Annotated in this window: 40 protein-coding genes and 1 tRNA gene; 12 read left to right on the top strand and 29 right to left on the bottom strand. The window is 40.2% G+C overall.

What is annotated here, in order from left to right; genetic code table 11:
- Positions 1-274 precede the first annotated feature (274 nt).
- Entirely contained in the window at positions 275-505 is a 231-nt protein-coding gene (locus tag BQ7314_RS11285; RefSeq protein WP_174483800.1) for a sulfurtransferase TusA family protein, read from the bottom strand.
- 100 nt (positions 506-605) lie between these two features.
- Between BQ7314_RS11285 and cysG the strand changes: the two genes are divergently transcribed.
- The 3 genes from cysG (at position 606) to BQ7314_RS11270 (ending at position 3432) form a co-directional block, all read left to right on the top strand.
- Entirely contained in the window at positions 606-2012 is a 1407-nt protein-coding gene (gene cysG / locus BQ7314_RS11280) for a siroheme synthase CysG (RefSeq protein ID WP_174483799.1), read from the top strand.
- The gene (locus BQ7314_RS11275) at positions 2005-2955 is read left to right on the top strand and encodes a WD40 repeat domain-containing protein (protein WP_174483798.1); all 951 of its coding nucleotides are present in this window, start codon (positions 2005-2007) and stop codon (positions 2953-2955) included. The genes cysG and BQ7314_RS11275 overlap by 8 nt, the downstream gene beginning before the upstream one ends.
- A 141-nt stretch (positions 2956-3096) precedes the next feature.
- Positions 3097-3432 (top strand): c-type cytochrome, encoded by a 336-nt coding sequence (locus tag BQ7314_RS11270; protein WP_174483797.1) that lies wholly within the window; start codon positions 3097-3099, stop codon positions 3430-3432.
- Between the two features lie 196 nt (positions 3433-3628).
- Here the strand turns inward: BQ7314_RS11270 and BQ7314_RS11265 are convergent, their stop codons facing one another.
- Together BQ7314_RS11265 and BQ7314_RS11260 are read right to left on the bottom strand one after the other, a co-directional pair.
- Complete coding sequence (locus BQ7314_RS11265) at positions 3629-4255, bottom strand: hypothetical protein (protein ID WP_174483796.1); 627 nt, start codon at positions 4253-4255, stop codon at positions 3629-3631.
- 94 nt (positions 4256-4349) lie between these two features.
- Positions 4350-5561, bottom strand: coding sequence for an argininosuccinate synthase (locus BQ7314_RS11260; protein WP_174483795.1), 1212 nt, complete (start codon positions 5559-5561; stop codon positions 4350-4352).
- 259 nt (positions 5562-5820) lie between these two features.
- Between BQ7314_RS11260 and BQ7314_RS11255 the strand changes: the two genes are divergently transcribed.
- Positions 5821-5896: transfer RNA gene (locus BQ7314_RS11255), tRNA-Phe, on the top strand.
- Between the two features lie 151 nt (positions 5897-6047).
- Here the strand turns inward: BQ7314_RS11255 and BQ7314_RS11250 are convergent.
- The 7 genes from BQ7314_RS11250 to BQ7314_RS11220 all read right to left on the bottom strand — a co-directional run bounded on the left by BQ7314_RS11250 (position 6048) and on the right by BQ7314_RS11220 (position 19149).
- A complete protein-coding gene (locus tag BQ7314_RS11250; protein ID WP_174483794.1) occupies positions 6048-9206 on the bottom strand; it encodes a type I restriction endonuclease subunit R in 3159 nt (1052 codons plus the stop codon).
- A gap of 182 nt (positions 9207-9388) precedes the next feature.
- Entirely contained in the window at positions 9389-10051 is a 663-nt protein-coding gene (locus BQ7314_RS11245; RefSeq protein ID WP_174483793.1) for a DUF4276 family protein, read from the bottom strand.
- Between the two features lie 2 nt (positions 10052-10053).
- Positions 10054-11130, bottom strand: a complete 1077-nt coding sequence (locus BQ7314_RS11240; protein ID WP_174483792.1) for an AAA family ATPase — start codon at positions 11128-11130, stop codon at positions 10054-10056.
- Positions 11131-11182: 52 nt separating this feature from the next.
- A complete protein-coding gene (locus BQ7314_RS11235; RefSeq protein WP_174483791.1) occupies positions 11183-12652 on the bottom strand; it encodes a restriction endonuclease subunit S in 1470 nt (489 codons plus the stop codon).
- Positions 12642-14399 carry a class I SAM-dependent DNA methyltransferase gene (locus tag BQ7314_RS11230; RefSeq protein ID WP_174483790.1) on the bottom strand — a complete coding sequence of 586 codons (1758 nt, stop codon included), beginning with the start codon at positions 14397-14399 and terminating at the stop codon, positions 12642-12644. Before BQ7314_RS11230 ends, BQ7314_RS11235 begins: the two co-directional genes overlap by 11 nt.
- A 218-nt stretch (positions 14400-14617) precedes the next feature.
- Positions 14618-16537 (bottom strand): DNA repair helicase YoaA, encoded by a 1920-nt coding sequence (gene yoaA, locus BQ7314_RS11225; protein WP_174483789.1) that lies wholly within the window; start codon positions 16535-16537, stop codon positions 14618-14620.
- Between the two features lie 98 nt (positions 16538-16635).
- Entirely contained in the window at positions 16636-19149 is a 2514-nt protein-coding gene (locus tag BQ7314_RS11220) for a cation:proton antiporter (protein ID WP_174483788.1), read from the bottom strand.
- A 329-nt stretch (positions 19150-19478) separates the two neighbouring features.
- Here BQ7314_RS11220 and BQ7314_RS11215 point away from each other — a divergent pair, with 329 nt between their 5' ends.
- Positions 19479-21335 carry a methanol/ethanol family PQQ-dependent dehydrogenase gene (locus BQ7314_RS11215; protein WP_174483787.1) on the top strand — a complete coding sequence of 619 codons (1857 nt, stop codon included), beginning with the start codon at positions 19479-19481 and terminating at the stop codon, positions 21333-21335.
- A 111-nt stretch (positions 21336-21446) separates the two neighbouring features.
- The gene (locus tag BQ7314_RS11210; RefSeq protein WP_174483786.1) at positions 21447-22400 is read left to right on the top strand and encodes a quinoprotein dehydrogenase-associated putative ABC transporter substrate-binding protein; all 954 of its coding nucleotides are present in this window, start codon (positions 21447-21449) and stop codon (positions 22398-22400) included.
- Positions 22401-22546: 146 nt separating this feature from the next.
- On the opposite strand, the gene BQ7314_RS11205 is transcribed toward BQ7314_RS11210, so the two are convergent.
- From BQ7314_RS11205 to BQ7314_RS11185, 5 genes are all read right to left on the bottom strand, one after another.
- Positions 22547-22984, bottom strand: a complete 438-nt coding sequence (locus BQ7314_RS11205; RefSeq protein ID WP_174483785.1) for a nucleotidyltransferase substrate binding protein — start codon at positions 22982-22984, stop codon at positions 22547-22549.
- Positions 22981-23277, bottom strand: coding sequence for a nucleotidyltransferase domain-containing protein (locus BQ7314_RS11200; protein WP_174483784.1), 297 nt, complete (start codon positions 23275-23277; stop codon positions 22981-22983). The genes BQ7314_RS11205 and BQ7314_RS11200 overlap by 4 nt, the downstream gene beginning before the upstream one ends.
- A gap of 13 nt (positions 23278-23290) precedes the next feature.
- Complete coding sequence (locus BQ7314_RS11195; RefSeq protein ID WP_174483783.1) at positions 23291-24142, bottom strand: hypothetical protein; 852 nt, start codon at positions 24140-24142, stop codon at positions 23291-23293.
- A 257-nt stretch (positions 24143-24399) separates the two neighbouring features.
- Entirely contained in the window at positions 24400-25710 is a 1311-nt protein-coding gene (gene rimO / locus BQ7314_RS11190; protein WP_174483782.1) for a 30S ribosomal protein S12 methylthiotransferase RimO, read from the bottom strand.
- Positions 25711-25824: 114 nt separating this feature from the next.
- The gene (locus BQ7314_RS11185; RefSeq protein WP_174483781.1) at positions 25825-26199 is read right to left on the bottom strand and encodes a cupin domain-containing protein; all 375 of its coding nucleotides are present in this window, start codon (positions 26197-26199) and stop codon (positions 25825-25827) included.
- Positions 26200-26280: 81 nt separating this feature from the next.
- Here BQ7314_RS11185 and BQ7314_RS11180 point away from each other — a divergent pair, with 81 nt between their 5' ends.
- A complete protein-coding gene (locus BQ7314_RS11180) occupies positions 26281-26919 on the top strand; it encodes an SRPBCC family protein (RefSeq protein ID WP_174483780.1) in 639 nt (212 codons plus the stop codon).
- A 146-nt stretch (positions 26920-27065) separates the two neighbouring features.
- On the opposite strand, the gene rnd is transcribed toward BQ7314_RS11180, so the two are convergent.
- From rnd to BQ7314_RS11160, 4 genes are read right to left on the bottom strand one after another with little or no spacing between them, the layout of a single operon-like run.
- Complete coding sequence (gene rnd / locus BQ7314_RS11175) at positions 27066-28226, bottom strand: ribonuclease D (RefSeq protein ID WP_174483779.1); 1161 nt, start codon at positions 28224-28226, stop codon at positions 27066-27068.
- Positions 28227-28257: 31 nt separating this feature from the next.
- The gene (locus BQ7314_RS11170) at positions 28258-28854 is read right to left on the bottom strand and encodes a DbpA RNA binding domain-containing protein (RefSeq protein ID WP_174483778.1); all 597 of its coding nucleotides are present in this window, start codon (positions 28852-28854) and stop codon (positions 28258-28260) included.
- Entirely contained in the window at positions 28841-30184 is a 1344-nt protein-coding gene (locus tag BQ7314_RS11165; RefSeq protein ID WP_174483777.1) for a peptidylprolyl isomerase, read from the bottom strand. Before BQ7314_RS11165 ends, BQ7314_RS11170 begins: the two co-directional genes overlap by 14 nt.
- A gap of 16 nt (positions 30185-30200) precedes the next feature.
- A complete protein-coding gene (locus BQ7314_RS11160) occupies positions 30201-32612 on the bottom strand; it encodes an LPS-assembly protein LptD (protein WP_174483776.1) in 2412 nt (803 codons plus the stop codon).
- A gap of 110 nt (positions 32613-32722) precedes the next feature.
- On the opposite strand from BQ7314_RS11160, the gene BQ7314_RS11155 reads away from it, so the two are divergent.
- The 5 genes from BQ7314_RS11155 to BQ7314_RS11135 are packed head-to-tail and all read left to right on the top strand — an operon-like array spanning position 32723 to position 36178.
- Positions 32723-33730 (top strand): aminoglycoside phosphotransferase family protein, encoded by a 1008-nt coding sequence (locus BQ7314_RS11155; protein ID WP_174483775.1) that lies wholly within the window; start codon positions 32723-32725, stop codon positions 33728-33730.
- Complete coding sequence (gene murU, locus BQ7314_RS11150) at positions 33727-34413, top strand: N-acetylmuramate alpha-1-phosphate uridylyltransferase MurU (RefSeq protein WP_174483774.1); 687 nt, start codon at positions 33727-33729, stop codon at positions 34411-34413. The genes BQ7314_RS11155 and murU overlap by 4 nt, the downstream gene beginning before the upstream one ends.
- Position 34414: 1 nt before the next feature.
- On the top strand, positions 34415-35167 hold the full coding sequence (locus BQ7314_RS11145; protein ID WP_174483773.1) for an ABC transporter permease: 753 nt from the start codon (positions 34415-34417) through the stop codon (positions 35165-35167).
- Positions 35164-35898 carry an ABC transporter ATP-binding protein gene (locus BQ7314_RS11140; RefSeq protein ID WP_174483772.1) on the top strand — a complete coding sequence of 245 codons (735 nt, stop codon included), beginning with the start codon at positions 35164-35166 and terminating at the stop codon, positions 35896-35898. The genes BQ7314_RS11145 and BQ7314_RS11140 overlap by 4 nt, the downstream gene beginning before the upstream one ends.
- A gap of 49 nt (positions 35899-35947) precedes the next feature.
- Complete coding sequence (locus BQ7314_RS11135) at positions 35948-36178, top strand: hypothetical protein (RefSeq protein ID WP_174483771.1); 231 nt, start codon at positions 35948-35950, stop codon at positions 36176-36178.
- A 190-nt stretch (positions 36179-36368) separates the two neighbouring features.
- Here the strand turns inward: BQ7314_RS11135 and flgK are convergent, their stop codons facing one another.
- The 10 genes from flgK to flgB form a co-directional block, all read right to left on the bottom strand.
- Positions 36369-38075 carry a flagellar hook-associated protein FlgK gene (gene flgK / locus BQ7314_RS11130; protein WP_174483770.1) on the bottom strand — a complete coding sequence of 569 codons (1707 nt, stop codon included), beginning with the start codon at positions 38073-38075 and terminating at the stop codon, positions 36369-36371.
- Between the two features lie 3 nt (positions 38076-38078).
- On the bottom strand, positions 38079-39008 hold the full coding sequence (gene flgJ, locus BQ7314_RS11125) for a flagellar assembly peptidoglycan hydrolase FlgJ (protein WP_174483769.1): 930 nt from the start codon (positions 39006-39008) through the stop codon (positions 38079-38081).
- Positions 39009-39020: 12 nt separating this feature from the next.
- Positions 39021-40136, bottom strand: coding sequence for a flagellar basal body P-ring protein FlgI (locus BQ7314_RS11120; protein ID WP_174483768.1), 1116 nt, complete (start codon positions 40134-40136; stop codon positions 39021-39023).
- A 12-nt stretch (positions 40137-40148) separates the two neighbouring features.
- On the bottom strand, positions 40149-40820 hold the full coding sequence (locus tag BQ7314_RS11115) for a flagellar basal body L-ring protein FlgH (protein WP_174483767.1): 672 nt from the start codon (positions 40818-40820) through the stop codon (positions 40149-40151).
- Positions 40821-40834: 14 nt separating this feature from the next.
- The gene (flgG, locus tag BQ7314_RS11110) at positions 40835-41623 is read right to left on the bottom strand and encodes a flagellar basal-body rod protein FlgG (RefSeq protein ID WP_174483766.1); all 789 of its coding nucleotides are present in this window, start codon (positions 41621-41623) and stop codon (positions 40835-40837) included.
- Positions 41624-41945: 322 nt separating this feature from the next.
- Entirely contained in the window at positions 41946-42689 is a 744-nt protein-coding gene (flgF, locus tag BQ7314_RS11105; protein WP_174483765.1) for a flagellar basal-body rod protein FlgF, read from the bottom strand.
- A 31-nt stretch (positions 42690-42720) separates the two neighbouring features.
- Entirely contained in the window at positions 42721-44064 is a 1344-nt protein-coding gene (gene flgE / locus BQ7314_RS11100) for a flagellar hook protein FlgE (protein WP_174483764.1), read from the bottom strand.
- A 12-nt stretch (positions 44065-44076) separates the two neighbouring features.
- A complete protein-coding gene (locus BQ7314_RS11095) occupies positions 44077-44745 on the bottom strand; it encodes a flagellar hook assembly protein FlgD (protein WP_174483763.1) in 669 nt (222 codons plus the stop codon).
- A 10-nt stretch (positions 44746-44755) separates the two neighbouring features.
- Positions 44756-45172 (bottom strand): flagellar basal body rod protein FlgC, encoded by a 417-nt coding sequence (flgC, locus tag BQ7314_RS11090; RefSeq protein ID WP_174483762.1) that lies wholly within the window; start codon positions 45170-45172, stop codon positions 44756-44758.
- Positions 45173-45174: 2 nt separating this feature from the next.
- Complete coding sequence (gene flgB / locus BQ7314_RS11085; RefSeq protein WP_174483761.1) at positions 45175-45570, bottom strand: flagellar basal body rod protein FlgB; 396 nt, start codon at positions 45568-45570, stop codon at positions 45175-45177.
- Positions 45571-45793: the final 223 nt, after the last annotated feature.

Here is a 45793-nt window from a genome sequence, read left to right as displayed (position 1 = left end):
AATCAATTACTTAGAATAATATATTATACCGTATTTTAAGGCCTCATTCACCAGTAAATGGTTGTTTTTAAAGAGATAATTGTGATTTTACGGAGGAGTATATTAGGTAATGCTAATGTTTTCAAAAATTAGCACCTACTAATGTTTCTTCGTGTAAAAAAACTGGGAAACTTCAGCTAAAAACTTAATTGCTCCCTACCTGCCGTTACACATATTTATATGCCAAAAAGCGGACTGAAGTCCGCTCTACCTCATTAATTTTCAGGCAGCCAAGTTATTTTTTACGCACATAAAAAATTTGCTGCTCACCGGCTTTAATATATTCAATAATCTCATTACCCGTTTGCTCAGCATAAACACCAAAATCCAAATGTGCTGCTGGATCAGTCGCTGTCACTTTCACTACCTCACCCGACAACATATCTTTTAACGCTTTTTTTAAACGCAATAAAGGTAAAGGGCAATGCAAACCAACCGCGTCCACTTCTATATTAAATTCAATCATTCTGATGTTAAATTTTCTCAATCATGCTTTTAAAAGAGCGCATATAATAGCACCTAAGACAAAATCCGCGAACGATAACCTAGCGTCATTAATATAAACCATGGACTACTTCCCCCTCTTTATCAACTTAAAAAACAAACCCTGCTTAGTTGTGGGTGCGGGTGAAATTGCTGCCCGAAAAATAGAGCTACTCGCTAAAGCCGGCGCAGATATTACTGTTATTGCCCCAGAAATAAGCCCACAAGTGAGTCAGTTAAAGAATACATACGACTTAAATATTATACAGAGAAGCTTTACAGCTGAAGATATTCATCGTCAACGCTTGATAATATCAGCGACTAATCAAAAAAATATTAATAAACTCGTTACCACCACAGCCGAAGAACACAATATCCCCGTTAATGTCGTCGACAACCCTAGCCTATGCAGCTTTATCGTCCCCGCTATTATTGACCGCTCACCTATTGTTGCAGCTATCTCTTCAGGAGGCGCATCTCCTGTACTCACGCGTTTATTACGCGCTAAAATAGAAAGCTTAATCCCGCCAGCCTTTGGGCGCTTAGCGCAATTAGCAGAAAAATACCGAGGCTTAGTTAAAGAACATATTAACCCACCTTCAGAACGGCGTATTTTTTGGGAAAAAACCTTACAAGGTTCTATTGCTGAGCTTTTCTACTCAGGCAAAGAGACCGAAGCTGAAGCACGCCTAAAATCAGCAATATTGAATACTTCTGACACACATCAAGTCATCGGAGAAGTCTATTTAGTCGGCGCTGGACCAGGTGATCCTGATTTACTCACTTTTCGTGCCTTACGTTTAATGCAACAGGCCGATGTTGTCGTCTATGACCGCCTCGTTTCCCCTGAAATCCTTGACTTAGTGCGCCGTGATGCAGAAAAAATTTATGTCGGCAAACAAAAAAATAACCATAGCTTACCACAAGAATCTATCAATGAATTACTCGCGCGCCTAGCTCTAGCGGGCAAGCGTGTTGTACGCTTAAAGGGTGGCGACCCATTTATTTTTGGTCGCGGCGGTGAGGAAATTGAAACCTTAGTACAGCATAATATTAATTTCCAAGTTGTCCCTGGCATAACGGCAGCATCAGGCTGTGCAACCTACAGCGGCATTCCATTAACACACCGAGACCACGCGCAATCCTGCACTTTTATTACGGGCCATTTAAAAGACAATATTGTTAACCTTAATTACCAACAATTGGTTGCACCCAACCAAACGATTGTTATTTATATGGGGCTTACAGGGCTAGACAATATCTGCGCATCCTTTATTCAGTATGGTGCATCACCAAAACTACCTATTGCCCTTATCCAGCAAGGTACAACCCAATCACAACGTGTTATTATCGGCACTTTACAAACTATGCCGGACTTGATAAAAAATCAGGATATTCAGCCACCGACCTTAATCATTATTGGCTCCGTAGTTGCATTGCACGACAAACTAAAATGGTTTCACCCTGAGGACAAGTGCACATATGAATAAATGCTTTCTAGCGCCTCTACTATGCGCTTTACTATTAGGCGCTTGTGATAATACGCCAAAAGCCAGCAGAACTTATAAGCTTGTCCCTGAAGGCGTATTTTCAGCTAGTTTATCTAAAAACCTCGCTCTTACCAGCTCGACAACAAGAGGAAATGCCAGCCTATGGCAGCTAAAACCAAAACAACTACTACACACTTGGCAGCATACCGATGAAAAGAACGGTATTTTATTCACCGCAATCTCTGATAATGAACAGTATGCCTTAACTGCTGAGAAAGAATCGCTTGCTTGGTGGCGTATTGCTGACGGTGCATTGATGAATGTCTGGTACTTACCCAATATCAATGCGATTACTTTATCAAAAGATGGGCAATTCGCCCTGATCGGCTTAGCAGATAAAGCTATTTACTATTCACTGCAACACGGGCAAACACGCTACGCCTTCAAACATCAAAGTCCTGTTGTTAAAGTCGATATTTCCGCCAGCAACCAACTCGCAATTACCGGCTCTAGTGATAAAACAGCAAAACTTTGGGATTTAAACACCGGCGAAGAAAAGTTCAGCTGGTCGCACCATAGTAAACTATCCACAGTTGCTATCTCCCCTGATGACAAATATGCATTAACTAATGAAGGTTTAGGCACTATTCGTTTATGGAAAACACAAACAGGCAAACTCTATAAACAACTCGGCCCAAAACTCATTACGCTTTCTTCGGCAGCCTTTTCCGATAATAGTAAGTATCTAGTTGCTGGCCGCGTATCACAGCGCATAGATTTGTGGAATATAAGAAGCGGTGAAATTATAAACTATTGGCGGCCTAAAAAAGATAGCTTCTGGAAGCCAACCGCAGCAACCATACTTGCACTTACTTTTTCTGCGAATAATCGTAAAATTTACAGCATTGCTTCAAATGGTTATCTGCAACTTTGGAGAAAATAATAATATTTTGATATAATATACAAAAAGTTTGATAAATCAGTTTAAATTATTTATGATTTAGAACTTATCGATTTCCTTATCGTGCAAGCCTTAACAATTCTAATAGGCAAACATGGTTTTTTATAATAAAAAGAGGTCAAAATGAAAAAATTATTACTCGCTGTTTCAACTGTTGCTTTATTAGGTCTAAGTGCACAAGCTTCTGCCGACAAAGAATTGAAAGTAGGTAAAAAAATCTATGATCGCGCTTTCGGTCGTGGTTGTGGTGCCTGTCATGACATCTCTTCTAACCCGCAGCTAACTGCACTAATCAAAGCAGGCGAACTTTCAGAAGAAAGCTTTGCTAAAACTTTGAAAGAAGGAAAAAATGGTATGCCTAAAGCAATGGCAGCTATTATGGCCGTTGGCCCTGTTAAAAAAGCAGGCTACTCAGAAGACGAAGCAATTGCAGCTGTATACAAATACTTAAGCAAATAAGCTTAAAAAATAGCACATAAAAAAGGCCGGCTCATTTCACATGAGCCGGCCTTTTTTGTAGGGTGTGGCTTTAGCCCGCCTTTTAATACACCTCTACATAGACGGGCTAAAGCACTGCGCCTCATATTCTATTGCTCTTAACTTAATGACAGTGAGCAAAAACCCTACGTTATAATTTCAGGATCATGCACGATCCTTAAGATATTTTCTTCTGCTTATCAACGTCATGTATCAATGCATATTTTCTACGCACCCAAACACTAGCTACAGCAGCAACCATTAAGCCACAAGACGTAATCAAAAAATAAATCATACTTCTAAGCTGAGAAACCTCTTGCGCCAAGTTTTTATTCTCCGCCTTATTCGCTTGCTGTAAATATTTTTGTGCAATTAAACGCCCAGCACCCGTTTCAGAATACGTTTTTAACACGACCAAATCATCTTTTAACGCCTCAATCGTATCTAAACCTATCTCAGTAATAGTCCCCGCCTTTAAACCCTCTTCCAACGTATTTAACTTACTTTCAATAGAACCACTCACTAAGCCAACTAACTGAGATTTCAACGCGTCCACTTCAGCAGAAATCACTGGATTCATCTGTACGTTATATAGCTCAGTAGATTTATGCACTTGCGTAGTTTTCGGCACAATTTCATTTTCAGGCATTAATAACATACCCATAAAAACAACGGTAGCCATCAAGCTAATAATGATAGCCAATACCAAGCGGTTCATTTTCCACACACTCAATTGAGTAACTGGATTCAAAACGGCCATGTTACGCACTTTATTATTTTCTGTTTTCCTGCGTAAGTCGCTCATTAAAGCCTTCTCCTAAAACAAAATATTACTCTATTATACAAAGATCACAAAAAAAATCCCGCTCACTTTACAATGAACAGGATTTCTTGTTAACCTACTTTAATTTCTTCGCTGCAATGCGCAGTCTTAACGCATTCAACTTAATAAAGCCCTCCGCATCTTGTTGGTTATATGCGCCCTCATCATCTTCAAAGGTAGCAATTGCTTCATCAAATAAACTATCGGTATCTGACATACGCCCAACAACCGTTACATTTCCTTTATAAAGTTTAACATTGACTTTACCATTCACATTTAACTGCGATTGATCAATCATAGCCTGCAACATTTTACGCTCCGGGCTCCACCAGTAACCGTTATAAATCAAACTCGCATAACGCGGCATTAACTCATCTTTTAAGTGAGCCACTTCTCTATCTAAAGTAATCGACTCAATTGCACGATGGGCACGCATCATAATCGTACCTCCCGGTGTTTCATAACAACCACGGGCTTTCATACCTACATAGCGATTTTCTACAATATCTAAACGACCAATACCATTTGCACCACCGATTGCATTTAACTTAGCCAAGACTTCAGCGGGTGAATGCGCAACGCCATCAATGGCAACAATATCACCTTGCTGGTAAGTCAACTCAAGATAGGTCGCTTGCTCAGGAGCATTTTCAGGAGACACACTCCAGCGCCACATATCTTCTTCAGGCTCATTCCAAGGATCTTCTAAAATCCCACCTTCATAAGAGATATGCAATAAATTAGCATCCATAGAATAAGGTGAAACCTTACCTTTTTTCATTTCGATAGGAATACCATGCTGCTTAGCATAAGCTAATAATTTCTTTCTGGAATTCAAATCCCACTCACGCCAAGGAGCAATCACTTTAATATCAGGCCGTAAAGCATAAGCACCTAATTCAAAACGCACCTGGTCATTACCTTTGCCAGTTGCGCCATGAGAAATCGTATCCGCCCCCGTTTCATTGGCAATTTCAATTAATCGTTTGGAAATGAGTGGGCGCGCAATGGATGTACCCAATAAGTACTCGCCTTCATAAATAGTATTGGCACGGAACATAGGAAAAACGAAATCACGTACAAACTCTTCACGCAAATCGTCAATATAAATTTCTTTAATACCCAAAGATTGAGCTTTTGCGCGCGCAGGCTCGACTTCTTCACCCTGCCCTAAATCCGCTGTAAAAGTAACGACCTCGCAATCATGCTCATCCTGCAACCACTTTAAAATAACCGACGTATCTAAACCGCCCGAATAAGCTAAAACAACCTTTTTGGTATCCGACATAGTATCCAAACTCTGAAAATGTAAATTTTTCAATTATACTATAAATGTAGGAGCGTACATTTTAATAATTCAGCTTTATGACAAAATTATGTCAACAACACACTCTCATCTTCAACCGCTATACTTACAGCACTCACTGCCCTGCTTGAAATACCATAAAAATAAATATTTTCAATACTTTATAAAATACTTATAAAATATTCTCTAGCGAGTGTTGACGAGAAAAAGAATAGTTGTCATAATAGCCTCTCTTTAGCAAGCCCAGGTAGCTCAGTCGGTAGAGCAGAGGACTGAAAATCCTCGTGTCGACGGTTCGATTCCGCCCCTGGGCACCATGCTAAAGCCAAATAAATAAAAGGTTGTAGAGGTTTTCTTCTACGACCTTTTTTTTGCTTAAAATAAAAGTGTAGTTTAAACGATGTGCTTCCTTCCTCAACATCCTACGCCACGCTTCACCCATCAAAAATAAGCGGTAACACTCAAAACCTATCCCGGCATTGCCGACCAACTCTCAGACAATGCCTCAGCTTGCTGCATACATAAATCAATCGCTTCATTGGCTTTATCCGGCGGATATTTCCATTTTCGTAGTGCGCGCCGCACTAAATTGCGTAGTTTAGCGCGTACACTATCTCTGACCTGCCAATCCACTGTTGTTGATTTTCTAAGCTGTGCGGTGACCTGTTTAGCAAGTTCACGTAAATTATCATCACCCAGTTCTCGTACAGCAGATTCATTTTGAATTAAGGCGCGATAAAAAGCGATTTCATCTACATTTAGCCCCAGTTTTTCCGCTTGTTTTGCATCAGCCTCCATTTCTTTTGCCATCGTGATTAGTTCTTCGATGACTTGGGCGGTTTCTATGGCACGGTTATGGTATTTACGCAGGGTTTCCATGATCCGATCTGAATATTTTTTCTCGGATACCACATCGGTTTTCATTCTGGCCTTCACTTCATCGCGCAGTAGTTTTTCAAGTAACTCGACTGCCAGGTTTTTCTGGGGAAGATTTTTTACATCTTCCAGAAATTCAGCAGATAATAAGCCAATATTGGGTTTATCCAAGCCGACCAACTCAAAGACATCCGCCACACCACCCGCAATAATCGCATTGTCGATAATTTGTTTTAATGCGGTATTTTTATCTTCATCCGTACGTCGTTTTTCAATACTGGTGAACTTACTAATAGCCGCTTTTACGGCTGACAGAAAGGCAATTTCTTTCTTTAATGCTTCGGCATCATCCAGCGTGCCGCATAAGGTATAAGCTTTATTAATCGCCGCCATCACATCCAAAAAGCGTTTTTTACCGTCTTTTAAGCTCAGTATATGATTCATCACCCCCGGTAATAGTTGCAGAGCATGAGTTTGATAATCACTATAATCCAAGCCATGTAACATGCCATGAACAACATCCATTTTTTCCAGCAAAATAGCATACGCTTCTCTGGTATCCAGTGTTGGTGCGCCCTTCCCTTTAGAATCTGTATAGGTTTTTAATGCCTGCTTTAATTCATTGGCAATGCCGATATAATCGACCACCAAACCACCCGGCTTATCTTTAAACACCCGATTAACCCGCGCAATCGCCTGCATCAAGTTATGCCCTTTCATTGGTTTGTCGATATACATGGTATGGCAGTTAGGCGCATCAAAGCCGGTGAGCCACATATCACGCACAATAACCAGTTGTAAGGGATCGTCGGGATCTTTAAAGCGTTTTTCAAACAGTTTTTTGGTTTCTTTATTGTAGATATGTGGCTGTAGCTTTTCTTTATCCGATGCCGAGCCGGTCATCACAATCTTAATCGCGCCTTTTGCTGTATCGGTATCATGCCATTCTGGTTTTAGGGCAATAATAGCGTTATACATATCCACACATATTTCACGGCTCATACAAACAATCATGCCTTTACCGGGCATCGCCTGTGTGCGAGTGATAAAATGCTTCACCAAGTCGTTGGCTACTTGCTCCATTCTGGGTGCGCTGCCGACCAACTTTTCCAAGGTCGCCCATTGTGATTTGGTCTGCTCGCGCGATGCCATATCCTCCTCGTCCTCGCTTAATTCACCTAGGGCATCCTCAACATCATCATTTAACGCTTCAATTTCAGCCTGATTAATATCAAGTTTGGCCAAGCGTGATTCGTAATAGATAGGCACGGTTGCACCATCATCTACCGCATCTTGAATATCATAGATAGAAACATAATCACCAAACACCGCACGCGTATCTTTATCTTCAGCCGAAATCGGCGTGCCGGTAAAACCGATAAACGAGGCATTAGGCAGAGCATCACGCAAATGTTTAGAATAACCAAACGTATATTGCCCAGTTTTGCTATTAAACTTAGCCTTATCACCATAATGGCTACGATGCGCCTCATCACTAATCACCACAATATTCTGCCGTGCGCTTAATACAGGATGACTTAACTCATCAGCAAGTAAGGCAAACTTTTGAACTGTAGTGAAAATAATCCCGCCTGCTTGCCGTGATGCCAATATCTCACGCAGATCATCACGATCTTGTGCTTGTAGCGGTGTTTGTTTTAATGCCTCACTTGCCATGCTAAAGGTATTAAATAACTGACCATCCAAATCATTACGATCTGTGACCACCACAATAGTTGGATTATTCATTGCTGGTTGTGCCAATAGCTTACCGGCATAACACAGCATCGAAATTGACTTGCCCGAACCTTGTGTATGCCACACTACTCCTGCTTTACCAGAACCCGGCACCACATGACTGGCATAATTCGCACGCGACTCTGCCACTCCGCTTTGAGGTTGTGCGGCAATCACCGTTGCCTTGACTGCCTCACGCACGGCATGAAATTGATGATAACCAGCTATCTTTTTAATGGTGTTATCACCCTCTTGCTCAAACAACACAAAATGATGAATATAATCTAATAGCAACTCCGGCTTAAAAAAGCCCTTAACTAAGGTTTCCAAGCGATATTCAAACAAGGGTTTGTCATCTTCACTGCTCAAAGTCCGCCACGGTAAAAAGCGTTCTTTTTTTGCCGTTAATGAACCCACTCGCGCATTTAAACCATCACTAATCACTAAGGCTTCATTAAACACAAACAAATCGGCTATTTCGTCTTTATAGGTTTGTAATTGTTGATAAGCTGACCAAATATCAGCATTGCTATCTGCCGGATTTTTTAGCTCAATCACGGCCAATGGCAAACCATTAATAAATACGATGACATCAGGGCGGCGATTGCCTTTCGTGCCGGTAATAGTAAATTGATTAACCACTAAAAACTGATTATTTTCGACACCGGCAAAATCTATTAATTGCACATAATCCGTTGTGTCTTTGCCTGCTAACTTAAAATCAACTTTCACACCTTGTAATAATAATTGATGCAAGGCTTTATTATTTTTAATTAAACTCAATGTGGCAGGCTTAGCCACTTGCCGCGCCACTTGCTCTAAGACATCGGCTGGGATATGTGGATTAATAACCGTTAAACAACGTAATAAACGATCATGCAAAACAAGCTGCCGATAATCAATGCGTTCAGGCGATACGCCCTCTGGGGCAATATCATAGCCTGACACATAGTCATAACCGATAGATTGAAACCAATCGAGGCAGAGTTGTTCTAATTGGTCTTCAGTGATCATTAACTAATCCTTTAATAAAATAAAATGCTCGACCAAGTGTTGCTTTAATGTCGCCGCTGCCCATTGCCGAGATTGAACGCCACACTGTCCTACTTATTGAACTATCCGTAATTTCCGGATAGTTGACGCTGACTTAATCACACATTGCCAACTTGCACCTAGCGCGCCAGTAAACATCAGGATTAAATGGATCTTAATTTTTTCACCCATTCGGAAAAATGTTTACATTCTCTCTCTATAACAGAAAGCGTTATCTTCTTGGCAATCAATGGCCCATGACGTGTTTTCTTATATTTTGGCGATAAAATACTCAACCTAGCAGAAGGTTTTGTCTCATACCCATCATTAATGTGCTCGGGTGTTGAGGCACTATTGATAATTTCTTGAAGTTCATCTTTTGAAGATACCCATTCAGGTTCCACAGATACCAACGCCTCAATATCAGAAAAAAGTAACCCCTCATATTCATATGGCTGAATATAAGGTATGAAGCGTTTTTTTTCACACCCACAAGTATCAATAACACGGTCATGCAAACTGCTTTCAAGTAAGGCTACTTTTTGATAAACGTCGTTTTTTAACATAGCGTCATCATATGAAGGGAAGCTATTGCTAAGTGCATACAAATCAAACATCGTAGTAACAACAGCATCTCGGTGTTGGTTTAACGTATTTCGAACATTGCGTAAAAAACGATCCAGATTAATAGCACCACCCGCTTGACCTTTCGATGTAGGCATTAAAATTGGCTTAATATAAACAGTATTTGATCGAAGAGATGGCGCTAATACATCCTTTATAAATCGCTCTTCCGTAGCCCCTTCTGCAATAACATAAATTTCCATATTTAAGGTCTACCGCCCAGCACATTTTGTTTCCATAGATCACCTATCGAATAATCTTCCAGCCAATCTTTCAGCTCTTCGGGTACTAACCGTTTAAATGTTGAAGCCTCCTCCTCTTGATCAACAACAATAACATCTTCAGGCATTAATTCATTGATGAGTTCGACTGATTGAGTAGAAATAATTAACTGCTTCTTTTCAGAAACTTGCTTAAAGATATCAGCCAAAATTGTAATCGCATAAGGATGTAATCCCAATTCAGGTTCATCAATTAAGATAGTGTCAGACAACAATTTCGTAGGCTGAAGCAACAAGGTTGCTAAGCATATAAAACGCAAAGAACCATCTGATAGCATATGCGCTTTAAAGGGTGTGTCTGGTTTTCCTTTTTGATGCCACTCCAATTCAATAGTTGATTGATCACGATGAATAAAATCACCGAAAAAAGGAAGTACTAAGCGGATTGTTTCAACAATTCTCAAGTATTCATGAGAATAATCTTCTTTTAATAATTGCAAATAAGCAGCCAAATTAGCTGCATCACTCTTTAGCCTAAGATTATCGCTTCTCTCGTGTTTTTGCTTAACCTTTGCTGTTTCACTTGTATCATGAAAATGATAAACGCGCCAATTACTCACCGATTCCCTAACATAAGGAGAATATTGATCTTTAGCCTCTTTTAATTTTGACTCTTCGTGACCCGTGCCCAAGTTAACACTCGGTTGAGAATCAAAAAGCATACCCGCAAACCAGCTCACCTCCCGCTCAAAAATAAGACGATTATCATTAGTCGGTATTAAATCAAATTTATAGCCATTATTATCAAAGTAAAATTCAGCATGAAATCTATCTGTAGTTGAACGGCCAAAATGCAAAATAGCATCAGGCCCACCCTGCACCTGAACATAAGTAGCAAGATTCTGTTCGTACATTTCATTCAGCATACGAAACAGACCAATAAAATTACTTTTACCCGCACCATTGGCACCGATAAGCACATTCAAGTTTCTTAACTCAAAACTCTTCAACTCTTTTATTGATTTATAACCGGATACCGTCAGTGATTTTACTTTTGACATTACCCTGCTCCATTTATATTAATAATCATTTTCAAATTATATCTAATATTACTCATACCGTCGCACTTAGTTCACCGGATAGGAGTTTAGGGAGTAAGGTGTCTCTGATCTGCACCAAATTTTTCTGCTGCTGTTCAAACTTAGCTATTTGTTTGTTTATTGGCTCTACAATAGTATCAAATATTTTCCCTAATTCTAGCTTTGGCTTTGCAAAACAAATTTCTTCAATAACCTGTTTCCTTAATTCAGTTTGTCCAGTACTACCAGCACCACTAGCTTCTATAAATGTTTCTTTATTTAGCAGTAACCCCGCTAAAAATGTTTTACTAATCTCCATTGTATTAGCACGAACCACTGTTACATGGCTATCAAAAACCATTACCTCTGGAAGATACCTAACTGGTGCAAGCCTACCAAGTGTGCCTACCCCCGTAGAATTTACCAGCACATCACCAACTTCAATAAGCCTACCTTCAACCTTGCGCTTTAATGAGTCATTTAACCTTGTTAATTCAAAATTTATAGAATGATTCCGGATACATTTTTGGTTAATAACCCTAATACCACCTTCTTCAGTATACTTAGGTGAAATTCCTCTACGAAGCTCAACTACACAAGCTTTCAACTCTGCAACCTCCCACCCCGCCGGTATTTCCCCTAATTCTGATTCAACTAAAGTATCGGGGAATAGTTCGGCGGTGGTGCGGAGTTGTTGCAGGGTGTCTGCGGGTAAGTTATTTAATTCTGCTTCGGTTTTGCCACTGATCGCTGCCATTGCTGCGCGGTTCATCGCTTCTTGTAGGCTGGTGGTGTGCTGGTGTTGCTTGTCGCTCGGCTCGGCATAATCACTAGGGGAGCTTGCTTTAATACTTTGCTGTGCAGCCTGCCAGTGTTTTTTGGCTTTAATTTTAGCGCGGGTGGGTTCAAAATCCACAAACCAGCTTTTAAAGATGGCTTGAGCGATTTGTTCTAGGGTTTGGTTGGTTTGGCGGTTTAGTTGGATTTTGTTATCTAAACTTCTTAAAACTCTCGATATCTCTCGTTGCTTTTCTATTGGGGGAGTTTTAATTTCTGCTTTCCGAAAATCATTTAAAACAATCCTTGGTATTGCAGCACCAGAAATAAAATTACTTTTCAAATAATCAATTACGCCCTTTGAACAAAAGTAATACTTTAGAAAATCCGAGTCTAATTTTTCTTTATTAGGACGAAGAATTGCAACTGATGAAAGCATAACAGCATCTAAGGGCTTATCAATCGTACACACTGTATCCAGCGCACTGTTTCCATCTTTCGCAATTAGAACGTCACCAACTTTTGGCTGACAACCTTGTTTTACAAGTTTTTCAAAATCCTCTTTCGAAATTAGCCGTGCCTCGCTCAAATTAACACCAAACCTTGTTAAATCTTTAACTGACGCCATTGACTTGCCATCTTCAACTGATTTCGGACTACTATGTGCTCCATCTGTGATTCTTTCACAAACTTCACCAAGTGTTAGAGTTGGCCAATCAACACTCATAACCCAACCCCGCCAAGTTCTTTTTAATCTCTGCTTCTAAAGCATCACTTTGTTCAAATTGTTCTTTTAACTGCCCTGTTAGTCGCGCCATTTTATCGGCAAAGGGTTCGCCATCGTCTTTTTCTGCCACTGCGCCGACATAACGACCCGGGGTTAAAACATAGTCGTGTTTTTGGATGTCGGCTAGGGTGGCTGATTTGCAGAAGCCTGCTATGTCTTGGTAAGAGATTGCCGCGTCGCTGTCGCTTCTCGCAATGACAGCTTTGTCTGTTTGCCAATTATGGAATGTTTCGCTGATTTTGTTTAGGTCTTCTTGGGTGAAGTCGCGTAATACGCGGTCTTTCATATAGCCTAGGTGTCGCGCATCAATAAATAATATTTCACCGCTACGGTCGCGTAGCTGTCTGCCGCTGGCGGCGGTTCGGGCGGTTTTATTTTCCGTTAAAAACCAGATACACGCGGGGATTTGGGTATTGGTAAACAGTTGCCCGGGCAAGGCAACCATACATTCTATTAAATCATTATCTATTAAGGCTTGGCGTATATTGCCTTCACCGCTGGTATTGGAACTCATCGAGCCATTGGCTAATAATAAGCCCATGCTGCCATTAGGCGCTAAGTGCCAGAGCATATGTTGTAACCAGGCAAAGTTAGCATTGCCGCTGGGTGGTTTGCCATAGATCCAGCGCGGATCATTGTCATCTACGCTAGTGTCCCACTCTTTCATATTAAACGGTGGGTTTGCCATCACAAAATCAGCGCGTAAATCGGGGTGTTGGTCGTGAGTGTAGCTGCTGGCGGGTTCTTTGCCAAAGTTAAAATCAATACCGCGAATCACCATATTCATGGCGGCGAGTTGCCAGGTGGTGTGGTTGTATTCTTGCCCATAGATGGAGACATCACCGATACGGCCTTGATGTTCTCTGATAAAGTGTTCCGATTGCACAAAGAATCCACCACTGCCCATTGCGGGATCGTACACTCTGCCTTTGAAGGGTTCGAGCATTTGCACAATCAAGCTAACAATGGATTTAGGCGTGTAAAACTGACCGCCTTTTTTGCCTTCGGCTAAGGCAAATTGACCGAGAAAATATTCATACACATGACCGAGGATATCTTTACTACTCAAGGTGTTATGCACAAAGGGAACGGTGGCGATTAAATCAATTAATTCGCCTAATTTGGCTTGGTCGATTTGTAATTGGGTGTAGCGTTTATTAAGCACACCTTTTAGTTTAGGGTTGTCTTGTTCGATCACGTCTAAGGCATTATCAATCAATTGACCGACTGAGCTAATGCGTGTGTATTGGCGTTTTACGGTTTCATCACTAGGGGCTTGGGTGACGACCTCACCTTGTTTGTTAAGCCAAATAACGCTATTGATAACGACTTTATTTTGATTTTGCAGAAATTCCCAACGTGATGGTAGCGGCACCCAAAATACATTAGCTTCGGTGTAATAATCGCGTTGTTCTAATTCTGTGTTGATTTCTGTTTGATATTCATCACCTTCTGCCCCGCCATCAAAGTCTTCTGGGTCGAGGTAATATTCATGTTCAGGGTCGTTAAATTGTGCAATCAGTTCTTTGCGGCGCAAATCAAATGAGTCGGATACATATTTAAGAAACACCAAGCCTAAGACAACATGTTTGTATTGCGAGGCATCTAATGAGGGTAGTAATTTATTGGCGCTGGTCCAGAGTTTTTTTTCGAGTTGGTTAAGAAATTGTTGTTCAGTTTGGTCCATTATTTATATTCCATTAGGTGATTGGCATTTGCTAGGTCACTGTCATTAAGTTAAGAGCAATAGAATATGGGGCGCAGTGCTTTAGCCTGCTATTTTCAGCTATGAAAGCAGGCTAAAGCACTGCGCCCCAATGAGCTAATTCCTTAACTTAATGGCAGTGATTTGCTAGGTAGAACCTATTGACGTAGGTACTCGCGTATATCTTATCAACTGCATCTTTACTTTTCCGCAAAAAAAGCCTCAACATCTTTAATATCTCGTGTTCTACGCATCGCAGGGACGCTGTTTAAAAACATATGCCCATAGGATTTTTTTAATAAACGCGGGTCACAGAGCAATAACACGCCGCGATCATTGACATCACGAATTAAACGCCCTATTCCCTGCCTTAACGCGATGACGGCAGTAGGCAGTTGATATTCAAAAAAAGGTTTACGACCTTGCTTTTCCATTGCTTCCATACGCGCTTTTAACACTGGACCCCCTGGCGAGGCAAAGGGTAATTTATCAATAATAACGGTCGATAAAGCTTCCCCCCGCACATCAATACCTTCCCAAAAACTGGATGTGCCTAATAATACGGCATTGCCTAATTGTTTAAATTCATCCAATAAAATCGCTTTCGGTTTATCCCCTTGAATTAATAAAGGGTATTTAATTTGCTTGTCTAAGAGCTTAGCGGCGGCTTGCAAAGCGCGGTGGCTGGTAAATAAGAAAAAAGTGCGGCCTTGACTGGCGTTAATAACGGGAATGGCTACTTTGACAATTTCTTCTACAAATTCTGGGGAATTGGGTAGCGGCAATCCTTTGGGGTGATAAAACAGGGATTGATTAGGGAAGTCAAAGGGGCTTTCCCAGCTATAACTTTTAGCATTATTAATGCCTAAGTTACGCGAAAAGTGGTCAAATTTATGATCTACGCTTAGGGTTGCCGAAGTAAATACCCATGAAGCACTGTGCTGTGCCATAAAACTATGGAACTCAGCGGCTATATCTAATGGCGTTAAACTCAGGGTAAAGGACTTTCTATGGGTTTCATACCAACGTACCCACTTACCGCTTTTGTCATGCAAGATATTGTTAAACTGTTCTTCTAGTTCTTCAGCACGTTTAAAGCAAGTCTCTAGCCCCTTACTGCGCACCGAGGCAATTTCTAATTGATCAGCTAAAGCTTCTAAATGCTCTTGTAAGCGCACTAAGCCCTCTGTAATTTTAGGATTATTTTCAATATCTTTCCAATCACCTCGGGTCATATCCATGCCAAAAGCAAGACGCATGTCTTTGACTTCGTGTTCTAAATTTTCACTGGCAACACGTAAATCTGGCATATCTTTCGCATCTTGAAAGTACTCCATTAAAGCGTCTTGAGCTAAATCCCCGAGTTGCTTTGATCCTAAGGTCATCCCCAAGAAGTTGGAGGCGGTATCCGCTAATTGATGCGCCTCATCAATAATAACGACTTCGGCATTAGGTAATAATTCACCAAAACCGATTTCTCTAATCGACCAGTCGGCACAGAGCAAATGATGATTGACGACAATCAAATGTGCCTCTTGTGCTTTCTTGCGTGCTTTCATTAAAAAACAGTCTGCATATTCAGGACATTCTTGGCCTATACAATTTTCACGCGTTGAAGTCGCTTGCCCCCAGATAGGATTAGATTCCATAACATCCGGCATATCGGCTATATCGCCCGTACGCGTACTTTTAGACCATTTTTTAATTTTACCTAGGTCAGCCGCCTCTTGCTGGCTAATGCCTAAATTAGAATGGACAGCAAGCTCTAAACGATAAGTACATAGGTAGTTAGCGCGGCCTTTTAATAGGGCGGCAGAAAATGGCACTGTCATTGCTTGGCGAATTAATGGTACGTCTTTGTTAAAGAGTTGATCTTGCAGGTTTTTGGTGCCGGTGGAAACAATGACTTTTTTACCGGATAAAATAGCCGGAACAAGATAAGCAAAGGTTTTTCCTGTGCCTGTGCCCGCTTCGACAATAACATGTTCTTTATCTGCAATACCTTGCGCGACTGCTTCTGCCATTTCTACTTGTGCTGCTCGTGGCGAATAGTTTGGAATCACTTTTGCTAGTGCTCCATCTGCAGAAAAAAATGCTTGTACTTGTTTTTGACTATCCATTAATTTTTAACCCAGCTTTCGAATTTAAATTTTCAAGCAATTGAAATATATGCAAAAACACACATTATGACATTAATTAGCCTATTTTGGCATGGTTTTTAATCCTTATGCTTCAATTTGTTACGGAGAATACCTAGTTTGCTCTCTATTTTCGAAGGCTGGATTAATAATCCAGTTTGTTGTAATCGCTCAGCTAACTCAGCATTTTCAGTCGCAAAACGCAATATATCGCTCGCTGTTAACCGTAAACAAGTGACATAAGTTATTGCCACAACGGTTGCCGACCTTTTACTATTAGCTCTTAATGCCCGGATACCAATCAGCGCGCCCTCGCCTCGCTCAGCAACTTGCTCATTCTCACCGGCAGCATTAGCTATCAGTACTCGCACGCGGCCACTTAAAATAATATATAAGGAGTCGCCAACATCACCTTGGTAAATAATAGTGTCTTCAGGCAAGAAATTGGCATAATGCGCCTCATTTGCTAACTGCTTTAAAAAATCTGACGGTAAATTTGCAAATAAAGGCACTTGGTTAATCCAAGCATCTCGTTTTGCTAGCGGAAGTGACACTTTAAATGAAGCAAGTTGCTCTAGTGAGTTCGTCAGTTTTTTAGTAATCAGTCGCAGTACTTTAGCACTAACCATACCTTGTTCATGACTTTTCTGCACTAATTGTAAAGAGTAACGCAAAGCCACTTTCTGAAATAGAAAGGATTCATATTGCTGATAAAATACGGGGTAATTTTTGCTAAAATAATGCAAACGATTTTGCCGATGCTTTAAGCGTTTCTGATAGATCAGCTCTAAGGGACGTAATAATTCTTTATCTATTTGCTTATCTAATGCTTGATCAATCATTTTATGGATCGCTTGTAGACCCTTATGCGCCATTAATATACCGGCAATATCATGCAAAATTTTATTAGCAAAACGGCGCGTCTGATACCGAGCTAACAATCCTTGAGCCCAGTTTTTTTCTCCTAGGCGATGCATAACCCTACGCTCAAAATCTAATAACGGACTAGGCTGTAACCAGCCTTCTCCCATCGATTTCATATAGTCAATACTGTGTTGCTGGTCAACTCGTAATATCTCTTTAAAAGTCACCAAAGTAGTGTAGTTGACGACTCCTATATCATAAAGATATTCAATTTCTTCCATTTCCGCACGTAAAGCTTGCAAATGCACTTGTTTAAGCAGCTGCTCATCAGTCAAAACAATCTGCCCAGAATCTAAAGTTTGATGTAGTTTATATTCAACAGAGGATTCCATAGCACTATCCAATAGATGCAGATTGGTAAAGCTATGCAGCACTTTATCTACAGACTGTGTGACTTGTTGCATACTTTGTTTTAATTCTGCCTGTTCTGTTTTACTTAATTCATCCATGTGCAAAAAATGCATTAACCAACGAATGGTCGTAGCATTTAGCACTAAAGAGACTAAGACGACACCTAAGGTTAAAATCACTAATAACTGTTTTTCAAGAATTGACTCTGGGATCGCCATGACAATAGCAATCGCCAGCCCCCCCTTCAAACCACCCCACCACATAATATGCCGCTCAGCCCATGTAATATTAGGTAATGAAAAGCTATGAGTGGTCGCTGGGATTAATAAATAAACACTGACGGCACGTGCCACCGACACCGCAATAGTCGCCCATAAAATAGGCTGCCAAAAATGCATCAACTGTACTAAATCAACTGACATCCCAATCATGACAAATAATAGCGAATTAAAAATTAAAACGAGAAATTCCCATGTGGTATGAATGGTATCAATACTGATTTTTGATAAACGACTTAAACCCGCTAGATTAAAGGTGATCGCAGCAGATAAAACAGACATAACGCCTGATACATGCAGTTCATATTCCGCAAAAATAAAGCTTAAATAAGCGAGGACTAAAGATAAAATGACAGGAATACTTTGATTGCCATGATATAAACATACTAACAACTCGCTCATAACCAATGCTATACATACACCAACCAGCACACCACCGAAAAACACTTTAAAAAATTGCCCAGCAGCCTGCAAACCGTCTAAATAAGAAAAACTATTTTGCTCTAATATTGCCAGCAAAATACTGAATAATACGATAGCGGTTGCATCATTCATTAAAGATTCGCCTTCAACTAAGATAGTTAAACGTTTAGTAACACCTAACTCTTTAAATAAAGCGACAACAGCGACTGGATCGGTAGCGGAAATCAAGCTACCGAATAATAATGCGACAAGTAATGGCAATCCTAAAGACCACCAGATACCAACACCAACGAGAACGACTGATACCAACATACCAATAATGGCTAAAACCAGTACGGGTATCAAGTTTTTTAATAAAGCGCGCGCATCTAAAGACAAGGCCGTCTCAAAAACTAAAGCGGGTAAAAATACGAATAGCACCAAGTCAGGTGTTAAATGAAACTCCCTAAAATCCAATAAGTCTATAATATTACTATCTGCACCAAGAAAATTTACCGCCAAACCTAATAGCACTAATAAAACTGTATAAGGAATCGGTAAATGGCGGCAAATACTAGCCGCAATCATGGCTAAAAGTAACAAGCCCGAAGTAATCAGTAAAATGTCAGCTAAAGGCATTAACTAGTCCCACCCATGAATGTCATAAAATCGTCATATTTCATACTTACTTGAATAAATAACCATACAGATAAAGTAGGGTACTACCAACTACTTACAATACATTCCTACTCTTTAACCCTACTAATTCTAAACTAGAGTCTACGGTAAAAGTTGACTTTTATGTCAAAATCATTAAATTTACTAAGTTGGAGTGCTTGAAATATCCCGTAGCTCGGGGTTAAAAAAAACAAAACACTCCAATATAAAAAAGCTTAAAACTAATATTAGTCTTAATATAAACAACAAACACGGGTCTATTAACAAAATAGATTTTTCGGAGGAATTATATGAAGAAGCAAATTAAGAGCTTACTACTTGCATCATCGGTAGCAGCTTTACTTGCAGCACCCACTATTGCATCTGCTAATAGCGGCGTTGAAAAATTAACTAAAAACCCTGCTAACTGGGCAACGGCTTTAGGTGACTATGCAGCTACTCGTTATAGTAAACTAAACCAGATCAATGCTAAAAACGTTAAAAATCTGCAACCTGCATGGTCTTTTTCTACTGGTGTTTTACGTGGCCACGAAGGTGGACCATTAGTTGTTGGTGATGTTATCTACATTCACACACCCTTCCCTAACACTGTCTACGCAATCGACCAAGCAACACAGTCTGTCATCTGGGAGTTCACTCCTTCTATGGATGCTGACGTTACCATTCCTGTTATGTGTTGTGATACTGTAAACCGTGGTTTAGCATACGGCGATGGTAAAATCTTCCTACAACAATCTGATACTGTTTTAACGGCACTTGATGCTAAAACAGGAAAACGTATTTGGAGTGTGCAAAACGGTGATCCTAAATTAGGTATGACTAACACTCAAGCACCTTTAGTTGTTAAAGACAAAGTCTTAACAGGTATTGCGGGTGGTGAGTTTGGTGTACGTGGTTTCTTAGCTGCTTATGACATGAAAACAGGTCAGCTTGCATGGAAAGGTTATAGCATGGGGCCAGATGGTGACACGCTAATCAATCCTGGTAAGTCAACAACGTGGGAAAATGGCAAGGTTACTAAACTTGGCAAAAACTCAGGTACGAGTACTTGGGAAGGCGACCAATGGAAAATTGGTGGCGGTACAACTTGGGGCTGGTACTCTTATGACCCTGAACTAAACCTAGTGTATTACGGGTCTGGTAACCCTTCTACTTGGAATCCTGTACAACGTCCTGGTGACAACAAATGGTCTATGTCTTTATGGGCACGTGATGCTGACACAGGTGAAGTTAAATGGGTTTACCAAATGACACCACATGATGAGTGGGACTTTGATGGTATTAACGAAGTCGCTCTAGTTGATCAAAAAATTAATGGCAAAATGCGCAAAACGGCAGTGCATTTTGACCGTAATGGCTTTGGTTACACGTTAGACCGTGTTACTGGCGAGTTGTTAGTTGCTGAAAAATTCGATAAATCAGTTAACTGGGCAACGCATATTGATATGAAGTCAGGTCGCCCTGTTTTAGATCTTAGATACAGCACAGAAGCAAATGGTGAAGATGAAAACACAGTAGGTGCTTGTCCTGCTGCACTAGGTGCTAAAAACCAGCAGCCTGTCTCTTATTCTCCTCAAACAGGCTTATTCTATATATCAGGTAACCACCTATGTATGGAGTACGAACCCTTTGAAGTTTCATACACTGCAGGTCAGCCGTATGTTGGTGCTACTCTAAGCATGATGCCAGCGGGTAAAGACGTACTAACGGGTAAGCCTGATGGCTCTACTAACTTAGGTCAGTTTACTGCTTGGGACGCAACAACGGGTAAAATCGCTTGGTCTAACAAAGAAACTTTCTCTGTTTGGTCTGGCTCTCTTGCAACAGCTGGTGGTGTAGTATTCTACGGTACACTTGAAGGCTACTTAAAAGCAGTTGATGCTAAAACGGGTAAAGAGTTATATAAATTTAAAACTCCTTCTGGCATCATCGGTAACGTCAACACTTGGTCTTACAAAGGTAAGCAGTATGTTGGTGTACTTTCTGGCATCGGCGGATGGGCTGGTATCGGTATCGCAGCGGGACTTGATTCTGGTGAAGAAGATTCAAATTCTGAAGGTTTAGGTGCGGTAGGTGCATACAGAAGCTTGAGTTCTTTCACTAAATTAGGTGGCGTATTTACTGTATTCGCATTACCTAGTAAATAAATCGATCTAGTTTTTTAGATTGACTTAGAAAAAGCCTCGGCCTTATTATTGGGTCGGGGCTTTTTTGTTTTTACCGTTTCACAAAACGACCGTTTTCTTAAGGACAATAAAATGTCATTTGCAAAAAAAACACAAACACTACTCTCGGTATTAGCGTTTAGCAGTCTTGCCGCATGCCAAACCGCTGAAAAAGCTAATACACTTGAGCAGCCTGCGGCTACTGAAATTTCTAAAGATGCCGAAGCAGCTAAAATCATAAAAAAACCAAGCACAACTAACAAGAACCCTAGGGATGAAAAAAAGTTCAGAGTCTGTGCCGATCCATTAAACCCACCCTACTCTAGCAAAAAACTGGATGGCTTTGAAAATAAAATAGCCTCGCTGTTTGCCAAACAACTAGGGCAAGAAGTTGAATATTACTGGTTCCCTCAGCGTATTGGTTTTGTACGCAACACTCTGAAATCAACAATTGGGGATACGCAAAAATTCAAGTGTGATGTTATTATGGGCGTGCCTTCTGGTTTTGACTTTACCGCAACAACAAAGCCTTATTATCGTTCAAGCTATGTTTTGCTCATTGCCAAAGGACGTGGCTGGGATAATATTACCATTCCCGAGCAGCTTAGATCACTCCCCTTAGACAAACAAGCCAGTTTAAAAATCGCTATGTTTGATCGTGGACCTGGAACTGCATGGTTACAAAAAAGTGGTTTATTAGAGCAAGGTGTTCCTTATCAAACCATGACCGGTGATAGTGATAATAATACCGCGATGATGATAGATAAAGAACTACAAGCGGGCAATATAGATATGGTTATTTTATGGGGACCGATGGCAGGGTATTTAATGACACAACACCCAGATGCCTACAAATTAGTCCCTATGAAATCATCGCTGAACATGAAATTTGATTATTCGATGTCTATGGGTGTGCGCTACCCTGACAAACAACGAAAAGCTTTATTGAATGATTTAATTACTAAAAATCAGCAAGCAATCAATAAAATACTTGAGAGTTATCATGTGCCTTTACTTCCTATTCCAGAGAAGAAAAAGCACATTTAATTTTAATAACGAATGTAAGGTATCTTCAGTTTATACACTTTAAGTGGGAGCGGCTTTAGCCGCGATAGTTCATGCTACTATCGCAGCTAAAGCCGCTCCCACAGTATATTGTCTTCTTAGGAAGATAATAACTTACTAAATACCTTTTATATCGCTATTTTCTTTAGTTTCTGATCTAATTGCCGAAGTTCATTATAAAATTCTCCGCGAATTAGTTGATATATTTCGGCAATCTTTTCTGGCACATAATCATGCACAATACGATTTCGAATATCGCGCATTTCTAGCCATATATCAATATTAGAAATAAGTGCTAACTTTTCCATTCGATGCAAGCCATCTCTTAAAGTCTGGCTCTGCTCGGCTTGCAGATAATACTCGTAGCTTCGAAAAAACTTAATCGCCACTTCAACAGTGCGAATAAAGCGGTCACTTAAAGCATCATAAGGCTCAAGCTCATCTGCCGTATAAATTTTTTTAATGTCATAAGCCCCCGTTTTCTCTACACTAGCATTCAATAAATAAAATGCTTTTTGCAGTTTTTCTTGCGCAAAAAGTAATTGCTGAACATTCGTCTTCTTCATAAGTTGCTCAACGGAACTTTATCGATTGAGTCAACAAATAACGCCTGCTCTTCACTCATAGATAACGGGTTTATTACGAGAATATCAATTTTTTCTTCACAATTTTTAAAAAATTCGCGTGTCATTTTCCGGGATAATTCAAAACTGGGTTGCTGAGAAAACACCAACAGGTCAATATCTCCGCCGCGCTTGGCATCGTCAACCCGTGAGCCAAATAAAAAAGCCTTATCACCTGCATCTAGTTTTTGTAAAGCAGCAGATAAGGCTAGTTTTTGAATTTTATCGAGCCTCATAAGTAACTTTTCATTAATTAATTTTCGTAAACCCGCCTGTTTCTCCCTTTGTCCATACCTCTTGAGTAACAATATTAACAATCGAGTTGGCATCTGTTGCAAAACAATCATTAACCTGAGTACTCACTGAAGAGCTTTGAAGATGGGTTGTAACGGGGCCTGATAAAGGAATACCAGAGCCACTCAATGTATCTGTAATATCCAGGCAAATATCTGTATTAACGGTATAGTTAAGAAATTCAGTGGGGGCATGCATAATACATGTTTTATTATTGGCCATCTGCTGTTTCAGCATATTATCAACCCCAGGAAATGAAATACCTTCTAATTTAAAATTATTTATATTTGTTGCCGTTAAAACATGAATATTGGTTTCAACAGGTACACCACTCGCATCCGTTTCAGGATTTACATCACAAAAATTCGAGCTATCAGGCACCTTCACACATTGACCATTGGTTGTTATATTTACCGTATTCCCACTATAAGTGTAAACAAGGCCATCGGGTATAGAGCTTGTATTACAAATAGCAGATTTCGATTCTCCTGCCCCTGACAATTGACTATTTAACAATATTAAAACAGCATCCACCTTATCAACATATAAAGGAGAATTACCAAAAGCGCCTCCTAAAAGATAAACACCCGAGTCATCTTGATTAATACCTAAATAAGTGGCTGTTGCTGGATAAAAACGATACCGCCAAGGCGGTGATACTTGAGTTGGTTCATTTGAAGGGAAAAATGTTGCATACACTTTCTGTGCATTATCCATAAGCAATTCACTGTCACTAACAAGGTCAGCTTGTGCTGTTTGCATAGAAAATAATAAGGCTATCGCTAGGGGCGTATAAGCTAATTTCATGGTATATCTCCGATATATAATAAAGCACATTTAGAGGCTTTATTGATTAATACTTAGGAAGGATTGGCTAGCTTTATGACTGTTTTTGCAGCGATTAACTAAACTCTCTCACTCCTTATACTAAAAAATAGATGCGTTTTCAAGGTATCTATTGATACTGATATAAGTTATCAGCGTCCCTCATTTCCCAATTGATACATTTGTTAATTTTCAAAAAAAACATGAGCAAGCGACTCGTGCTATCAAATAATGACAAGTTACACTAACTTAGCCCAAACATCATAATCATCCGCTTCTTCAATTTCTACTATGACTATATCACCCACCTTCAGCTGAGTTGCGCCATCAATAAAAACCTGGCCATCAATTTCCGGTGCATCAGCCATACTTCTAGCAACCGCACCTTCATCAACGACCTCATCAATTAATACTTTTTCAATTCGACCCACTCGTCTTTGCAATCGTGCTGAGCTAATTTCTGCTTGGTGCGCCATAAAACGCGCTAAGCGCTCCTGTTTTACTTCTTCAGGCACTGAATCAGGAAGATCATTTGCTACTGCTCCCTTAACGGGTGAATAAGCAAAAGCACCCACTCTATCCAATTGAGCTTCCGTTAAGAAATCCAATAATTCTTGAAATTCTGCTTCAGTTTCTCCCGGAAAACCGACAATAAAAGTACTACGTAAAATAATATCTGGACACACGTCACGCCATGCTTTGATGCGTTCTAAATTATTTTGTGTTGCAGCCGGGCGCTTCATTAATTTCAAAATACGCGCATTGGCATGCTGAAAAGGAATATCCAGATAAGGTAATATTTTTCCTGCCGCCATTAATGGAATAACTTCATCAACATGAGGGTATGGGTAAACATAATGCATACGCACCCAAACACCTAACTCACCTAGTGCCTCAGCTAAATCATAAAAGCGCGTACGCACTTCTTTGCCCTGCCAATCATAAGCTTGGTATTTTAAATCTAAGCCATAAGCACTGGTATCTTGCGAAACAACTAATAATTCTTTAACACCTGAATCCGCTAAACGTTTGGCTTCCCACATTACTTCGTGCACTGGACGACTCACTAAGTCGCCACGCATAGACGGAATAATACAAAAGGTACAGCGGTGATTACAGCCTTCAGATATTTTTAAATAAGCATAGTGCTTAGGGGTTAATTTTATGCCTTGTGGCGGCACTAAACTGGTATAAGGGTCATGTAGTGGCGGCAAATGCTTATGCACCGCACTAACAACCTCTTCTAAAGCATGCGCACCTGTAATTTCTAATACTTGAGGGTGACGTGCTAAAATTTCATCTGCACGCGCACCTAAGCACCCAGTGACAATCACTTTACCATTCTTAGCGAGAGCCTCACCAATACTATCTAATGACTCCTCAACCGCTGAATCAATAAAACCGCAAGTATTAACCACGACCATATCCGCACCGTCATAATCAGGTGCCACTTCATAACCTTCAGAGCGTAATTTAGTCAAAATACGTTCACTATCAACTAATGCTTTTGGGCAGCCTAAGCTAATAAATCCTATTTTTGGAGTTTTCATAATGTTTTTTTGTAATACTATATGTAAATTTTGGCTATTATTTTAAGATGGGACACTCTGTCATTTCAGTGAGTTAGCTCATTGGGGCGCAGTGCTTTAGCCTGCTATTTTCCGCTATTGAAAGCAGGCTAAAGCACTGCGCCCCGTATTTTGTGTTGCCTTAAAATGTACTGCCAACCAAATACTATCTTTATCAGGGTGTGTCCAATCAACACGATGTTTGCAATGCGCAGGAATCAATAAATAATCGCCTGCTTGTAGTTTTTTAAATGCCTGTGGCTCAGAAAATTCTAATACTGCTTCACCTTGCAATAAAATAACCCACTCATCACTGGCTTGATCGTACCACTCATCTTTTGCGCTGGTCTGCCCTCGAGAAATAATCCTTTCTATCTGCACTTGTTCATTTTGCAATAAACAAGTAAATAACTCCTTAGGCAATTGAGCGGGAATATCTGCTAATATATTTTTTATCTTTACGGCTGTCATATCATGTATTGTTTAATACTATATTGGGTTTGACCAGCACATTACCCCCCTAAAAAGAACGATGCTAACAGCCACCTATCTATGATTATTTTAAAACCCTCTCTACTTACATTGCTTATCTTATTCAGCGCAGTACATAATTTAAAAGCCGAAGAGAGCGTATCGGCATGGGATTTGGTCAAAAATGAAAAAGGGATTAAAGTTTATACGCGCACTCTAGCGCATTCAGATTACAAAGAATTTAAGGGCATCATGACCTTAGAGACCAAGCTAGACACACTATTAAAATTTATTAATAATGCTGAACATTGCCCAGCTTGGCAATATAAATGCTTAAAAATGCTGATACTCAGCAATGGATACCTTTATAAACTCAGTGATTTACCCTGGCCGTTAAGTGATCGCTATACCGTTATGCGCTCTCAAGGGCACTTTGACCAAAAACACAACAGTTATACATTAAGTTTAAAAAATATTCCTCGCAATCAATTACCACAACATATTTTGCAACAATTACCAGCCGAACTAGACACTATTCAAATGCGTAGCTCTGATGGCTATTGGCATTTTCAGCTTAGCCATACAGCAGCAATCCGCATCACCCATCAAATGCATGGTGACCCAGCTGGATCACTACCTGCGAACTTAGCAAATCTAGGTGTAACGAATGCGGCTTATATAACATTGAGTAAATTAAGGGAACAAATTTTAGCGCAATAAATAACGATTAAGACCTAACTGTGTTGTTACATTCTATAGTAAAGTTTTTCTGACCATAAACCTTGTGACTCGAAAGACTCCTTCAAAATGACAAGCTAATAACCCCTAGTCATTGCACGCTTAAAACAGGTGGACTGAAGTCCACCCTACACTTCTTGAGCATGTAATGTTAAATCATTTTTATTGACTGAAATGGTAAATTGTCCCTGCAAAAGTCCCTGCAACTCTTTACCGACCATGCTATAACGCCAGCCATGCAGCAATAAACTGCCTGGCTCATCAAATAACAATGCTTCTAGGTCTTTGCGCGTAGCTAAAATAATAGGATTTAAAGCATTTTCTTCCGCTCGTAAGCGCACAACGGCACTTAAAACATCTAACACAGCTTCTTGCTTAACTGTTTTTTTAACACTATTTTCTTTCGCCTTTAACTTCAACCCCGGCTTACCTTGTGCCGCTTTAATTAAAGCACAGACCTGTTGACCAGAGCGCCTAACAAAACCATCGTTAATACTGCGTATTTCCGACAATTCTTTAATGTTAACTGGCTGTAATTTAGCCATATCCAAGATCAGCTCATCACGCAAGATCCAATTTTTAGGGCGATCATCTTTTTTAGCTACTTTCTCACGCCATTCCGCTAAAGCTTGAACAATAACGAGTTGCTTTCCCGTTAATTTATTTTTACCACGAATTTTCAGCCAAGCATTTGCTGGCGGTATATCGTATAAGTCAGGATTCATTAACTGCTCAAAATCTTCTTTTAGCCAGTTTTCTCGGCCTAGTTTTTGTAGCTGTTCCTCCATCATTTGATAAATCTTAGCCAAATAAATCACATCATCTGCCGCGTACTTCATCTGATCAGCAGATAAAGGTCGCTGACTCCAATCAGTACGCGTATGAATTTTGCTTAAGTTAATATTTAAAAAGCCCGAAACTAACATCGCATAACCTGGGTTTTCTTGAAGCCCCAACAAGGGAGCGACCAGCTGAGTATCGTAAACAGGTGCAGGTAATTTCCCAGTAAGCTGGTAAAAAATCTCTACATCTTGGCGACAAGAGTGTAAAACTTTAATAATATTTGGGTTATTAATAATTTCAAATAACTCACTCATCTGCCCTTCTAAAGCAATAGGATCAACACAGGCCACCCATTCTAGTGTCGCTATTTGTAATAAACAAAACTTTGGATAATAGGTTTTTTCACGCAAAAACTCAGTGTCAATAGCAAGCCATGGCTCATGCTGCATTTTTTGGCAAAGGATGTCTAGCTCTGTGACCGAATCTACAAACTGAATTTCACTCATACATTTTATTTATAATGATAATTAAAGAAGGTTAAACCTTATCTTGTCCCGAAGTCGGGGTTCTTTTATGCGCAGCAAGATAGTGCCTGCGCGTACCGCGTCGGTAATTTCTTTCTGCTTGGAATTTTTTACCAGCACCACTTAAACGTTTAATATCTAATGCTTGGCCATTTATCTCCAACCCCTTAAAGACCTGTAAGATATCTACGGGCATGCCTGGCGGCAAACTTAAAACTGTATAATTATCAAAAATATCAACATAGCCAATTTTTTTTCGCTCTACGCCAGCTTCTTCAACGATAAGGTCTTTTATAAGATTGACATTAACGTGGTGAACACACCCAGCCTCAATACGATAACGGACCATTTGCGCATTAAGTAATTCAAAAGCTTTTTGCTTTTCCATACTCAATTTACTCTGTTCAATATCGCTCAGTGTTGATTCAGGCTCATTAATAAATAATAAAGCTGCGGCTAAGTCGAGATAATCTAATTTTAAATGACGCGCACTGACCTCAATTAAAGCTTTGTTAGCGGTCAAATCTTCTTTAGCAATAATTCGTTTTAATTCTTTTTCTAATTTTAACTGCTTTTCCACTTGGGTATACACAAGCCTATTTTTTATCATTTAAAAAACCTAAACGAATATCAACATAAGACTCGTCACGCAAGCGCCTTAACCATAACTCGGTTTCTTCTTCTATTTTTCTTTTCCGAATCTCATCCCGTGCCTGATTAATCTTATGCTCTTCGCTATTATCCTTAGTACGACGCTCTAAAACTTGTATAAGGTGCCAACCAAACTGTGTTTGTACCGGCGCACTAAGTTCATTCAGTGCCAATTCAGACATTGCTTGCTCAAATGGCGGCACTAATAAGCCAGGCATAACCCAACCCAAATCCCCGCCTTTTAATGCCGAGCCTGTATCATCAGAGTTTGCTTGTGCTAGTGCTGCAAAATCATCTCCATCAGCAATTCGACCCGCTATTACAGCTAAACGCTTTTTAGCTTCGGCATCATTCACGATTTCATTGGTTTTAATTAAAATATGCCTAACATGCGTTTCCGTAATAATATGCGAATCCACTCCAGTACTATCTATTAACTTAAGAATATGAAAACCACCTGGACTACGAATAGGGTCCGAAATTTCACCTTTACGCATTGTCTTTAAGACATCAACAAACAATGTTGGCACTTGATTTAAAGTACGCCAGCCTAATTCTCCTCCGGTCAAAGCATTAACCCCATCAGACACACTCACGGCCATTTTTTTAAAATCACCGCCAGCACGCAATTGTTTGACTACACTAAGCGCTTCCGCTTCTTCTGCTTGTATTTCCGATGCAGATGCAGCCTCTGGAACAGCAATTAAAATATGCCCTAAAAAATACTTTACTTTCTGCTCTTCAGCGCTGATTTCAGTCTCTAAATAATGTCGGATTTCTTGCTCTGAAACTTTAATTCGGCGACCAATTTCATGACTACGCAACTGATTAACAAGAATTTCATGGCGTATACTTTCTTTAAAATCAGCAAAACTCATACCCTCTTTATTTATTTCTGTTCTAAACTCTTCTATGCTCATGCCATTTTGCTGCGCAATGGATGCAAGCGAGCTATTAACCATTTCATCGCTAACAGTAATACCCGATTTTTGTGCTAACTGACTTTGTAATTTATCAATCACTAGGCGTTCCAGCACTTGCTGGTATAAAATTTTTTGAGGCGGTAATTGCACATTATTGGCCTTTAACTTACTCACAATCGTGCTCACTTCTCGCACCAGCTCACTATCGAGAATAACATCATCCTCAACAACCGCAACGATACCATCTAAGTATTCGGCCGCTAAGCTCTGATGGCTTTGAACAAATATTAAGCAGCCTAAAAACAACGCTAAAATATATTGCGTAACTAAATGTTTAATTTTTATGGGGCTTCTTTTATGTAACATGTATTTATTATTTCAATTAATAATTTGGTTTTCTATACCCTGGGATATTTTCCAGTAAAAAGTTTTCTAATTTATCACCTAAACTCGTCAATCCTTTTAATTCAATCTGAAAATATACTGAACTTTGTGGCTTCACATCAGCGCTGGTGCTCAACATAAATTGACGGGCAATCACTCTAAATCGCCAGCAGCAGCTATCTTTCTCAATGCCATAAAAATACTCTAAAGTTTTATCGTTAAGAAATGAATACCGATACAAACCAATAATACTCCAACCATCATAAATAGGAATAATAGCAGAAGCTGTAATCTGCTCTTGAGCAGCTTGCGTAACCTGTTGCAAACGATAACGATATCCGATATTGAGAATCGTATTGTTCTTAATTCCATGATAACTTAAATCCGCACTTCCTCTCCTAATAGCATTCTCTTCGTAGCTCCATTGCATAGCAGAGTTAAATTTAATTTCATCGGTTATTTCACTGCTTAATTCGGTCACCAAATTAGACAGTAATTCAGAGTGTACCGCATTACCCAGCAAATTCACTTTCCTATCTTCAAAGTAAAAAATCTGACCGACAGTTAGTTTTAAGCGATTGCGTCCATTTTCAACCAACCGTGTCGTTAAAGCTGCGGTAATTTGATTGGTATTCTGAGTTTTATCGACGCCATTAAATATATTATCTCTAAATAATTGACTACTATTAAAATCATATAATGCAGTATCAAAATTAGGTATATCACTTTGATCGGTATATGGCACATATAAATAGAACAGGCGTGGCTCAATAGTATGCGTTAATGACTCAAAATCACGTTCAAAAAACAAGCCACTATCTACTGATACTATAGGTAGCGTCTTACTTGCATTGGTTGAATATTGTGCTGGGCCATCTCCTCCTAGCCAGTACTGGGTATGTTGTAAAGCGATTTTAGGTGTTATAAATCCTGCCTCGGAAATAAAAGGAAAACTAACCGAAGGTTTAAGGTTTAAACGCTGCCCCTCAGCTCTTCCATCGGAAAAATGACGCTGAAAAATAACATACTCACTATCCAGCGCCAATTTTATAGGCAGCTCATCAAAATCCTTAAACATATCCAATTTGACCTGCGGCAAACGCCGATAAGGTACAAGTTTATCATCTTGGTTTGGATCTATATTTTGGTAGTTTTCCGCTTTAGCCGTTAACGTCATCCAAGGCAAGGTATAAGCAATATTGGCATCACTAATTAAATAACGCGATCGATTCCCCATGCCAAGCGAACCATCTAAATCTGCAAAATAAGCATTATCAGAGACATAATTAGCATCCCAATCAAAACTTAATTCTTTAGATAGTTGCGTTTTATGTTGAAAGCTTCCTCCCCAGCGTAACGTCTTAGTTTGCTTATCTTCGGGCATCATTTCAACACTAATTTCACCTTGTGAGTCAGTCCACAGATAGCGAAAATCTGTCCCCATCATAAAGCCACGTGAACTCATATAGCGTGGCATTAATGTCAGGTCATAGTTTGGTGCTACATTCCAATAAAAAGGCAGCGTAACATCAACGCCATTACGCTGTGAATAGCCAACTGTTGGTGTTAATAACCCCGTTTTACGGCGATCATCAATGGCAAATGAGCCATAAGGAATATACATCACGGGAATATGTTTAAATTCTAGCCAGCCATGTTTTACTGAGGCTGTACCATCCTCATCATTAACTTTCATCCTAGAGGCATGCAAAATCCAATCTTGATTGCCCGGCTCACAAGCCGTATAAGTAACATCACTAAAACGGCTAAAAGTAGGGCTGTCACGATAAACAACATCAGCACTACCACGTATCGGAGAGACAGGCATAATATAAGCAACATCACGCAAAATAGACTTACCCTGATTTATATCCATTTTTACTGATGAGCCATATAAAGCCATGCCACCATCACTATAAATAACATCACCATATAAATCGAGTACACCAGAATCTTGATTATAATCTGCTTCATCTGCAAACACTCGCTGATCAGCACGCTCTAAACTAATATCACCCGAAAAATTAATCATTTTTTGGTCAAATATTGCACTTTGATCAGCAAAAATACTCATTGGTGTGCGCTCACGCTGGGCCTTATCAACGGTAAACAGCGGGCGAGCGCCTAATTTTAAACTACATACAGCCCACGGATCTTGATCAAACTGCTGCTGTAAACGCTTAAATAGCTGCTCTTGCGCTGTACTATAAGTATTACTAAACCAGCCTTTTTCTTGTGGCATAACACTATGCTTCACTTTAGGCTTAAATTTTGCCTGCTCAGGACTCACGCACTGCCACTGACCATTAGCCCTATTTCTTTTACAGTCCCAACCTGATTCATTCGCTTGCACAACAGCAAGCGAGCATAAAGCTGTACTCAAAAAAAATAGAAATATACGCGCTATCATGTACACCTTAAACTTAGAAATAAAAACTAAAAAGCCTACATTTATAGGCAAAATATCATAGAATAACAACCGACCATTTTACCTTACTTTTCCAGCCTCTTTATAAAAGAATGATAACGGCAAGCGATGATAGAGAAAAAGCCATTTTGCACTGGCTAACAAATGACTTAAATTTAAAGATTACGCAATTCAAGCCTGCTTCTAGCGATGCCAGTTTTAGGCGCTACTTTCGAGTACATCAGCAACAAGATACCTATATTGTTATGGATGCTCCGCCAGATAAAGAAGATACTGCGCCTTTTATCAAAGTTGCCCAGCTTTTTAGCCAAGCCCAAGTAAATGTGCCACAAATCATCCAAAAGAATACCGAACAAGGATTTTTGTTACTCGAAGACTTTGGTGCCGAATGCTTATTAGACTGTCTCAACAATAATACAGTCGATCATTTATATAAAGGTGCACTGGACAGCCTTTTTATGCTACAAACAAATGTAGATATAAAAACCTGCGCCTTACCACAATATAATGCTGATTTATTACAACGAGAACTCCACTTATTTTCTGATTGGTTTCTCAAGCAGCAATGCAAGTTGATACTCAACTCAGCCGAACAAGCCATACTAACCAAAAGCAATAAACTATTCATTGCCTCCGCATTACAACAAACGCAAGTCTGTGTACACCGAGATTATCACTCACGTAACTTAATGCATATCAGCATTGATAACCCTGGCATTATTGATTTCCAAGATGCTGTTATTGGCCCCATTACTTATGATGCCGTTTCTTTATTAAGAGATTGCTATATCAGTTGGTCTGATACGCAAATCGAAAACAGCCTAAAACCTTATTACCTAAAGCTCATTAAAGCACAATTAATTACCTGTGCTTATCCACAATTCAAACGTGACTTTGATTTAATGGGCATGCAACGCCACTTAAAAGCCATCGGCATTTTTTCTCGGCTCAATATTCGTGATAGCAAAAATGCTTACCTTAAAGATATTCCACGAACACTAAATTATGTCATCACTATCAGCGCTAACTATCCTGAGTTACAAGAATTTCATGATTTTCTAGTCAATAAAGCTTTACCTGCAAGCCAACACGTTTTATGAAAGCCATGATTTTAGCGGCAGGACGTGGTGAAAGAATGCGTCCATTGACTGACCACACGCCCAAACCCTTATTAAAAGTTGCAGGCAAGCCTCTTATTGAATATACAATAGAAGCTTTAGTAAGCGCAGGAGTCACTGAAATTATTATTAACCTTGCTCATTTAGGCGACCAACTAAAAACTTATTTAGGTGACGGCTCACAGTATCAAGCACATATTCAATACTCCGAAGAAGGTGAAACTGGCTTAGAAACAGCAGGCGGCATTAAAAATGCTTTGCCTTTGCTCGGCGACTCACCTTTTCTAGTCATAAATGGGGATATTTACTGCGACTTTCCTTTGCAAACTCTAGTGAATAAACCATTCGATTTAGCACACTTAGTTCTAGTCAATAATCCTAAGCACAATCCAAAAGGTGATTTTTCATTACACGACCACATCAAGGTCACGCTTGAAGGCGAAAATAAATTTACTTTTAGTGGCATAGGGCTTTATCATCCCGATTTATTTACTGAGCTTGAGCCTGGAAAATCTGCGCTTGCCCCCTTATTAAAAAAAGCCATGCAAAATCAGCGTATCAGCGGCGAGCACTATACGGGATTTTGGATGGATATAGGGTCGCCGAAACGCTTAGAAGACTTAAATCACTTGCTAGTAAACAATACCTTAAATAAAAATAGCTAAGATGGGCTTTATTTATCGCCGCTCAATATTAACCTTGCTTTCTATTAGCACTTTTTTAGCGCTATGGCAGGGGCTTGCCTGGTACTTAAATGCCGAAACCTTACCCTCGCCAGTCACCGTAGCCAAGGTATTGATAACGGAAATACAATCTGGGCAATTAAGCTATCATTTAAGTAAAACGCTATATCGCCTCTCTATTAGTTTTAGCATAGCAATGTTACTAGGCTGTGCCATTGGCATAGTCTTAGGTAGGCACCAAAAATTAAATACCTTTCTTGATAATTGGCTGGTCATTTTTCTCAACATCCCCGCCTTAGTGACTATTATTTTATGTTATGTCTGGTTTGGTCTAACAGAAACTGCCGCTATTCTTGCTGTGGTAATTAACAAACTACCCAATGTTATTGTCACTATCCGCGAAGGTGCGCGTTCCTTAGATACTGAATTATTAGATATGGCAAAATGTTACCGCTTTAGTAAAAGTAAAACATTACGCCATGTTATTTGGCCACAGCTACATCCTTTTGTGATGGCGGCAACACGTTCCGGTCTCGCTTTAATATGGAAGATTGTTTTAGTCGTGGAAATGCTCGGACGCAGTGATGGCATGGGTTATCAGCTCCATTTATTTTTCCAACTTTTTGATGTCGCTAGTATTTTGGCCTATACCGTTGCTTTTATTACCCTTATTCAAGGTATTGAGCTCCTGATACTCAGGCCACTAGATAAACATGCCCAAAGGTGGCGGCGATGAATAACCTGACTATAAATATCCTAGATAAGTCGTATACAACGCCAACTGACAAAAACAGTAAGCAGGTCATCAAAAATTTTCAATTAAACTTAGCTAATAATGAGTTTATTTGTTTAGTGGGCCCCTCTGGCTGTGGCAAGACGACATTACTCAATATCCTAGCCGGCTTAGATGAAACATTTAGCGGCAATATTGCACTTAGCGAAAGCCAAACACTCCCAAAGGTTGGCTACGTTTTTCAAAACCCTCGGCTATTACCGTGGCGCACCGTACAAGAAAATATTGAATTAGCCTCTGAAGCTAAAATAGAAACTTTAGATTTTTTACTCGAAAGCATGGGCTTAGCCACAGAAAAAAATACCTTTCCTGCACATTTATCGCTGGGCATGAGCCGGCGCGTTGCTATTATTAGAGCTTTTGCTATGGATCCTGACTTATTGCTCATGGATGAGCCTTTTGTATCATTAGACCCACCGACGGCACGTCAAGCACAGCAGTTATTGATTGATTTATGGTCTAAACGTCCACACAAAGTCCTGTTTGTCACTCATGATTTACGCGAAGCCATCACTTTAGCAGATCGTTTAATCTTTTTGCATAGCAACCCTATGTCAGTTATCAGAGAGATTCCTGTTTCTATTCCTAGAAGCGAAAGACAAAATGAAGTAAAAATTGAGCAATTTAGGCAGCAGTTATTTATTGATTATCCAGAAATAACTACGTTATTATAGCGCTTCTGCAACACTATACTTACAACCAACATATGGAGAACGAGCTTAGATGAAAACATCACTTATTATCGGCATTTTTACTGCCGCCCTCACCGTTATCCCTAACATCAGCTCAGCTAATAGCGATGACAATAGATACCCAGCCGCCAACTTCCAGCCTAAGGTTATTTATATTGATAAAGAAGCCGCTAAAGCGCCAGCTAAGATTTTCGGTGAAAAATCTGTTTTTGACCCAAAATACCCCGCTGCGAATTTTGTACCTAAAGTCATTTACCCTTAAATTTAGAAAAACCATACTGAGTTAATGGTAACTTCTCATTTTTAACAGGTACTAAGAAATGAAGCGCATCACATAAGTGATGCGCTTCCTATCGTCAGCACGTCCTACACTATGACGTGAGTGCCTCAAAGGCCTGAGAGGAATGAGAAGTTGCAATTAATGCTCTGTGGTTAAAATACCCATTCCTGATCTACCGCACTGCCCCAATCAAAGTATCAAACAAAGTACTTGCTGTAGAAATGGCCTGAGCTGCTGCCTGGTACGACTGCTGAAATTTAATTAAATTTGCGGCTTCTTCATCCAAGTTTACACCCGCAAGATTTTCTCTTGCTCCGGTTGCTCGATTTAATAAAGATTGCTGCGCATCAGCACTAATATTTGCCGCATGTGTCAAGCCGCCGACTTTAGCAATAATCTGACCATAAGACTCTTGGAAACTGGCTGTTCCGTTAAACATTCCAGTGCTATTTGCCAACCCTGCCAAGTTTAAAGCATTCCTATTATCGCCCGGCATAGCGCCGGCAACTAATGTTATACCATCCGCGTCCAAATTAGTTGCTGCGGCAATTTTTCTAGGATCTTCTATATTCATCGCTAGGTTACTGGCAGCCTGATAGGTTGGACGAATAAAAAATTGATCACCAGCCACCATAGCTCCTGCCGTTATTGTTAACGTAATTCCCGGCAGCACATCAGGACTTGTTGCCGTTAAAACCCCAGCAGTATTAGTTAAATTAATAGCGCTATCGTCACTTAGACGCGTTAAAGTATACACTCCAGCATTTAATTCCAATAAATAATCACTCGTATTCAGGTCCTCACTATTTGTACCAAAAGCAGCCGTCACTGTCGCCGTACCAAGATTAGCAGATGACGCTATTGCCGGCACTTCTGGTACACCAGTAAATTTAAAAAATGCCCCACCTAAAGCACCGTCTAAATCATACCCCGCCCCATGAATTGCATTAAAATCAATCGCAATTGCAGCTGCAACCGCCCCTAATTTTTGCTGCGCTGGATCCAATATTTCAGCTCTAAAGCGCAAATCTCCTGCAACCTTGCCCCCCTTAACCCGGTCGGTAATCATCTGCTCCTGCCCCTTTGCGTCTGTATAAGTCACATCCAATCGAGTCGGATCAAAGTCATTTGCTTTTATGCCTAAAGTAGCGGCCTGAGCATCCATGACTAAAGGTAAACCATTACTCATCAGCACACTCACCATGCCATTTGCTTGCGGTATAACAGAAACATCAACTAAATCTGCTAATTTATTTAAAAAATTATCGCGCTGATCTAATAAATCATTCGGCAACTGTTGGCCATTCGCTCGGCCAATATCCGTAGCAATTCTTTTATTTAACGCTGCAATCTCCACAGTATAAGAATTAGCCGTCTGCGTCATACTCTTTAAATCAGAATTCACCTGATCTTTAAGCTCATCAAAGCGATTACTAATCATGCCAAAACGATGCGTTAGGCTAGCTCCTTCCGTTAACATGACCTCACGCGCTGCTATTGAGCTTGGGTCATTAGCGACATCATTCACCGAGTTAAAAAAACTTTGCATAGCGGGATCCATTCCCGTTGTTGGATCCGCTAATAAATTATCTATTTGCGCCGCATAACTTTTAAAGCTATCCACCTCACCAAAAGCAGAGGTACTGGAGCGTAACTGACCGCTAATAAACTGATCATAACTACGTGTAATATTGCTAACTTGCACGCCCGTACCAATATAACCGCCACCTGAATACTCAGGTAACGAAGCCACTGACTCAACTCGCTGTCGGCTATAACCCTCGGTATTAGCATTGGCAATATTATTGCTGGTGGTTTCTATTGAGCGCTGAAATGCCATTAATCCCGAAACAGCTGTACCTAAAATCCCATTGGCCATGTCCTACTGCTCCTTCATATTCGCGGCCACGACATCAGCCCGCTGTACGCCAGAAAAGACATCATCATGATAAATCCGCATAACTTTATTAGCATAGGCAGGATCAGTTGCATACCCTGCTGATTGTAATTCACGCATATATTGTTCCGCGTTTTCCGTATGCTGCAACGCTTGTTGATAACGTGGATTTTCTTTTATAAATCGTACATAATCATTAAAGCTATCTTGATAGCTATCATAAGCTCTGAAATGTGCTTTTTCCTGCTTGGCAATACCATCAGAAAATCCCAATGTCTTCTTAGCTACCTGCTTACCCGCCCAATCTTTATGCGTTTTTATATTAAATAAATTAAAGCTACTCTGACCATCTGACATTTTTATAACACTTTGTCCCCAGCCAGTTTCCAGTGCTGCTTGGGCTAATAAAGTCTTAGCTTCAACGCCCAATTCTTGCGCTGCTTGTTGCGCAGGGACACTTAATATGCGTACAAAATCTTCTTTAGAGTTAATCTCTTCAATGCTTATTTTTTCTGTACTTGCTAATACCTGCATTGCCTTGTCTGGCTTATTGCTACTAACAGGTTGCGCTCTATATTCATTAATACCTAATATATTTATCGGATCATACTTTTTAGGACTGAGTTGCTGCTCAATAACAGCCGCAAGGCCGATCCCTGGATCGCCTGATAACTGTACAGAAAGTTGTTGATCATACATATCTTGAAAAAACTTACTTTGGTCATTATCCATAATGCCACCATCAGTCAATTTAGCAGCACGCATGCTTTTTAACACCATTCCTAAAAATACCGACTCGAATTGCTTGGCAACTTCTTTAATCGCTTCAGGTGTTTTCTGTTTTGCTTCCACCCTTAACTTAGCAAGCCCGTTAAAATCAGTATAAACATCTGCAGAATTGACATTACTTAGCATGACCTACTCCCTTTAAATAATAATGAGTTCCGCTCTTAAAGCCCCAGCTGATTTCAAAGCTTCTAAAATAGCAACTAAATCACTAGGAGAAGCGCCTACGTTATTGACTGCGCGCACAATTTCATCTAATGACACCCCCGGATTAAACATAAACATGCGATTATTCTCTTCAGTAATACCCACATCAGACTGAGGTGTCACCACGGTTCTTCCCGCCGCATCACCAAAGACAGCAGGATTAGGCTGACTAACCTGCAGGTTTTCGCTGACGGTCACTGTTAATGAGCCATGTGATACTGCCACCGGCTGAACTCGAACCATATTATTAATAACCACGGTCCCTGTTCTTGAATTAATGATAATTCTTGCTGGTGCATCATCGGGGTTCACCATAATGTTTTCCACCATGGAAACAAATGTAACACGCTGACCAATATCGACAGGCGCACTTACTCTCACAGAAGCCGCATCTGTAGCTTTAGCTGTCCCCTCACCTAATAAACGGTTAATGGCCTGAACCATACGATTAGCTGTTGTAAAATCTGAATTATGTAAACTAAAAGTGATCGTATTACCATCGGCAAAGGGACTAGGCACGCTCCGCTCCACCGTTGCACCATTCGCGATTCGACCAACAGAGGGATTATTAACGGTAATACTTGATCCATCTTGCCCCGAAGCCGATAAACCGCCAACGACTAAATTGCCTTGGGCAATAGCATATACCTGCCCATCGACTCCTTTTAAGGGTGCCATTAATAATGTCCCGCCACGCAAACTTTTCGCATCACCAATAGAAGAGACGGTAACATCAATCGTCTGACCTGGTTTCACAAAAGCGGGTAGATTGGCACTAATAGCAACGGCTGCAACATTCTTTACTTGAGGGTCTATACCTGCTGGAAAGTTAGTCCCTAAGCGGTTTAACATAGCCTGTACAGATTGCCCTGTAAACCTTGTTTTATCCCCTGTTTTATTTAATCCAACCACCAAGCCATAGCCGACTAATTGGTTATTTCTTACGCCATCTATATCGGCTAAATCTTTAATGCGCTCAGCAAAAGCAGAACAAATATTCACAAGGAGCAAAAAACTAAATAATATGATATTTATACTTATTTTATTCATGTCAGATGCCTATTAAAAAGGAAATAACCAAGAAAAGAAGCTCCTACTGATCCAGCCCATTCGACTCGCGTCAGCCACAGCACCATCGCCTGTATACATAATCGTGGCATCAGCAAGTTGACTAGAAGAAACGGTATTCGTAGCACTAATATCATTGGGTCTAATAATGCCAGACACCCTTAAATATTCATTACCTTGGTTGAGAGATACACGCTTCTCCCCTCGTACTTTTAAATTTCCATTAGGCAAAACTTCAACGACACTGACGCTAATACTACCCGTTAAACTATTACTTTGATTTGCTTGGCCATTCCCTAAAGCATTTCGCTTAGCGGTGATTTGATTCGTTAATGCATCACCCATCACAATACTCGGATCCATTCCATAAAGCTTTGGCACTGTCAGCGTTATATCCAGGTCTTTATTAACATTAATATCGGCCGACTTTTTTGCCTGCGTTCTTTCCGCTAAAGTAATCATCAGAATATCGCCTACCCGCCGCGCTATCTGAGATTCAAATAAGCGCATATCATAATTATTCTGATAAATCGAACCTGTTTTTTGTATAGGCGGCCTTAAATCCTCCGGACTTACTGGGGCAAATTCCGGGTCACGATCAGGCAAAGTTTCACAGCCTGTGAGGGCAAAAATTGCTGATAAAATACTTATTTTTAATAGTTTCATTACCTTAGCCAACCTTAAAGTTGTTGCGTAACATAAGAAAGCATCTCATCCGTGGTTGAAATCGCCTTTGAATTCATCTCATAAGCACGCTGCGTTTCAATCATATTAACCAGCTCTTCAACCACATTCACATTCGATGTTTCTAACGACCCTTGCTGCAATATTCCTAACTCATTTGTCCCCGGCGTTCCTACTGTCGGTGTTCCACTAGCGACAGACTCCCTGAATAAATTCTGACCAACAGGCTCTAATCCCGATGAATTAACAAAACTAACTGTTTCAATCTGGCCTATTTGAGAGGCTACAGGACTGCCTGGTTGTAGCACAGAAACGACGCCATCTGTACCAATCGTAATACTAATTGCATCAGAAGGAATGGTAATCGTGGGCTGTATCGGATTACCATTAGACGTTACCATTTGCCCTAATGAATCTAATTTTAATGAGCCATTACGCGTATAGTTAACATCTCCATTAGGCATAATAATTTGCAAAAACCCTCGCCCTTGTATAGAGACATCTAAAGAGTTTTCTGTTTGTACAATATTGCCTTGAGTGTGTAACTTTTCCGTGGCAACAACTCTAACGCCCGTACCAAGCTGTAAACCGGTGGGTAATTCTGTATTTTGAGAGGAACTTGCTCCGACTTGACGCACATTTTGATACAACAAATCCTCAAAGATAGGTCGAGATTTTTTAAAGCCCGTTGTATTTACGTTAGCTAAATTATTAGAAATAACAGCCATTCGTGTTTGTTGGGCATCCAAACCTGATTTTGCCACCCATAATGCTCTTTCAGTCATGATAAGCTCCTATTATTTGACGCTTACCTATACACAAGCACTTTATATGCCATATAAAGTAGTTTAAATAAAAATAGATTGTGTAGGTTGGATGAGATTTTTTATTGCGTCGCATTAAAAAACGAAATCCGACATAAAACCTTCGTCAATGTCGGATTTCGTTATCGTCGCTACGCTAGATAAGCTCATCCAACCTACGCATAATACTTTCACAGCCCCCATAGCACAAGAAGCACTCGTTTGTGTATGTGTGATGCGCTTCGTTCATCAGCACATCCTTTAGTATCTGTTAAAAATGAGCAGTTACATGGGCTTTTTAAATCTAACTCATTTGCATTAGTTTTGTTGCCGCTCCACTATTCTCATCTGCGGTTTTCATTACTTTAACTTGCAACTCATAATTTCTGGCTAACTCAATCATTTCCACCATGGCAGCCACTGCGCTAACATTACTCCCTTCTAGCGTGCCTTGAACTAAAGAAATATTAGCATCGGCAATGGGGGCATCAATACCCTCTTTTAAATGCATTAAGCCATCATTAAGCTTTTCCAAATCTTTATTATCAGGCTTAACCAGCTTAACCCTACCAACCACCAATAAGGTCGTTGCATCTGATCCCGTAGGAATAATACTAATAGTACCATCAGTTGCTATATCAATTTTATCTGCTTGAGGAATAACAATAGGACCGTTATCACCTATAACAGCATCCCCTGCTCCCGTCTGCAAAAAACCTTCAGGCGTTACGCGCAACTCCCCTGCACGAGTATAAGCTTCATTTCCAGTCTTATCTTGCACAGCAAGCCAACCACCACCATCAATCGCCACATCCAAATCGCGCCCAGTCCTCTGTAAAGCACCTGGTGTTAAATCAGTTCCCGGCCTTTCAGTCATCGCATAAACACGCGTTGGTTGACCAGGACCAAAAACTGGCATACTACGGAATTGCTCAAAATCAGATTTAAACCCTGTCGTCTGCGCATTCGCCAAATTATTGGCATTTGAGGTCTGAGCTAGCATCGTCTGCTTCGCGCCACTCATTGCGACAAATAAACTGCGATCCATGATAGCTCTCCCTTATGTCCAGCTATTAAAATTATGCATTTAATATAGTCTGCATAATGGTTTTTTCAGTCGTAATGGTTTGCGCATTCGCTTGATAAGCTTGCTGAGCAATAATTAAATGCACTAACTGCGCTGATAAATCAACATTTGAGCTTTCTAAAGCTCCCGATTGAATGCTCCCAAAACTCCCCGACTTTGGCTGTCCAGCAACCGCTTCTCCAGACTCAACGCTTTCTCGCCAAGCAGTATCACCTGTCTTAGTCAAGCCTTGAGGGTTTGCAAAGCGAGTTAATGCTATTTTACCTAAAATATCAGCCCCACCATTGCTAAAGTTAGCTGAAACAACACCTTCATCATTGATCGAAATTCCAGTCAAATTTCCCGCAGGAAGCCCATCTTGAGATAAATCTTGTACCGAGAAATTAGCACTATATTGCGTGGTCGTTGCGAAATCGAAATTAAAGTCTAAAGGCGCTACATTTAGAGTAGGATCAATATCGGTTGATGTAATAGCACCAAAATTTAATTTTCCAGGAGCAGCTCCATCTATAAGATTTAAAGCGCCATTTGCATCAAAATCAAGCTGCATAGGAACATGAGGCGTTCCTACTTCCGCCTTTACCGCTGGTACTGCTGGAGTAGCATTTGGATTGGGGTTAAAAGGTACGCCATCAACAAAGAAATAAGCATCCCATTGATTAGGTGTCGCAGGATTTTTAGAGACATAATACATGCTTGCAATATGTGAATTTCCTTGAGAATCATAAGTGGTCACCGAGGAGGTGTGATTGTATGATTTCGGATCGCTTGGATCTACCGGTACATCTGGAACAGTACCAAAATTTACCGGCGTAATCTCCGTAGCATTCAAATTAGTATTAATTAGAATCTCAGATGTCGCTTTTGGTGCTCCTTGCGAAGCATTAATTTTTAATGGCTGGAAAACCCCTTCACTAAAGCCTTCTTCGACAGTAGTCCCATTGGGCTTAAATGACTGTAAATAAGCCCCTTGATTATTGACTACGTAACCATCCTTATTTAATTTAAACTCACCACCGCGGCTAAATAATGTCGGCTTAGAGGCTGCAGGGTCCTCTGCTAATGAGAAAAAACCTTGCCCACTAATAGCCAAGTCCAAATTATTATTCGTAAAAGTCAAATTTCCTTGATTAAATTGCTGAGCAACATTAGCCACCTTTGCCCCTGCACCTGCTTGAGTTTTACTAACCCCTGTCACGCTAGCCGCATAAACATCCGCAAATTCAGTACGCGATTCTTTAAAGCCCGTTGTATTAGCATTCGCTATATTATTACCAGTAACTTGTAAATCTTTTGATGCGGCATTTAAGCCACTTAATGCTGTTGAAAAACCCATGATCGCTCCCCTTTAAAATACTTGTTTGACTTTACTGAATTCAACCGCACCCAGCTGCCCCAGATTTAGCACCACACCTTTTTGCGGATCACCTAAATCAATGCTCTCCACTTTTGCCGCCATAAAAGTTTCTAATCCGGTATTCTTACCACCAATTGTTGCCTCAGCCTCTACGCTGTAAACACCTGGAGGAGCATAACTTCCATCGTCTAAAAGCCCATCCCACTCAAATTTTTTCAGGCCTTCACTTTGGCTGCCTAAATTTAACGTTTTAACCACAACACCATTGGTATCTTTGATACTCACTGTCGCTTGATTGGTCGTGCCATTAAGTTTAATATTTCCCTCTAAAGGACTGCCTAACCCTAAGACACCTTTATCACTCGGTACTGATACCGACTTTCCGATTAAACCTGAAGCTTCAATCGACTGACTAGAAGTCATCGAACTAGCGAATGCTTGAAATGAATCATTTAAAGAACCGATCCCTTCAACCGTACTAAATTGCGCCATTTGTGCCAAAAAATCACCATTTTCCATCGGCTTAGTGGGGTCTTGATGAGTCAGTTGAGTTGTCATTAACTTTAAAAACTGCTCTTGACCCAGCTCTTGCTTTTTGGGTTTTATTGCATCTGCTGCAGATAATCCTAATTCTTTAATTGCATCAACACTAAATGTCATGACCTACCTCCTATTGACCCATTCTCAAAGTCTGTAAAATTAATTGTTTAGAAGTATTAAAAACTTCCACATTATTTTGATAAGACCTTGATGCGGACATCATATTCGCCATCTCCTCTACAGTATTGACATTTGGCTTAAAAATATACCCGGCATCATCTGCCATTGGGTGATTCGGGGCATACTCCATAATCCCTGGTGCTTGGCTTTCAACCACGCCTTTAATATCAACCCCTACTGCAGCACTATTTTTATCCATCACATTACTTAATTGTGCGGCAAAAACAGGTTGCCTAGACTTATAAACCTCATCCAAACTACTGCTAACACTATTGGCGTTAGCAATATTACTCGCCACTAAATTTAACCGCAGTGACTGAGCATTCATACCACTACCAGCAATATCAAAAACACTTAATGCAGACATAATTATTCTCCTCTAATAGCGCTCATCAAGCCTGAAAATTTACCATTTAAGAAAGTTAAACTGGCTTGATATTGCACCGAATTTTCAGCATATTTGGCTTGCTCAATATGATCTTCAACGGTATTACCATCTAAAGAAGCCTGGTGCGGGTTACGGTATAACAGTTCCGCGCCTAATTGCATGTTGCCTGCTTGCTGATGCCGGACATGGGTTCTTTCTAAAGAACGTCCATTACTCGGCATTTGATTTTTTAAAATACTTTGAAAATCTAGATCACGCGCTTTATAGTTAGGCGTATCGGCATTGGCTAAATTCGCCGCCAACACCTCACTACGTCGCTCACGCAAGGACAAGGCTTGCGGATGTACACCTAATGCATTTTCAAAACTAATCGCCATGACCCTTTCTCCTTTATTTATTATTTACAAAATAAAAAGCACAGTTCATGCCAAGTATTTTATACATTTAGAATCAAATACTTGTGATAAATAAATGTAACTTCTCATTATCCACAGGCAAATATTAAAAAATTGCTTTACAATATATTCTATGAACTCGCCTAAACCGAAACTGCCAGAGATAAATGAAGAAGATCGCACGCCGCTAGTGGATGTGCTGTTG

Source organism: methanotrophic endosymbiont of Bathymodiolus puteoserpentis (Logatchev) (assembly GCF_900128525.1).
Classification (GTDB): Bacteria; Pseudomonadota; Gammaproteobacteria; order Methylococcales; family Methylomonadaceae; genus Methyloprofundus.
The sequence above is the reverse complement of the archived record's forward strand: the minus strand, read 5'-3'. Positions and strand labels throughout refer to the sequence as shown.

Excerpts from the sequence above, each read along its gene's own strand:
- BQ7314_RS11285 (WP_174483800.1), bottom strand. The coding sequence starts at position 505 with ATGATTGAATTTAATATAGAAGTGGACGCGGTTGGTTTGCATTGCCCT.
- cysG (WP_174483799.1), top strand. The coding sequence starts at position 606 with ATGGACTACTTCCCCCTCTTTATCAACTTAAAAAACAAACCCTGCTTA.
- BQ7314_RS11275 (WP_174483798.1), top strand. The coding sequence starts at position 2,005 with ATGAATAAATGCTTTCTAGCGCCTCTACTATGCGCTTTACTATTAGGC.
- BQ7314_RS11270 (WP_174483797.1), top strand. The coding sequence starts at position 3,097 with ATGAAAAAATTATTACTCGCTGTTTCAACTGTTGCTTTATTAGGTCTA.
- BQ7314_RS11265 (WP_174483796.1), bottom strand. The coding sequence starts at position 4,255 with ATGAGCGACTTACGCAGGAAAACAGAAAATAATAAAGTGCGTAACATG.
- BQ7314_RS11260 (WP_174483795.1), bottom strand. The coding sequence starts at position 5,561 with ATGTCGGATACCAAAAAGGTTGTTTTAGCTTATTCGGGCGGTTTAGAT.
- BQ7314_RS11250 (WP_174483794.1), bottom strand. The coding sequence starts at position 9,206 with ATGATCACTGAAGACCAATTAGAACAACTCTGCCTCGATTGGTTTCAA.
- BQ7314_RS11245 (WP_174483793.1), bottom strand. The coding sequence starts at position 10,051 with ATGGAAATTTATGTTATTGCAGAAGGGGCTACGGAAGAGCGATTTATA.
- BQ7314_RS11240 (WP_174483792.1), bottom strand. The coding sequence starts at position 11,130 with ATGTCAAAAGTAAAATCACTGACGGTATCCGGTTATAAATCAATAAAA.
- BQ7314_RS11235 (WP_174483791.1), bottom strand. The coding sequence starts at position 12,652 with ATGAGTGTTGATTGGCCAACTCTAACACTTGGTGAAGTTTGTGAAAGA.
- BQ7314_RS11230 (WP_174483790.1), bottom strand. The coding sequence starts at position 14,399 with ATGGACCAAACTGAACAACAATTTCTTAACCAACTCGAAAAAAAACTC.
- yoaA (WP_174483789.1), bottom strand. The coding sequence starts at position 16,537 with ATGGATAGTCAAAAACAAGTACAAGCATTTTTTTCTGCAGATGGAGCA.
- BQ7314_RS11220 (WP_174483788.1), bottom strand. The coding sequence starts at position 19,149 with ATGCCTTTAGCTGACATTTTACTGATTACTTCGGGCTTGTTACTTTTA.
- BQ7314_RS11215 (WP_174483787.1), top strand. The coding sequence starts at position 19,479 with ATGAAGAAGCAAATTAAGAGCTTACTACTTGCATCATCGGTAGCAGCT.
- BQ7314_RS11210 (WP_174483786.1), top strand. The coding sequence starts at position 21,447 with ATGTCATTTGCAAAAAAAACACAAACACTACTCTCGGTATTAGCGTTT.
- BQ7314_RS11205 (WP_174483785.1), bottom strand. The coding sequence starts at position 22,984 with ATGAAGAAGACGAATGTTCAGCAATTACTTTTTGCGCAAGAAAAACTG.
- BQ7314_RS11200 (WP_174483784.1), bottom strand. The coding sequence starts at position 23,277 with ATGAGGCTCGATAAAATTCAAAAACTAGCCTTATCTGCTGCTTTACAA.
- BQ7314_RS11195 (WP_174483783.1), bottom strand. The coding sequence starts at position 24,142 with ATGAAATTAGCTTATACGCCCCTAGCGATAGCCTTATTATTTTCTATG.
- rimO (WP_174483782.1), bottom strand. The coding sequence starts at position 25,710 with ATGAAAACTCCAAAAATAGGATTTATTAGCTTAGGCTGCCCAAAAGCA.
- BQ7314_RS11185 (WP_174483781.1), bottom strand. The coding sequence starts at position 26,199 with ATGACAGCCGTAAAGATAAAAAATATATTAGCAGATATTCCCGCTCAA.
- BQ7314_RS11180 (WP_174483780.1), top strand. The coding sequence starts at position 26,281 with ATGATTATTTTAAAACCCTCTCTACTTACATTGCTTATCTTATTCAGC.
- rnd (WP_174483779.1), bottom strand. The coding sequence starts at position 28,226 with ATGAGTGAAATTCAGTTTGTAGATTCGGTCACAGAGCTAGACATCCTT.
- BQ7314_RS11170 (WP_174483778.1), bottom strand. The coding sequence starts at position 28,854 with ATGATAAAAAATAGGCTTGTGTATACCCAAGTGGAAAAGCAGTTAAAA.
- BQ7314_RS11165 (WP_174483777.1), bottom strand. The coding sequence starts at position 30,184 with ATGTTACATAAAAGAAGCCCCATAAAAATTAAACATTTAGTTACGCAA.
- BQ7314_RS11160 (WP_174483776.1), bottom strand. The coding sequence starts at position 32,612 with ATGATAGCGCGTATATTTCTATTTTTTTTGAGTACAGCTTTATGCTCG.
- BQ7314_RS11155 (WP_174483775.1), top strand. The coding sequence starts at position 32,723 with ATGATAACGGCAAGCGATGATAGAGAAAAAGCCATTTTGCACTGGCTA.
- murU (WP_174483774.1), top strand. The coding sequence starts at position 33,727 with ATGAAAGCCATGATTTTAGCGGCAGGACGTGGTGAAAGAATGCGTCCA.
- BQ7314_RS11145 (WP_174483773.1), top strand. The coding sequence starts at position 34,415 with ATGGGCTTTATTTATCGCCGCTCAATATTAACCTTGCTTTCTATTAGC.
- BQ7314_RS11140 (WP_174483772.1), top strand. The coding sequence starts at position 35,164 with ATGAATAACCTGACTATAAATATCCTAGATAAGTCGTATACAACGCCA.
- BQ7314_RS11135 (WP_174483771.1), top strand. The coding sequence starts at position 35,948 with ATGAAAACATCACTTATTATCGGCATTTTTACTGCCGCCCTCACCGTT.
- flgK (WP_174483770.1), bottom strand. The coding sequence starts at position 38,075 with ATGGCCAATGGGATTTTAGGTACAGCTGTTTCGGGATTAATGGCATTT.
- flgJ (WP_174483769.1), bottom strand. The coding sequence starts at position 39,008 with ATGCTAAGTAATGTCAATTCTGCAGATGTTTATACTGATTTTAACGGG.
- BQ7314_RS11120 (WP_174483768.1), bottom strand. The coding sequence starts at position 40,136 with ATGAATAAAATAAGTATAAATATCATATTATTTAGTTTTTTGCTCCTT.
- BQ7314_RS11115 (WP_174483767.1), bottom strand. The coding sequence starts at position 40,820 with ATGAAACTATTAAAAATAAGTATTTTATCAGCAATTTTTGCCCTCACA.
- flgG (WP_174483766.1), bottom strand. The coding sequence starts at position 41,623 with ATGACTGAAAGAGCATTATGGGTGGCAAAATCAGGTTTGGATGCCCAA.
- flgF (WP_174483765.1), bottom strand. The coding sequence starts at position 42,689 with ATGGATCGCAGTTTATTTGTCGCAATGAGTGGCGCGAAGCAGACGATG.
- flgE (WP_174483764.1), bottom strand. The coding sequence starts at position 44,064 with ATGGGTTTTTCAACAGCATTAAGTGGCTTAAATGCCGCATCAAAAGAT.
- BQ7314_RS11095 (WP_174483763.1), bottom strand. The coding sequence starts at position 44,745 with ATGACATTTAGTGTTGATGCAATTAAAGAATTAGGATTATCTGCAGCA.
- flgC (WP_174483762.1), bottom strand. The coding sequence starts at position 45,172 with ATGTCTGCATTAAGTGTTTTTGATATTGCTGGTAGTGGTATGAATGCT.
- flgB (WP_174483761.1), bottom strand. The coding sequence starts at position 45,570 with ATGGCGATTAGTTTTGAAAATGCATTAGGTGTACATCCGCAAGCCTTG.